Raw genomic sequence first — 56668 nt, 5'->3', positions numbered from 1 at the left:
CAATGCCACGTCGCCCAACTGGATGCTGGAACTGTAGCCACCCGCCGGCGCGTGCAGCACGAAGCCGCGGTCGGTCTGCACCGGACCGCCGAAAAACACCGGGGCGTTCTGCACGGGCCCGATTTCGAGCGACAAGTCCAGATCGATGCGCTTGAGGAGGTCGCCCACGGTGATATCGGTAGGCCTGTTGATGACCAGCCCCAAGGCGCCATGCTCGGTATGTTCACATACGTAAATGACGGTATTGGCCAAGTTGCCGGAGACCTTGCCCGGCATGGCCACCAAAAGCTGCTGGGACAAGTCGGCGCTGGATGCCGCGTCGGTCCGATTGACTGTTGAAACCATGACTCGCCCTCCTGGGTCAAAGTGCAAACACTGCTCAATAGGCTAAACCTCGATCAGTTCGAAATCTTCCTTGCGCGCCCCGCATTCCGGGCAGACCCAGTTAGGAGGGACATCTTCCCATAGCGTGCCCGGCGCAATGCCTTCTTCGGGAAGGCCGGCCTCTTCATCATAGATCCAACCGCAAATCAAACACATCCATGTACGCATATTTTATTACTCACTGAAAATTTCATTCAAAACCCGCGAAGTCCGAATGCTTCTATTAGAATGGGGCTAATGTTACTAAACCCAATAGCGGCACCCCGGATATTAGCCAGAGGCGCTGCGAACCTTATGCGATTATCGACGCTGTGCAAGCATCAATCCCACCACTAGTGCTTATTTTCGGCCCTTTCGACCCTAGCGGATCGAGTAGCCTGCCTGCCGATGCGGTTACCTGTGCGGCGATGGGCTGCCACGCGCTGAGCACATTGACCGCTATTCTGGTGCAAGACACTGCCAGCACGGAAGACGTCCAGCCGATCGCGCCCGAGCTGATCGACGACCAGGCCCGCTGTCTGCTGGAAGACATGACTGTCCAGGCCATCAAGGTCGGCCCACTTTATACAACGGAATCGGTAAGCGTGCTCGCCCAGATCGCGGCCGATTACACTCATGTCCCGCTGGTGCTGCACCTTGGACGCCTGCCCGACGAGTCGCTGATCGCCGACATCGATACCGAAGACGTGCAATTGGCTCTCTTCGAATTACTGTTGCCGCAAACCGACATTGTGGTGGCGGATCACCACCTTCTGGAACAATGGCAGTCGCAGGGTGTGTTCACCGGCGCGGACGCCGGCACGCCGGCCCAGGCGCTGCTGCAGTATGGAGCCAAGTGGGTGCTGACCAGCGGAGCGCCATTGCGCCCCGGCCACGGCAGCTACCTGCTGCAGGGGCAGGACAATCAAACCGCCAACTGGGCGTGGCAAGCGCCGCCCTCACGCCTGAATGACGCGGACGGCCCGCTGGCCTGTGCCATCACGGCGCAATTGGCGCGCGGGCTGGGCGTCCAGCAGGCTGTCGAGACCGCGCTGTCGCTTTTGGCAACACTGGGCTCGCGCTCGTTTCAGCCGGGCATGGGTCATCGCTTGATCAACCGGTCCACACCATGAACACTTCTTTACGATTCCCCAAGGGGCTGTACGGAGTTACGCCCGAATGGGACGACACCGACAGGCTGCTGGAAGCGATCAGCGCCGCGGCTAGCGGCGGCATGGTGGCGCTGCAGTGGCGCCGCAAGACGGCCACGGCGGAAGCGGGCCTGGCGCAGGTGCGCCGGGTGGCTGAACGCTGCCGCAAGCTGGGGCTGCTGTTTATCGTGAACGACGATTGGCGGCTGGCCGCGCTGGTGGATGCCGATGGCGTGCATCTGGGGCGGGAGGACGGCAGCGTGGCGCAGGCGCGCCTGGCGCTGGGCTCGGACAAGATTATCGGCTGCTCCTGCTATAACCAGCCGGGCCTGGCGGCGCAGGCGCTCAAGGCGGACGTGGATTATGTTGCTTTCGGGGCGATGTACCCGTCGAGCGTCAAGCCCGGCGCGGTCCGGGCGACGCTGGAGGATGTCGAGCAGGGCCGGATGCTGGTGGAGAGCAGCCGCACGCGGCCGCGGGCGGCGGTGGTGGCGATAGGCGGGATTACCGCGGACAATGCGGGGCCGGTCGTGCACGCCGGCGCCGACAGCATTGCCGTGATCAGCGGGCTGTTCGAAAGCGACGATATCCAGGATGCGGCGGCAAGGTTCGCGGCGCTGTTCCGCTGATGCGGGATGGGTTTCCCGGCCCCCCTGTTATGCTATCGGCCTGAACCTCCCATTACTCCTGCATTGAGTCTGAACGCCATGTCTCGCAACACAGCACTATTCGACCGCGCCTGCCAAACCATACCCGGCGGCGTCAACTCGCCCGTCAGGGCATTTCGCTCGGTCGGCGGATCGCCGCGATTTATCACGCGTGCCCAAGGGCCTTATATGTGGGACGCCGACGACGTCCGATACATCGACTACGTCGGATCCTGGGGCCCGGCCATACTCGGCCATGCCCATCCCGAGGTCGTGCGCGCCGTCCAGGAAGCCGCTGTCGACGGCCTGTCGTTTGGCGCCCCCACCGAAGCCGAAATCGAAATCGCCGAAGCCATAGCCGCGCGCCTGCCCTCCATCGAAAAAGTCAGGCTGGTCAGTTCAGGCACCGAAGCCACCATGACCGCCATCCGCCTGGCCCGCGGCGTCACCGGCAGGTCGAAGATCATCAAGTTCGAAGGCTGCTATCACGGCCACGCCGACAGCCTGCTCGTCAAGGCCGGCTCGGGCATGCTCACCTTCGGCAACCCCACCTCCGCAGGCGTCCCCCCCGAATTCATCAGGCACACCCTCGTGCTCGACTACAACAGGCTCGACGCCGTCGAAGAGGCCTTCAAGCAGTACGGCCCTGAAATCGCCTGTATCATCGTCGAGCCCATCGCCGGCAACATGAATCTCATCAAGCCCCTGCCTGGCTTTCTCGAGGGCCTGCGCTCCCTGTGCACCCAATATGGCGCCCTGCTCATTTTCGATGAAGTCATGACCGGCTTTCGCGCCGGGCCGCAAGGCGTGCAGGGCCTGACAGGCGTCACGCCGGACATCACCACCTTGGCCAAAGTCATCGGCGGCGGCATGCCGGTCGGCGCCTTCGGCGGCCGCGCCGACATCATGGAGCATATCGCCCCCATAGGCAATGTGTACCAGGCGGGTACGCTTTCGGGCAACCCGGTGGCCGTGGCCGCCGGACTGGCCACGCTCAAATTGCTGGCCGAGCCCGGCTTCTACGAGCGCCTGTCCGCGCAATCCAAAAAACTCGCCGACGGCCTGGCCGAACGCGCCAAAGCGGCCGGCGTCGCCATGTGCGCCGATCACGTGGGCGGCATGTTCGGCCTCTATTTCCGGGAAACCGTGCCGACCACTTTCAGCGAAGTGTCGGACTGCGACACCGAAATGTTCAAGAGATTCTTCCACGGCATGCTGATCAAAGGCGTGTATTTCGCGCCCTCGGCCTTCGAAGCCGGCTTCATTTCGTCGGCCCACGACGACGGCGTGGTCCAGACCACCCTGGACATCGCCGAGGAAGTGTTCGCCAAGCTGTAGCGCCGGCGCCGGATTACGCCCGCCGCGCGGGCTGATCCGGGCCGGGAAGTATGCCCCCGCTCCCCGGCGCCGCCGCGGGCACCACGGCCGTGACCTCGATCTCCACGCGCGCGCGGTCCTCGACCAGGTCGGCCACTTCCACGGCCGTCATCGCCGGGAAATGGCGCCCCATGATTTCCCGGTAATGCTGCCCCACATCGCGCAAGGCCGCGACATACTCCTTCTTGTCGCATACATACCAGGTCATCCGCGTGATGTGTTCGGGGCCGGCGCCGCCTTCCTTGAGTATCGCCACGATATTGCGCAGCGCCTGTCCCACCTGCTCGGCGAAGTCGTCGGTCTCGAACTGCTGCTGCCCGTTCCAGCCCACCTGCCCGCCCACGAACACCAGCCGGCTGCCCACGGCCATTTCCGTCATGATGCCGTTCGCATAACCGCGCGGCTCCAACCATGTCGGCGGCTGCAATGTAATCATTCCCATTTCCCCTGTTCACTTGCTTTTTCGCGCAATACGAAGCGCTGTAGTTTTCCGGTTTCGGTGCGCGGCAGGTCGTCGGTGAATTCGACGGCGCGCGGATATTTATAGGGCGCGATGGCCGCCTTGACGTGTTCCTGCAAGGTCCTGGCCATGGCGGCATCGGCGGCGTATCCCGGCTTGAGCACGACAAACGCCTTGACGATGCAGCCGCGCTCGGCGTCGGGCTGCCCGACCACGCCGCATTCGGCCACGGCTTCGTGCAACAGCAAAGCGCCCTCCACTTCGGGGCCCGCGATGTTGTAGCCGGCCGAAACTATCATGTCGTCATTGCGCGCCTGATAATACAAATACCCGTCCTCGTCCATGACGAAGGTATCGCCGGGAAGATTCCAGCCCTGCTGCACGAACATCAGCTGGCGCTCGTCGTCGAGATAGCGGCATCCCGTCGGGCCCTTGACCGCCAGGCGGCCCGCCACGCCCGCGGCGACCGGCTGGAAATTCTCATCCACCACCCGCGCCACATATCCCGGAACGGCCTTGCCGATGGCGCCGCGGCGCACCTGGTCGCCGGAGCTGGATACATATACATGTATCATTTCCGTGCCGCCTATGCCGTCCGTCATTTCGATGGCGGTGGACTTTTTCCACAATTGCCGCGTGGCATCGGGCAAGGCTTCGCCGGCCGACACCGAACTCCTGAGCGAGGAAAGATCGTACTTGCCGGCCAGGCCCGCCATCTGGCGATAGAAAGTCGGCGCGGTGAAGCTCATGGTCGCGCCGAAATCCTGTATGGTCGCCAGCAGTTCGTCGGGCGTCAGCTTTTCGGCGAGCACCGCGGCGGCCCCCACCCGCAAGGGAAAGCACAGCAAGCCGCCCAGGCCGAAGGTGAACGCCAGGGGCGGGGTGCCGCAGACGATGTCGCCGGCTGTCATCTTCAGGGTGTGGCGCGAAAACGTGTCGCACATGGCCAGCACATCGCGGTGGAAATGCATGCAGCCCTTGGGCTTGCCGGTGGTGCCGCTGGTAAAGGCGATGAGGCACACGTCGTCGATCGCCGTGTCGCAGGCCGGGAAATCGTCGGGCTTGGCGGCCGCCAGGGTATCGACGCTTGCGGGGCCATCGTCATGGAAATAGCGCACTTTCGCGAGGTCCGGACAAAAGCTGGCATGCCCGGCATCCAGGCAATGCTCGATCTCCAGGGCAAGCCGCCGGTCGCACAGGACGGCCTGTATCCTGGCCTTGTCGATAATCTGCTTGAGCTCGAAGGCGCGCAGCAAGGGCATGGTGGGCACGGTCACCAGGCCGGCCTTGACGGCGGCCAGCCACGAGGCCGCCATCATGACATTATTGGGCCCGCGCAGCAGCACCCTGTTGCCGGGCAGCAGGCCCATGTCCTGCACCAGCACATGGGCTATCCGGTTGACCAGCCCCAGCAGCTCGCGATAGCTCATGCTGCGCTTGCCCGAGGCGTCGCGCCAGTGCAGGGCGATCCGCTCGCCCAGGCCCTGGCTGACGCGGTCGTCCACCAGGGCGGCCGCGCAATTCAGGCGCGCGGGATAGGCGACATCGGGATTGCCCTGCAGCAGCAGCTCCGGCCACTGTTCCAGCGGCGGAAGATGATCGCGCGCGAATGTATCGATATGGGCGGATTTTTCCATTGTCGTTTCCTGTCTCGTTGCGGCGCTTGGCGGCTGACATCGCTGCATGCTTGCAGGGGCCATTCAATCCCCTTCGAAAACGGGGTTCTGCTTGGCCACGAAGGCATCGTAGGCGCGGCGGAAGTCGCGGGTCTGCATGCAGACCGCTTGCGCCTGGGCTTCGGCTTCGATCGCCTCGTCGACACCCATATTCCATTCCTGGTGCAGCAATTTCTTGGTGACCCCATGCGCGAAAGTGGGGCCGTCGGCCAGTTGCCGGGCCAGTCTTTGCGCGGCTTGCAGCACCGCATCCGAAGGCTGCAGGCTATTGAAGAAGCCCCAGCCCAGCCCTTCGTCCGCCGTCATGGCGCGGCCCGTATACAGCAACTCCGAGGCCCGCCCCTGGCCTATCATGCGCGGCAGCAAGGTGCAGGCGCCCATATCGGCGCCGGCCAGGCCGACCCGCGTGAACAGAAAAGCCGTGCGGGCCTGCGGCGTGCCTATGCGCATATCGGAGGCCAGGGCGATCATGGCGCCGGCGCCCGCGCAAATGCCGTCGACCGCCGCCACGACAGGCTGGGGGCAGGCGCGCATGGCCTTGACCAGATCGCCGGTCATGCGGGTGAAATCCAATAGCTCGGGCATCGTCATGCGGGTCAGCGGCCCGATGATTTCATGCACGTCGCCGCCCGAGCAGAAGTTCCCGCCCGCGCCAGCCACGACCACCGCCTTGACGTCCGTGGCGTACACCAGGCCGCGGAACAGGTCGCGCAGCTCGGCATAAGAATCGAAAGTCAGCGGATTCTTGCGCTGCGGCCGGTTCAGGACAAGGGTTGCCACCTTGCCATCGCCCGGCGCCTCCCACAGGAAATTGCTGGCCTGGTAGTCCGCATAGGGGCGCTTGTGGCGCGCCATGGTATGTAGCACTTCTTCCATTGGTGTTCTCCTTGTGGCGGCCTAGCCCGCCATGACTTCGCCGCCGTCGACCGGAATCGCCTGGCCGCTGATGGCCGCGGCGCCCGGCAGGCACAGCCATGCCACCGCGTCGGCGACTTCGCCGGGCTGGATCAGGCGGCCCTGGGGATTGCGCTCGGCCAGCTTGGCCTCGGCCTGCGCGGCGGACATGCCGGTTTTTTGTGTGATATTGGCGACGGCTTCCCGCGCGATGCCGGTTTCCGTATAGCCCGGGCACACGGCATTCACTGTGATCCCCTTCCTGGCGGTTTCCAGCGCCAGCGCCCGGGTCAGGCCTATCACCCCGTGCTTGGCCGCGCAATAGGCGCTGACATAGGCATAGCCGACCAGGCCCGCCGTGCTCGCCACGTTGACGATGCGGCCCCAGCGGCGTTCAAGCATATCGGGCAGGGCGGCCTGCATGCAATGAAACGTGCCGGTCAGGTTGACCGCGATCATCTGCTGCCAGGCGGCTTCCTCCAGCCGGTCGAAGCGCTCGCTCGCCGCCTGCCCGGCATTGTTCACCAGGATGTCGACCGGGCCGAAACACGCCCTGGCTTGCGCGAAGGCGCCGCGGACATCGTCCTGCCTGGAGATATCGCCGCTCGCGAAAGCGGCCTCGCCGCCGCCGGCAAGCTGGTCCACCGCCTGTTCCAGGGCATCGGCGCCGCGGCCCAGCAGCGTCACGCGCGCGCCCATGCCAAGCAGGCGCTGGGCGACCGCAAAGCCTATTCCGCGCGAGCCCCCGGTCACCAGCGCATGCCGGCCGGACAGAATCTGACTGGTATTCATTTGCCTATCGGCCGCGCATAGGCGGCCGCTCGTTCAAAATTGGTTTCCAGCTGGCGCTTGGCCGGGAAATATTGCCTGGGCCAGCAGACATCGGTCGCGCCTATGCGCGCCGACTCGCGCAGCGTCCAGGCGGCATCCGCAAGATGCGGGCGCGCCAGGGCGCACAAATCGGCCCGGCCCGACGCGATAATGCTGTTGACGTGGTCGGCCTCGAAAATCGCGCCCACCGCTATGGTGGCGATCTGCGCTTCATTGCGCACCCGGTCGGAGAATGGCGTTTGATACATGCGGCCATAAACCGGCTGCTCCGCCTTGCTGACCTGGCCCGACGAGCAGTCCATCATATCGGCGCCGGCGGCCTTGAAACAACGGGCGATGGCAACGGCGTCGTCGGCGCTTATCCCGCCTTCCACCCAGTCATGCGCCGAGATGCGCACCGACATGGGCAGGCCGCCCGGCCACGCGGCCCGCACCGCGGCAAAGACCTCCAGCGGATAGCGCAGCCGATTCTCCAGCGAACCGCCGTACTCGTCGCCGCGCTGGTTGGTCAGCGGCGAGATAAAGCTGGACAGCAGATAGCCATGGGCGCAATGCAGCTCCAGCCAATCAAAGCCGGCCTGCGCGGCGCGCGCCGCGGCGGCCGCGAATTCGTCGCGCACGCATTGCATTTGCGCCGGCGTCATGGCCCGCGGCACTTGGGACACGCCCTCGATATACGGCAGCGCCGACGCCGACAACAGCGGCCAATTGCCTTCCGGGAGGGGAAGATCGCTGCCCTCCCAGCTGACGCGGGTCGACCCCTTGCGCCCCGCGTGCCCCAGCTGGATACCTATCCTGGCATCGCTGTTGCCATGGACGAAATCGACAATACGCTTGAAGGCCAGCATCTGCCGCTCGTTCCACAGCCCCGGGCAGCCCGGCGTGATGCGCGCTTCGGGCGAAACACAGGTCATCTCGACCATGACCAGGCCCGCGCCGCCCATGGCCCGCCCGCCCAGGTGCACCAGATGGAAATCGCCGGGCACGCCGTCGACGCTGGAATACATGGCCATGGGCGAAACCACGATGCGATTCTTCAGGGTTATGCCGCGCGCCTGGTAGGGCGTGAGCATGGGCGGCGGCGGGTGCGCCGCCGTGGCCGGCGCCCCGGCCCTGCCGGCCATCCAGCGCTCATAGCCTTCCAGCCACGCCGGATCGCGCAGCCGCAGGTTTTCATGGGAAATGCGCTGCGAACGCGTCAGCAATGAATAGGCGAATTGCTCGGGCTCGAAATTGGCGTAGCGCGCCACGTTTTCGAACCACTCGGTGGAGTTGCGCGCCGCATTCTGGATTTTCAGCACCTCGACGCTGCGCACCTGCTGGTAATGGCGCAAGGCGCCAGGCAAATCGTCGCCGTGAGCGAGGATGGAGCGGTTCAGCTCGATGGCGTCTTCCAGCGCCAGCTTGGTGCCCGAGCCTACGGAAAAGTGCGCCGTGTGGGCGGCGTCGCCCATCAGGACGACAGGCACCTGGCGCCCATCGGGCAGCGTTTGCCCGTGCACCCAGGTGTCGCAGATAACCCGCGGGAAGCGGATCCAGATGGCCGAGCCGCGCAAATGGCCGGCATTGGAAATCAAGGCATTGCCATCCAGCCAGGGAGCGAACAATTGCTCGCAATAGGCGATGCCGTCTTCCTGGCTCATCGCGTCCAGGCCGGCCGCCTTCCAGGTTTCGTCCAGCGTTTCGACGATGAAGGTCGACATGCCGGGCTCGTACTGGTAGGCATGCGCCTGGAACCAGCCATGGGCGGTTTGCACAAAGGCAAAGGTGAAGGCATCGAAAGTCTGGCGCGTGCCCAGCCATACGAAGCGGCACTGGCGGGTGTCGATATCGGGGCGGTAGGTGGCGGCATAGCGCGCGCGGACCCGGCTGTTCAGGCCGTCGGCGGCGACCACCAGATCGGCGCCGTACTTTTGCGCCACGGCCTGGTCGTCCCCGACGTCTGTCTCGAACACCAGGTTCACGCCCAGTTCCTCGCAGCGCGCCTGCAGGATATTGAGCAGCTTCTTGCGCCCGATGCCGATGAAGCCATGGCCGCCGCTGCGTATGCTGCGGCCCTTGTAGTGGATCTCGACGTCATCCCAATGATTGAAGGCCGCGCCTATCTGGCGCGCGGAAACCGGGTCGGCCGCTTTCAGATTTTCCAGGGTCGCATCGGAAAACACCACGCCCCAGCCGAAGGTGTCATAAGGGCGGTTGCGCTCTATGACCGTGACCTCGTGCCCGGCGTCGGCCAGCTTCATGAGCAAGCCAAAATACAGGCCCGCCGGTCCTCCCCCTATGCACGCGATTTTCATGGTCTGGCTCCGGATACTGGTTGGCGACGGGATGCGCGGGCATCCGCCATTTACTTTAAGCTTAAACTATATAGTCAAAGAAAACCGCAAGCAAGGATCTTTTGCCGGCCTTGCCCAGGCATCCTAGCGCGGCGCCGACAATCCGTAAACGGCCTGCAGCAGGGTGGCGCGCGACTGGCCCACCACCGCGCCGCGCCAGTCGTCGTGGTCGGGATAGAACGCCGCCTTGTGGGCCGCCTTCAGCGCGGCCCGCTGCGCGGGGTCGGCGTCCGCATGGCCAGCCAGCCAGCGGTCGCCGCGCAGGGCCAGAAAGATGTCATCCATGGGCAGCGTGCCATACTCCAGCGCCAGGAAGGTCAGCTCCGGAACCTGGCCGCACTCTTCCAGCAGGGCCCGCAGGCCGGTCCCCCTGACATCCACCGTGCTGGTATTCGGGTCCACCACTGAAACCACATCGGCGCCCCACCACGCCCGCGCGCGGCGATACTCCGGGTCGCCCTTCTGCACGAAGATCTTTTCGGCGTGCCCGTAGGGCCCGAGCCCGGTGTGGTAATCGATCCAGGCGATGCGGTCGCGGTTTTTCCCGTAGCGCCCGAGAATATCGCGCAGGGCGAGATTGCTCCAGCAAGGCTGGCGTCCGCCGTAGAACAGCCCCGCCGGGTGGCTGTACTGGCCCAGCATCATGCCTTCGCGATAGGCCTGCTCGCCTTCGGCGTCGATGAACGCCCGGATGGCGGCGGCGTTTTCAGGCAGCGGCGGCCAGGCGTCGGGAATCAGCAAGGGGTGCAGGCTGCGGTAGTGCCCATTGTCCGGCAGAGGCTGGCTGAAATCGCAGAAATTCCGGTTCAGGTCTATATTGTCTTCATTGGTACGATGCCCCCACGAGAACCCATAGGGATTCAGCGCGTGTATCAGCAAAATGCCGATTCCATTGCCATGCGCCCTGTCGAGCAAGGCTTGGTCGTTGAGCAAGGCAACCTGGCATCCCGAGCCGCAATATCCTTCCTCGCCATGCATGGCCGAGGTCAGGACCAGCAGAGAGCGGGCCTCGCCGGGCCCGCAATAGGCCACGTCCATGGACAGGACCTCGCCGTCCACTCCCGGGCCGGCCGGATTCACGCGCGACAGCAGCTCGCAATGCCGCCGGCTTGCCGCCGCCACGAAATGGGCCCTGGCATCCGCATAGCTGCGGCCGAAAAATGTTTCAAACATGAAGCCTCCATTTGCTTTTATTTGCGCTATCCCTGCATAACATCAAAGACGCCAGCGGGCCGGGTCATTACACTACAGCAGATCGCGATCGCATGGCGAACTCAACACCGCCATGTAATTGAAGATTAAAATATCTCCATCGTTACTTTGGGCCTTTAAAACGTCATGAGCGATATCTCCGCCGTAAGCAAAATACCAAGCATCCCCGACCTGGAAAGCCGCACCGTGCCCGCCGACCACCAGGACCTGCGGCTCTGGCTGCGCCTGCTCAGCTGCTGCAACCTGGTGGAGGGCGAAATCCGCGGCCGGCTGCGCGCCGAATTCGAAACCACCCTGCCGCGCTTCGACCTGATGGCGCAGCTCCTGCGGGTTCCCGGCGGCATGAAAATGAGCGAACTCTCGCGCCACATGATGGTCACCAACGGCAATATTACGGGAATTACCGACCAGCTCGAGAAAGAGGGCATGGTGGAACGCATCAAGGTCGCCACGGATCGGCGCAGTTCGCTGATACGGCTTACCGCCAAGGGCAAGCGCACATTCAAGAAAATGGCCAAATCGCACGAGCAATGGATACGCGCGCTGTTTGGCGGCCTCTCCGAAAATAGCCGCGGCGCGCTTTTCGAAGCGCTGGGCGAACTCAAGCAACTGGCCCAGCCCAAGCTGTCGGGCCGCCCCTGATAAAATTGACGGCTGGCAGGCCCGCCATATGCCGCGGGCCTTTCGTCCACCTCCTTTAGCTGAGACCCCGTCATGGCCGTCAATTTGTACATCCCGCCGGAATCCAACATCTTTGCCGTGGCAGGCGTCGAAATCGGCACGGCCGAAGCCGGCATACGCAAGGCCAAGCGCCGCGACCTGACGGTATTCCGCCTCGCCCAGGGCAGCAGCGTGGCGGGCGTCTTCACCTTGAACCGGTTCCGCGCCGCTCCCGTGCAAGTCTGCGAGGCGCATCTCGCCGAAGGCCGGGGCATACGCGCGCTGGTGGTCAATACGGGCAATGCCAACGCGGGCACCGGCGAAACCGGCCTGCAGGCCGCCAGAGACACTTGCGCCGCCCTGGCCGGGCTTCTCGGTATCGAACCGTCCCAGGTCCTGCCGTTTTCGACCGGCGTCATCCTGGAACCCCTGCCGCTGGACCGCCTGGTGGCTGGACTGCCCCAGGCCGTCGACGGCCTCGGGGACAACAACTGGTTCGCGGCCGCCCACAGCATCATGACCACCGATACCCAGCCGAAAATCGTATCGCAACGGCTGGCGCTGGGCGATAAAACCATCACCATCACCGGCATCAGCAAGGGCGCCGGCATGATACGCCCGAATATGGCCACGATGCTGGGCTACTTGGCAACCGACGCGGGCGTCGCCCCCGCTTTGCTCGAGGAAATGGCGCGCAGCATCGCCGACCGTTCCTTCAACCGCATTACCGTGGACGGCGATACCTCCACCAATGATTCCTTCATCATCATCGCCACCGGCAAAAGCGGAGTGCGCGTCGATTCGGCGTCCGATCCGCTGTACGCGCCGCTATATGCGGCGCTGGCCGGCGCCGCCACCGATCTGGCGCAAAAAATCGTGCGCGACGCGGAAGGCGCGACAAAATTCATGACCATACAGGTGGAGGAAGCCGGAAGCAGCGAAGAAGCGCTCAAAGTGGCCTATGCCGTGGCGCAGTCGCCCCTGGTCAAGACCGCCTTTTTCGCGTCGGACCCCAATCTGGGCCGCATTTTATGCGCCATTGGCTATGCCGGGATAGCCGACCTGGACGTGGGCGGCATCAAGCTCTGGCTGGGCGATGTGCTGGTGGCCAGCGAGGGGCAGCGCCATCCCGGCTACCAGGAGGCCGACGGCCAGCGCGTCATGAAGGAGCCCGAGATCACGGTGCGCATTGCGCTGGGGCGCGGCGATGTGTCGGATACGGTGTATACCTGCGACTTTTCGCACGAATACGTCAGCATCAATGCCGATTACCGGTCCTGAACGCACTTGGCGCCGTATGCGACGTGGTTCACGTCGAAAGTTGATGTAAGCCGGTGTCGAATTGCTTGCTGGTTCTTAATACGCGGCTTTGTTGATGGTTGCGGATACCTTTAACATGCCGCTGTCGTGCATCGATGGTTGTCTTTAACACGCCGCCGTTGTGCATCGATGGTTGTCTTTAACACGTCGCCGTTGTGCATCGATGGTTGTCTTAACACGTCGCCGCCGCGGTGGTGGAAGGTAGCGGTCCGCGTTGCCTGGTCCGCCGCCCTGCGCGGCGGACCCCGCCTCGCCTCGCTCGTTCGCCCCGTTCGGGGCTGCCTTCGCGGCCGGCTTGCTCGGCCCCGGACGGACCGCTACCTTCCACCACCGCGCCAACGACTGCATCCCAGGTTTTGTGTCTCTGCTGGGACGGGCTGGGTGCTTGGCATTCTTGCTAAGGTTTTGGCTGTCAAGAAAGACCTTGCGCGCTCGCCCGGCGCGGGCCGCCAGCCGGCCCGCTTGGGCATAGGGGCTGATACGGCCTACGGAGTTGGCTAGGCTACGGTGTCGCATTTCGTATTGCGCCAAGCTTATGCGTTCGCGGTTCGTATATTGATGGCTCGTACAAGATGATTCTATGCCTATCGAATTCATCAATCAGAGCTCGTTGACAGATCGCGATTCGTAGGGCGCGCTAGCTAATTCTCGTAGGTCGCGTTAGCGATAAAGCGCCTTGCCTTTCCCCACATCCAGGCAGTAATCAAACTAACGACCCAACGATCAAATAAATATAAGCGAGCCTCAAACCCAGTATAAGCAAGCCTCAAATCCAGTATAGGCAAGTCTCAAATCCAGCAGCCTCTCAACCCACCAGCCCGTATGCCAAAAAGGCGATCCGGCGGGGATCGACTTTTTGGCGGCACTGCAAGATCTTTGGCCAGTAGCAACTTCAACAAAAAAATGCCAAGCACCCCGCCCGCCCTAGCAGCGAAACAATTAATGATATGCAGTGGGTCGGGTCCTGGGGACCTTGTGGCGCGACGTCCGGGGCCGAGCTAGCCGATCGCGAAGGGAGCCCCGAACGGGGCGGACGAGCTAGGCGTGGCGGTGTCCAGCGCGCAGGCGCTGGACCGGCAACGCGGCGCAGAACAAGGTCACCAGGAACCGGCACACGTCTTAAGAAGGGAGTGCCAGAAGAATAACGACCAAAACGCCAAGATCAAGCACACGTCTTAAGAACAAATCACGTACCAGAAGAACAACGACGAAACACCAAGACCAGGCACACGCCTTGAGAGAAAACAAGAACTCTCCCACCGGTAACTGCTTGACTTAACATGCTATTTCATCCGCCCGCGGTTGACTTCGCCTGCCACATCGCGCTAGAATCATGAGCTTGGCATTTTGGCCAAGGCTTTTACTTAGGAATTCCCACATGTACGCGGTCATAAAAACCGGCGGCAAACAGTATCGTGTTGCTGCAGGTCAAAAACTAAAGATAGAACAGATACCGGCAGACATTGGGCAAGAAATCACGCTAGACCAGGTTTTATCGGTTGGCGAAGGCGAACAATTAAGAATTGGCACGCCTTTGGTCGCCGGCGCCGTGGTCACAGCAACCGTTCTTGCGCAAGGCCGCCACGACAAGGTCAAGATTTTCAAGATGCGCCGTCGCAAGCACTACCAGAAGCGTCAAGGCCATCGTCAAAATTACACCGAATTGCGCATCGTAGCCATTGCGGCCTAACGATAGCCTTAACGGATTTGCATAGCAGGAGCTAAACATGGCACAGAAAAAAGGCGGCGGCTCAACGCGTAACGGCCGCGACTCAGAATCGAAACGACTGGGCGTAAAAACCTATGGCGGCCAGGTCATCTCGGCCGGTTCGATCATCATCCGCCAGCGCGGCACACAATTCCACCCCGGCACCAACGTTGGCATGGGCAAAGACCATACCTTGTTTTCGCTGATCGATGGCACCGTCAAGTTCGCCATCAAAGGCGCGCTCAACAAGCGCACCGTCTCGGTGATTGCGGCCGAATAAATTCGGCGCGCAGACCCGCAAAAGCCCTGCCATTTAGGTGGGGCTTTTTGTTTTAGAATAGGCAGGCAGGCTCCGCCTGCCAGCGCCATCCGCGGCGCGCCTCTTTCCCGCTATTTTTAAAGTACCTGAAATGAAATTCGTAGACGAAGCAACCATCGAAGTCATCGCCGGCAAAGGCGGCAATGGCGCCGCGAGCTTTCGCCGCGAAAAATTCATTCCCAAGGGCGGCCCGGATGGCGGCGACGGCGGCCGCGGCGGCAGCGTCTATGCCATCGCCGACCGCAATATCAACACCCTGATCGACTATCGCTACGCGCGCCTGCACCGCGGCAAGAACGGCGAAAACGGCCGCGGCTCCGATCAGTACGGCGCCGCCGCGCCCGATATCACCCTGCGCGTGCCGGTGGGCACCACCATACTGGACGCGGAAACCGGCGAACTGCTTTTCGACCTGGACCGCCACAATGAAAAAGTCACGCTCGCGGCCGGCGGCGCCGGCGGCCTGGGCAATCTGCACTTCAAGTCCAGCACCAACCGAGCCCCCAAGCAATTCACGCCCGGGCAGGACGGCGAACAGCGCAAGCTGCGCCTCGAACTCAAAGTCCTGGCCGATGTCGGCCTGCTGGGCCTGCCCAACGCCGGCAAGTCGACCCTGATCAGCAAGGTGTCCAATGCGCGCCCCAAGATTGCCGACTATCCTTTTACCACCCTGCATCCCAATCTTGGCGTAGTGCGCACCTCGCCGTCGCGCAGCTTCGTCATCGCCGACATTCCCGGCCTCATCGAAGGCGCGTCCGAAGGCGCCGGCCTGGGCCATCTGTTCCTGCGCCACCTGACGCGCACCCGTGTGCTCCTGCATCTGGTCGACGTGTCCTCGCCCGACCCGGACACCGACGCGATCGAGCAGGCCGCCAAGGACGCCCGCGCCATCGTCGAGGAACTGCGCCTCTATGACAATGACCTCTACGAAAAGCCGCGCTGGCTGGTGCTCAACAAGCTGGACATGGTCGACGACCCCGAAGCCGCCCAGGAACGCCTGTGCCGGGCGCTGGATTGGACCGGTCCCGTTTTCAGCGTTTCCGCCCTGACGGGCGACGGCACCCAGCAATTGATCTGGCGCCTGCAGGACTGGCTGGACGCCGAAAGCCGCAAGGCCCATGTCGAGCAGGACAAGGCCGACGGCAGCTATGTCGCCGAAGATCCCCGTTTCGATGAAACGCGCTCCGACACGACCGGCCCCGACAATACCTGACGAAACGCGCTCCGACACGACCGCCCCCCGACAATACCTAACCTTCGCCGTTCCTCCTTCCATGGCCGCCTCTCCCATCCCGCAGTCCGCCGTCGCGCAGGCCAAGCGCCTGGTCGTCAAAGTAGGTTCCTCCCTCGTGACCAACGAGGGCAAAGGCATAGACGTCGCCGCCGTCGCCCAGTGGGCCGAACAGATCGCCAGCCTGCACGCCCAGGGCAAGCAAATGGTGCTGGTTTCCAGCGGCGCCATCGCCGAAGGCATGGCGCGCCTGGGCTGGCCGCGGCGCCCGAATGCCATGCATGAACTGCAGGCGGCCGCCGCGGTCGGCCAGATGGGGCTGATCCAGGCTTATGAAGTGGCTTTCGCCAAGCACGGCGTACGCACGGCGCAAATCCTCCTTACGCACGAAGACCTGGCCGACCGGCGCCGCTACCTCAACGCCCGCAGCACGCTCTACACCCTGCTCGGCCTGGGCGTCGTGCCCATCGTCAATGAAAACGACACGGTGGTCACCGACGAAATACGCCTGGGCGACAACGACACGCTGGGCGCCCTGGTCACCAATCTGATCGAAGCCGAAGCGCTGGTCATACTGACCGACCAGTCCGGGCTGTACAGCGCCGACCCGCGCAAGGACCCGGACGCCAGGTTCATTGCCGTCGGCCAGGCGGGCGACCCCGCCCTCGAGGCCATGGCCGGCGGTTCCGGCAGCAATATCGGCACGGGCGGCATGCTTACCAAAGTGCTTGCCGCCAAGCGCGCCGCCAATAGCGGCGGCCATACGGTCATCGCTTCGGGGCGCGAAGCCAATGTCCTGCTGCGATTGGCTCAAGGCGAACAGATCGGCACGGAGCTGCGCGCCATACTGCCTGTGCGTTCGGCGCGCCAGCGCTGGCTGGCCAATCACCTGCGCCTGCGCGGCCGCATCACTCTGGACGATGGCGCGGTGCGAGCCCTGACGCGGGACCACAAAAGCCTGCTCGCCATCGGCGTGAGCGCGGTCGAGGGCGAATTCGAGCGCGGAGACGTCGTGGCCTGCGTGGATCAGCACGGCGTGGAATGCGGCCGCGGGCTGATCAATTATTCGTCGGCGGACACCCGCCGCATCATGCGCCAGCCCAGCAGCCGCATCGCCGGTATTCTGGGCAGCATGTCCGACCCCGAACTGATGCATCGCGACAACATGGTCTTCGTCCGCCGCGCCGCCGACAAGGCCTGACATCCCGCAGGCCTGTCATTTCTGCGCGGCGATGAACAGGGTTTCCTTGATCTCTTCCATGACCACGCAGCTCTTGGTCTGGGTCACCCCGGGCAAACGCAGAAGAATGTCGCCCAGCAGGCTGCGGTACTGGCTGATTTCCTTGATGCGCGCCTTGACCAGGTAATCGAAGTCGCCTGACACGAGGTGGCATTCCTGCACTTGGGGTATGCAAAGTATCTCGCGCCGGAAATCCTCGAAAGTGCGGTCCGATTTGCTGGACATGGAAATTTCCACGAAAACCAGCAGGCCGGCGTCCAGCGCCTGGGGCGCGACCCTGGCGTAATAGCCGGTAATCACGCCGTCGCGCTCCAGGCGCTTGACGCGCTCTATGCAGGGCGTAACGGTAAGCCCCACGCTCTCGGCCAGGTCCGTCATGGACATCCGCCCATCGCGCTGCAACAAATCGAGGATATTTCTGTCAAGTTTATCTAATGTATAAACAGGATTCCGCTGTATGCGCACGCCGTGTCCTCCAGGATTTCATGGCCGCCGGCCGCCTCGATGGCGCCGGCGCCGCCGCAATAGCAATTATTGCTGAAATGCCGCCCGAAAGATCGGAAAACAGGATAAACCCCTGGAAAACGCAATTCTTCAGGAAAAAGTCCTGGGCATAGTGACTTAACATCATCGAAACCGAACATAAATGGCGTTTTAGAATGAAAATTGTTGTGTTGGGCGCGGGTGTCATAGGCGTCTGCAGCGCCTATTATCTGGCCAGGCAGGGGCACGAAGTGAGCGTGTTCGAGCGGCAGCCCGCCAGCGCCCTTGAAACCAGTTTCGCCAATGCGGGCCAGATATCCTATGGCTATTCCTCGCCCTGGGCGGCGCCCGGCGTGCCGCTGAAGGCCCTGAAATGGATCTTCGCCGAACATCCTCCCCTATCGTGGCGGCCCGACGGCAGCCTGTTCCAGCTGTGGTGGATGTACCAGATGTGGCGCAACTGCACGGCCGGCCGCTATGCCGTCAACAAAGAGCGCCTGGTCAGGCTGTCCGGCTACAGCGGCGCATGCCTGGATGAACTGCGCCGGGCCATAGGCATCCAGTACGAAGGCCGCCGGCAAGGCACTCTGCAGGTATTCCGCAGCCAGCGGCAGCTCGACGCTGTCGGCCAGGACATCGCCGTGCTGAAAGAGGCGGGGATGAACTACGAACTGCTGGGGCGCAAGGACTTGCACAAGGCCGAGCCGGCGCTGGCATACAGCGAGGACAAGCTGGTGGGCGGCCTGCGCTTGCCGGACGACGAGACCGGCGACTGCCACCTCTTTACCACGCGGCTCGCGGAGGAAGCCCGCAAGCTCGGCGTGACGTTCCACTACGGCGTGAATGTCCAGCAGTTGCACGTCGGCGGCGGGCGGATCTCGGGTGTGCAGTGCGGCGACAGCCTGGCGCAGGCCGATGCCTATGTGATGGCGCTGGGCTCGTATTCGACCCTGCTGCTAAAGCATGTGCAGCCCTTGCCGGTCTACCCCATGAAGGGCTATTCGATCACCGTTCCCATCGCCGACGAAAGCCGCGCGCCGGTTTCGACCTTGCTGGACGAGACCTACAAGATCGCCATTACGCGATTCGAGCGGCGCATACGCGTGGGCGGCATGGCCGAGATCGCCGGTTTCGACCTGAGCCTGGACCCCAGGCGCCAAAGAACGCTGGAGATGGTCGTGGATGATTTGTTTCCGGGCGGCCGCGCCGGCGGCGATGTGTCGTTCTGGACCGGCCTGCGGCCCAAGACCCCGGACAGCACGCCCATCGTCGGCGCCACGCGCTACGGCAACCTGTTCCTGAACACCGGGCATGGCACCCTGGGCTGGACCATGGCCTGCGGCAGCGGGCAGTTGCTGGCCGACATCGTATCGGGACGCCCTACGGCCATACGCAGCGACGACCTGTCGATACAGCGCTACGAGGGCTAGAGCGCCCGGCGCGGCCTGCATGGCTAGGCCACCGTACCGGTGAACATATAGCCCCAGCTGTGCACTGACTTCAAGGGGACTTCCGCGCCATGCGCGCGGAACTTGCGCCGCAGGCGGCTGACCAGCAGGCCCAGGCGGGCCTGATGGGTGGGCGGCGAAATAAGCGAGTAGCTGGAATTGACCGCGTCGATAAGCTGCCGGTGGTCGGCGCGCAGGTCGGGCGCGGCAAAAAGCGTGGTCAGGAAGGCGCGCTCGCCGGTGGTGAGCGGAATGCGCTGGCCCCGCGGGCCGCCCAGCACCCAGCCCCGTTCGAGCAGCGACCAGCAGCCTGTCTCCGGCGATGGCGGCTGCAGACCCTCGGCGATGGCGCCGGGATGGCCGGCGCGCCACAGCAGGCGCAACAGCGAGGCAAGCACCAGCGCGGTGGATGCATTGCGCCGGCAGTAGTTGTCTGCCCCGCTTTGCAGGGTTTGGGCCAGCCTGGCGTCGCTGCCGGAGGCGACCAGCGCCAGGATGCCGGCGGCCGGATACAGCGTGCGCAGATAGCTTGCCGCGGCGCAATTGTCGGCCTGCGTGCCGGCCAGCACGAACAGCGGCGGCGCGCCGGCTTGCGCGGCATTTTCCTGCGCCCTGCCATACAGTTCCGGCAGGCAGGCGCAAGGCAGCACGTCGAAGCCTTGCGCCTGCAGCGGCGCGATGGGGTAGCCGGATTCGCCCTGGGCGGGCGGCGGGTCGAACAGCAGTACGACGGGGTGGAGGTTCATGGCGGACCGGCAGGCAAAATGAGTCGAAAACACATTTGTTTACCCTAATTTACAATATATTATCACAATTGAAATTAGCACTATTACCAACGTGATTGGATTAAATCGTTCAATCACAAACGTGAACCTCTTTGCAGAACGCCTCCGTCGTACCCGAACCGCGCGCGGCCTGAGCCAGACAGCCCTGGCCGGCGCCTGTGGGCTATCGCAAAGCGCCATCGCCAACTACGAAAGCGGCAGCCGCAGAATGGCAAAAGACATTTTCACCCTGGCCGAGGCGCTCGACGTAAACCCCATATGGCTGGCGCTGGGCACAGGCCCCCAGGAGCCTTTGCCGCCGCCCGCGGAAACACGAACGTCATACCAGCTCGCCGAATCGGGCCCCATACACAAGCTTGCGCCCTGGCCCTTCGCCGGCATCTCGCCCGACGAATACTGGTCTCTTCCCGCCGACGCGCGCGCCATCGTGGAAAACACGCTGGCCAGCCTGATCAAATCGCTGCAGAAAACCGGCTAGTGTCCTGTTCGGTTAGTTCGTGCACTCAAATTCGGATGCATGGGCGGGTCAGACAAGGCGCAAACCGCAGCGATAGCAGTGGCTATCGCGAGGATTTGCAACGCAGCATGGCGGGCCCAGGCGCCGAATGCGAGTGTTTGAATTAGCCAAACAGGACGCCAGCCGTGAAAGTTCGGCGATAAGCCTCTATACTTGCTCCCACGCAGGGGTACTCGTTGATGCCAACGGGTTGAGAAAAACCCTTCGTACCAGTACGGATAATGCCGATGCTGGAAGCGTACTCGTTGATATCTATCAATATCGGCGGGACTATTCCCTGTCGGCTCCACTATTTATACTTTTGGAGCGAGCCTTGAAGACCAATCCCCTGTTTTCCGCCACCACCGCGCAAGTCGACGCGGCTGCCGTCGCGCCTCTTCCGCAATCGCGCAAGATATACCAGGCCGGCTCCCGGCCCGATATCCGCGTGCCGTTCCGCGAAGTCGCGCAAAGCGATACGCCCACCATGTTCGGCGGTGAAAGCAACCCGCCCCTGGTCGTTTACGATACCAGCGGGCCATATACCGACCCCGCCGTCCAGATCGACATACGCAAGGGGCTCGCCCCCCTGCGCAGCGGTTGGATAGGCGAACGCAATGATACCGAGCAACTTGCCGGCCCCAGCAGCGAATATGGCCGCGACCGCCTGCGGGACGCCAGGCTGGCGGCCATGCGCTTCGAATTGCACCGGCCGCCGCGCCGCGCCAGGCCGGGCGCCAATGTCTCGCAAATGCATTACGCGCGGCAAGGCATAATCACCCCCGAAATGGAATTCGTGGCCATACGCGAGAACCTGCGGCGCGAACACTATGTGGAAATGCTGCGCGCCAGCGGTCCCGACGGCGCAAGGCTGGCGCAGCGCCTGCTGCGCCAGCACCCCGGCCAGCCCTTCGGCGCATCGATTCCCGCCTCCATTACCCCTGAATTCGTGCGCGATGAAATCGCCCGGGGCCGGGCGATTCTTCCGGCGAACATCAACCACCCTGAAAGCGAGCCCATGGCCATAGGCCGCAACTTCCTGGTGAAGATCAACGCCAATATCGGCAATTCGGCCCTGAATTCCAGCATCAGCGAAGAAGTCGAGAAAATGACCTGGGCCATACGCTGGGGCGGCGATACCGTCATGGACCTGTCCACCGGCAAGAACATACACGAGACCCGCGAGTGGATCATACGCAACTCGCCCGTGCCCATAGGCACGGTGCCCATCTATCAAGCGCTGGAAAAAGTCGACGGCAAGGCCGAGGACCTGACCTGGGAGATCTTCCGCGACACCCTGATCGAGCAGGCCGAACAGGGAGTCGACTACTTCACCATCCACGCCGGGGTGCGGCTGCCCTTCATCCCCATGACGGCGGACCGCATGACGGGCATTGTGTCGCGCGGCGGCTCCATCATCGCCAAGTGGTGCCTGGCGCATCACAAGGAAAGCTTTGTGTATGAGCGCTTCGAGGATATCTGCGAAATCATGAAGGCCTACGACGTCAGCTTTTCGCTGGGCGACGGCTTGCGCCCGGGGTCGGGCTACGACGCCAACGACGAGGCCCAGTTCGCCGAGCTGAAAACGCTGGGGGAACTGACCCAGGTGGCGTGGCGGCACGACGTGCAGGTCATGGTGGAGGGGCCGGGCCATGTGCCCATGCAGCTCATCAAGGAAAACATGGATATGCAGCTGGAGCACTGCCACGAAGCGCCCTTCTACACCCTTGGGCCGCTGACCACCGACATCGCTCCCGGCTACGATCACATCACCTCCGGCATAGGCGCCGCGCTGATAGGCTGGTACGGCACGGCCATGCTGTGCTATGTGACGCCCAAGGAACACCTGGGCCTGCCCAACAAGAAAGACGTGAAAGACGGCATCATCACCTACAAGATCGCCGCGCATGCCGCCGACCTGGCCAAAGGCCACCCGGGCGCGGCCATACGGGACAATGCCTTGTCCAAGGCCAGGTTCGAATTCCGCTGGGAAGATCAATTCAACCTGGGCCTGGACCCCGATACCGCCAAGGATTTCCATGACGAGACCCTGCCCAAGGATTCCATGAAGGTCGCGCACTTCTGTTCAATGTGCGGCCCTCACTTCTGCAGCATGAAGATCACCCAGGACGTGCGGGAATACGCGCGCAACAAGGGCCTGGACGACCAGGCGGCCCTGCGCACCGGCATGCAGGAAAAAGCCGTGGAGTTCAGGGAAAAGGGGGCGAATATTTACCAGAAGCTCTGAACCGCCGCGCGGGCCGGATAGAAAAGGCGCCCCGAAAGGGGCGCCTTTTCATGACGATAACGGCGGGAACCGGGCGCTACTTCTGGATCGCGTACAGGTACAGTTCGACGCGGCGGTTCATGGCGCGGCCTTCGGCGGTGGCGTTGTCGGCCAGCGGGTTGCTGGGGCCGCGCCCTTCGGCGGTCAGATTGCCGGTGGGAACGCCCTGCTGGGTGAGGTAATTGGCGACAGCGCGCGCCCGGTTGACCGACAGGGTCTGGTTGGTGGCGTCCGAACCGGTGCTGTCGGTATAGCCGATAGACTTGGCGCGCAATTCAGGATGCTGCACCAGGGCCCGCGCGACACTGTCGAGCACCGGCAGCAAGGCCGGCTTCAATGCATACTTGTTGGTGTCGAAGGAGACATTGCTGGGGATATTCACCCGCAAAGTGCCGTCGGGCATTTCGGTCACATCCACGCCCAGGCTGCTGGCGCCGGATTTTTCCACGTCGTTCTTGACGCCCTTCCAGTTATAGCCGGCGATGCCGCCCGCAACGGCGCCGATGCCGGCGCCTATGGCGGCGGCCTTGCTGCTGTCCCCGATCAGCGCCCCCAGCCCCGCGCCGACGGCGGCGCCGGCCCCGGCGCCCACGGCGGTCTTGCCGCCGGTGCCCATGTCGTTCAAATTGGCGCAGCCGGCCATCAAGGCCGCAATGCTGATGCAGGTAGCGATCCGGCTCGCACGCATAGATACTTTCATGTAATTCTCCTTTCCCATGGGTAAGCAGGGGTAGTCTCTGCTGGCCACTATGCTAGCAAGGCAACCCGCGGGCAAGTGTTACATTTTGGTTCTGTAAGCGAGCGATTTACTTTTGTTGACTATCTGCCGGAGCCCTTCACATTATGGAGCGCTTGCGCGCCCCATCCCTATCGTCAGAACAGCTTGGCGCCCGATACCTGGACGATCTCCTTGTACTTGGCCAGGTCGTGCTTGACCAGTTCGGCGAATTCCTCGGGAGTCGTGGGCTTGGCGTCCGAACCCATGGTCAGCAGGCTCTTGCGCACGGCCGGGTCTTGCAGCGCCTTTACATACGCCGCATTGAGCTTGTCGACCACCGCCTTGGGCGTGCCGCCCGTGGTGAATACGCCGAACCAGGTGCCCAGGTCGAAATTGGCGATGCCTTCCTGCTGCATGGTCGGAAGGTCCGGCAAGGAGGAAGCGCGCTCCACCGTGGTGACGGCCAGGGCCTTGACCTTGCCTTCGCTTATCAGGGGGGTGGCGGACGCCAGGTTGTCGAACATGAAGTTGACCTGGCCGCCAAGCAGGGCCAGCTTGGCCGGGGACGCGCCGGCATAGGGCACGTGCACCGTCTTGATGCCCGAGCGGACATTCAGCAGCTCTCCGGCCAGATGGCCCGCGCTGCCGTTGCCGCCCGAAGCGAAGTTCAACTGGTCGGGGTTTTTCTTGGCATACGCCACCAGGCCGGCGACCGAATCGATGCCATTGGCCTTGGCGAATTCATTGTTCAGGATCAGCACATTGGGCACCGACGCGACCAGGGTCACCGGCTCGAAGCTCTTGACCGGGTCGAAGGGCAGCTTCTCGTACAGCCAGGGGTTGATCGCATTCGTGGCGACCGCGCCCATGACCAGCGTGTAGCCGTCGGGCTTGGCCTTGGCCGCAATGCTGGCGCCTATGTTGCCGCCCGCGCCGGGGCGGTTTTCCACGATGACGCTGCCCAGGTCCGGCTGCACCCTTTCTGCCAGCAGGCGCGCCATGCTGTCCAGGGGGCCGCCCGGCGCATAAGGCACGATGAAGGTAATGGGCCGCGAGGGGAATTCTTGCGCGGCGGCCGGGGCGGCCGCGGAAAAGGCCAGGCAGGCCGCCAGGGCCGCGGCGGGCCAGGATTTCAAAGCGGACAACATAGGATGTAATGCCTTGTCATGAAAAATAATAAAGAGGCATAACCGTACACCATTTGAGCCGCGCGCGCGAGCGCGCCTGTACGGTATGCGCAACACTCGATCGGCTTAATGCAGAATCTGGCTCAGGAACAGCTTGGTGCGCTCGTTCTGGGGGTTGTCAAAGAAGGCGTCCGGCGTGTTTTCTTCGATGATTTCGCCCTGGTCCATGAAAATGACCCGGTCGGCGACCTTGCGCGCGAAGCCCATTTCATGCGTCACGCACAGCATGGTCATCCCGCTCTCTTCGGCCAGGCCCACCATCACGTCCAGCACTTCCTTGACCATCTCGGGGTCCAGCGCCGAAGTGGGTTCGTCGAACAGCATGATCTTGGGGCTCATGCACAGGGAACGCGCAATCGCCACGCGCTGTTGCTGGCCGCCGGAAAGCTGGCCCGGATACTTGGCGGCCTGGTCCGGAATGCGCACCCGTTCCAGGTACTTCATGGCCGCCGCTTCGGCTTCGGCGCGTGATTTCTTGAGCACCCATACCGGACCCAGCGTCAGGTTCTCCAGGACCGTCAGGTGCGGAAAAAGATTGAAATGCTGGAACACCATGCCGACGTCGCGGCGTATGGCCTCGATCTGCTTGAGGTCGTTGGTGAGCTCGACGCCGTCGACGATGATGGTGCCCTGCTGGTGTTCTTCCAGGCGATTGATGCAACGTATCATGGTGGACTTGCCGGAGCCCGAGGGCCCGCAGATGACTATCCTTTCGCCCCGCCCCACATCGAGATTGATGTTGCGCAGGACATGAAACTGCCCGAACCACTTGTTGACATCCTCCAGGCGGATAATGGCCTCAGACATGTCTGTACTCCCTTGTTTGAATCTGCGCCCGCACGGTTGCACATGTGATGTTGGTCACCGCTGATATCCCGTGCGCAAGTGCTTTTCCAGCGACTGGCTGTAGCGGGAAATCGAAAAGCAGAAAATGAAATAAATGAATGCGATGAACAGGTAGGCCTCGGCGCTGAAGCCGCGCCAGGCCGCGTCGGCGACGGCGGTCTTGGCGGCCTGCGTGAGGTCGAAGATGCCGATGATGACGACCAGGGAGGTATCCTTGAACAGCGAGATGAAAATCCCCACCAGCGGCGGTATCACTACCTTGAGGGCCTGCGGCAGGATGATCTTGCGCATCTGCTGCCAGTAGCTCAGGCCCAGCGAATCGGCGCCCTCGTACTGGCCTTTGGGTATGGCCTGCAGGCCGCCGCGCACGGTTTCCGCCACGTAGGCCGCGGCAAAGAGGATGATGGCGATCTGGGCGCGCAGCAGCTTGTCTATGCTGAAGCCTTCCGGCAGGAACAGAGGCAGCATGACCGAGGACATGAACAGCAGGCTGATCAGCGGCACGCCGCGTATGAGCTCGATGTAGATCACGCACAATGCCTTGACCGCGGGCATGTGCGAACGCCGGCCCAGAGCGAGCAGCAGGCCCAGCGGAAAGGCGAAGGCGATGCCGAAGGTGGCGAGTATCAAGGTCAGCGGCAGGCCGCCCCACCTGTCGTTTTCCACGTAGGTCAGGCCGAAGACGCCGCCCCACATCAAGAGCGCCACGGCGCTCAGGGCGACGACCCAGATCAGGAGCAGCGATGGCTTCCAGAACCAGCGCACGCAGCTGCAGGCGATCACGGCGACCAGAACGATGCTGGCCAGCAGTGGCCGCCACTGCTCATCGTAGGGATAAATGCCGAAGAGGATCAGGCGGTGCTTTTCGGCGATGAAGGCCCAGCAGGCGCCGCCGGAAGCGCGGCATTCCTGGGCGTTGGCGGCGTCGAAATTGGCGCGGATGAACAGCCATTCGACCATGGCGGGCACTATCATCAGCAGCAGCCACGCCACCAGGACGGTGAGCAGTGTGTTCAGGGGCGATGAAAACAGGCTGGCCCGCATCCACGCCATGACGCCTTGATGGGCGGCAGGCGGCGGAAGGCCGGGCGCTGTCGAGGTATTCAGGCTCATTTAGCGCTCCACCAGCGCAATGCGCTTGTTATACCAGTTCATGAAGATCGAGATCGACAGGCTCACGGTCAGGTAGGCCGCCATGATGATCAGGATGCCCTCGATCGCCTGGCCCGTCTGGTTCAGGGTGGTATTGACCACCGAGACGATGTCGGGGTAGCCGATAGCCACGGCCAGCGAACTGTTCTTGGTGAGATTCAGGTACTGGCTGGTCATGGGCGGCACGATGACGCGCAGGGCCTGCGGCAGGATGACCAGGCGCAGCATGCGGGCGCGGGACAAGCCTATGGCGCCCGCCGCTTCCCATTGCCCCTGGTTGACCGACTGTATCCCGGAGCGCACGACTTCGGCCACGAAGGCGGAGGTGTACATCACCAGCCCGGCCAGCAGCGCGGTGAATTCGGGCGACATCGACAAGCCGCCGATGAAATTGAAGCCCTTGAGCTCCGGCAGCTCGACCGTGAGCGACGCGCCGCTGAGCAGCCAGCCCGCGACGGGCAGGGCGATGAGCAGGGCCAGCCCCACGCGCACCAGCGGAAAGATTTTGCCGGTCGCGTCCTGGCGCTTCCTGGCCCAATGCGCGATGACCACGATGCCGACGATGGCCAGGGCCAGCCCCGCCACCATCCAGTCCAGCGCATCGCCCTGCAAGGACGGCAGTTTCAGGCCCCGGTTGGAAATGAATACCCCGGGCAAAGGATGCAGGGCCTGGCGCGGCCCGGGCATGCTTTCGGTGATGATGGCGTACCAGAAAAACAGCTGCAGCAACAAGGGGATGTTGCGCATGACTTCGATATAGGCGCTGGCGACGCGCGACAGCAGCCAGTTTTTGGAAAGGCGCGCGATGCCCAGCAATGTGCCGAACAAGGTGGCGGCGATGATGCCCACCACGGAGACGCGCAGGGTATTGATCAGGCCCACCCAGATGGCGCGGCCGTAGGTATCGGCCGGGGTATACGGAATGATGGATTCGCCGATGGCGAAGCCGGCCTCGCGATTCACGAAGCCGAAACCGGTCGATATATTGCGCGCGGCCAGATTGTAAAGCGTATTGGAAACCAGATACCAGACCGCGAGGCCCACGATCCCCAGTATCAGCCCCTGATAAATGATGGCCCTGACGCCAGGGTCATTCCATGATAAACGCCGTTTGGGCGCCTGAGGCAAAGGTGTTTTTTTCGTCGTCATAAACATTGAATCGTTTGGGGACCCTGACGCAGCACTCCCCTTTTTCAAAAGCCGGGCCGTCGCGGCCCGGCCTTCTTGCAGAGGCTACCCGCCTAGCGTACCGGCCAGCCGTACATCAAACCGCCGTCGCGCCATTGCGCATTCAGGCCGCGCTCCAGCTTCATGGGCGAATCCGTGCCGATATTGCGCGCGAAAGATTCGCCGTAATTACCGACTTGCTTGATGATGTTATACGCCCATTTATTGTCCAGCCCAAGGCCCTTGCCCATTTCGCCGGTCACACCCAGAATGCGCTGGATGTTGGGATTGGGGCTTTTGACCATTTCATCGACGTTCTTGGAGGTAATGCCGTACTCTTCGGCTTCGAGCATGGTGTTGAGGGCCCAGCGCACCACCATGAACCAGGGGTCGTCGCCCTGGCGCACCATGGGGCCCAGGGGCTCTTTGGAGAAGTCCTCGGGCAGGATGACATGGTCGTCAGGCTTGGACAGGGTGGAACGCGTCGTGGCCAGGCCGGATTTGTCCGTGGTGTAGGCATCGCAGCGGCCCGCCTCGTACGAACGCATGGCTTCGTCGGGGTTGTTGATGACCACGGGCTTGAATTCCAGCTTGTTGGAACGGAACCAGTCGGCCAGGTTCAGTTCCGTCGTGGTGCCAGGCTGCACGCAGATCGCGGCGCCGCCCAGTTCCTTGGCGCTTTTCACACCCAGGCTGGTCTTGACCATGATGCCCTGGCTGTCGTAATAGTTGATGCCCGGCGTCATCAGGCCCAGTGTGGTGTCGCGCGTCATGGTTGCCGTCGTGTTGCGCGTCAGCACATCGATTTCGCCCGACTGCAGCGCCGTGAAGCGTTGCTGGGTAGTCTGCGCCACCGCCTTGTATTTCTTGGCGTCGCCGAACATCATGGCAGCTACGGCCCTGCAAAGATCGACGTCGATGCCGGTCCATTCGCCTTTGCTGTTGGCCAGGGAAAAACCGGGCAGCCCGGTGTGTACGCCGCACTGGACAAAGCCCTTTTTCTTGACGGCGTCCAGGGTTTCGCCGGCATTGGACGCAGCGGCAAAGAAAAACAGCGATGCGCCCAGCGCGGCCGCTTTAATTAGTTTCATGGATCATTCCTTGCGTTGGTTCGAATTGATTAACACGGCATACAATTACGCTTGTGCCGCTAGCGTTCGAATCGTAGCCGTTGGTATCCATTAAAAACATGGGGGATATCCCTTGCGACGCCTGGGGCCGACCCCCCTGACACTCGCTATACTCTGCATCTATGCGCTCGCCCGGCAGCCGGTAAGCCTTTACTATAAGGCAGGCCTTAACACTTATGTCACTATGATCGAATTTCAGCACGTTTTTAAATCGTACGGGCGTGGGCGGAATATCCTGGCGGATATCAATTTCCGGGTCGAGCCCGGCGAATTCGTCTTCGTCTCCGGCCCTTCGGGCGCCGGCAAGTCCACCCTGCTGAAACTGATAGGCGGCCTGGAGCCGCCCAGCCGGGGCACGGTGCATGTCAATGGCCACCGCATCGACAAGATGCCGTCGCGCGCGCGCCCCTACCTGCGGCGCGCCGTGGGCGTCATCCTGCAGGACACCCATCTTCTGTACGACCGCAACGCCATCAACAATGTGCTGCTGCCCCTGGCCGTAGCCGGGCTGGAAACCCGGCTGGCCGGCACGCGGGCGCGCGCCGCCATGGAAAAAGTGGGGCTGTCCGGCAAGGAAGACCTCAATCCCATCGAAATGTCGGGCGGCGAACAGCAGCGCCTGGCGATCGCGCGCGCCATCGTCAACCGTCCCGCGATCCTGATCGCCGACGAACCCACCGCCAACCTGGACCAGGAAAGCGCCCGGCGCATCATGGAGGTGTTCCGCGACTTCAACCGCGTGGGCGTGACTACCTTGATCGCCTCGCACGACCAGGCGCTCATGGCCGCCTACACATCGCGCACCTTGCGCATCGATGCGGGCCGGTTCACCGACACGCCGGGGGTGAAGCAATGAGCCGCTGGCTGCGCCAACATCGCTATGCCTGCCTGGTGGCCTTGCGCCGCCTCTGGTCCCAGCCTTTTTCATCACTCTCCAATATCCTGGTCATCAGCCTGACCCTGGCGATTCCGATTATCGCCGCCTCGGTGCTGGTATCGGCGCAGCCCGTAGTCAGGCAGATTCCGGTGTCGCCCGAAGTGACGCTGTTCCTGCAGCCGGGAGCGGCGGCCGGCAGCGCCGCCCAGCTGGCCCGGCGGCTGCAGGACGAGCACCCCCAGGAGATCCAGGCCGTGCGGGTCGTGGCGCGCGAAGACGCCCTCAAGACGCTCAAGGCCAATCCCTCCTGGGCCGACGCCCTTTCGGTGCTGCCCAGCAATCCCCTGCCCGACGCGGTCGTGGTCACCCTGCACGAAAGCGCCGGCCTGGCCAAACAGGCCAGCGCGCTGGCGCAGGAATGGCGCCAGCTCGATCACGTCGATTCGGTGCAGCTGGACAGCGAGTGGGTCCGGCGGCTGGAGGCCATACTCGGCTTCGTGCGCATCGGCCTGGGGCTGCTGGCCATCGGGGTGGCGCTGGTGGTGCTGGCCACGGTGTTCAACACGGTGCGCATGCAGGCTCTTACCCAGCGCGAAGAAATCGGCGTGGCGCGGCTGGTGGGCGCGACGGAATCCTTCGTGCGCCGCCCTTTCCTGTACCTTGGCGCCCTGACCGGCGTGATTTCCTGCCTGGTCGCCATCGCCCTTTCCGCGCTGGCGCTCAACCCGCTGAACGCGGCGCTGGCGCGCCTGGCCAATAGCTATGGCACGCAGGTGGTCTTGCGCCTGCCCGAAAGCCTCAACCTGCTATTGGCGGTCGTGATCGTGGCCATCCTGGCCGCCTTGTCGGCGCGCTGGTCCGTGACGCGCAATACCCGCTTCTGATGTTCTTGAACCAGGAACCGCGGCTGGCCGAGTTCGCCGGCGCCGTCGTCGAGTGGCAAAAGCGGCACGGCCGCCACCACCTGCCATGGCAGGGCACGCGCGACGCCTACCGGATATGGCTGTCGGAAATCATGCTGCAGCAGACGCAGGTGGCCACGGTCGTGGGCTATTACGAGCGCTTCCTGTCCCGCTTCCCCGACATTCCCGCCCTGGCGCGGGCCAGCCAGGACGAGGTCATGCCTTACTGGGCGGGGCTGGGCTACTATGCCCGCGCGCGCAATCTGCATCGCTGCGCCCAGGAGCTCGCCGCCCATTGGGACGGACGGTTTCCGGACACTCCCGAGCAGATCGCCACCTTGCCGGGCATAGGCCGGTCGACCGCGGCGGCCATCGCGGCCTTCGCCTATGGCACGCGCAGCCCCATCATGGACGGCAACGTCAAACGTGTATTCACGCGCTATTTCGGCATTTATGGCGTAAGCAGCCAGCGCGCCACGGAGCAGCTGCTGTGGAAGACGGCCGAGGAGGCCGTGCAAGCCGCCCCCGCCGCTCTGGACATGGCCGCCTATACGCAGGGGCTGATGGACCTGGGCTCGGACTGCTGTACGCGCGGGCGCCCGGACTGCGCCCGCTGCCCTTTGCAGGCGGGGTGCTATGCCTATGCCCATGGCGTGCAGCACGAGCTTCCCACGCCGAAGCAGAAGAAGGCCAGCCCGGAGCGCGAGTGCAAGATGCTGATTTTGCACCAAGAGGGGAGCGTCCTGCACCAGGCGGGAAGCATTCTGCTGGAACAGCAGTTGTCGCCGGGCATATGGGGCGGCTTGTGGAGCTTGCCGCAATATGGCGACGCTTCGGCATTGGAAGTCGCCTGTAGCAATTGGGGCCAGCCCAGCAATCAGGCGCAGAAGATGGCGGGCCTTTTGCATACCTTCACCCATTTCAAGCTGCACATAGAGCCCTGGTATGTGCAATGCGCCGCAACCGTGGTTGCCGAGCCAGGGCCGCGCCAGGCGTGGGTGCCGGTGGAAAAGCTGGCCTCCACCGCCCTGCCCGCCCCAGTCAGGAAGATCCTGGGCGGCCTGTTCGATCTATAGAGCGGCAGTGGCGCTTGCCGCCTTGCTGATGCCGGCGCAGCAAGTGTTTTACATGCCGCTGTCGTGCATTGGCGAGTGTTTTTGTGTTTAACACGCCGCTGGCTTTATGCTTAACACGCTGTGCTGGCTTATGCTTAACACGCCGCTTGGCTGTTGGGGGTGTCCTTAACACGCCGCTGGCTTTATGCTTTATACGCTGCGCCGGCTTATGCTTAACACGCTGCTTGGCTGTTGGGGGTGTCCTTAACACGCCGCTGGCGCGGTGGTGGAAGGTAGCGGTCCGCGTTGCCTGGTCCGCCGCCCTGCGCGGCGGACCCCGCCTCGCCTCGCTCGTCCGCGCCTTCGCGCTTCCTTCGCGGCCGGCTCGCTCGGCCCCGGACGGACCGCTACCTTCCACCACCGCGCCAACGACTGCATCGCGAGTTTTGGATCTCTGCTGGGACGGGCTGGGTGCTTGGCATTCTTGCGTAATGGTTGCGGCTGGCAGAAGAGCTTGCGCGCTCGCCCTGCGCGGGCCGCCAGCCGGCCCGCTTGGGCATTGGGGCGGGTATGACCCGATACCAGCAGCCGTCCCATCAACCCGATGTCCAGGCGCCGTGGGCGGGTGTGGGTTGGGCGAAATGTTGAGCAAGCCGCGCAGGCGGCCTGTTTCCGGGAGGCAAGCCCGCGCTTGTCTGAGCGAGACGCTTACGGACAGCCGGGGGCTGTCCGTTCCGCGAGTTCGCGGGCGCCCGGAAACAGGTTGACTGCGCGGGCAGTCACGGGCGAAGCCCGGGACCGCAGCGATATTGAGCCCAGCCCACACCCGCCCACGGCGACGGGTTTAGAACTAGACCTCCGATACAACCCCACAGCGTCAGGTCAAGAACACCATGATCCACACCAACCCACAGCGCCAGATCTAGAACGCTGTAACGGTTTGCATACGCGGCATTTCTTCATTCCGGTAGCTGCTGACCAAAGAATTGAAGAAGCCGCCAAATGAAACGCGGAGCCCGTCACTGCCGCACGGGACGATAACGGCTGATGCTCATCAATATCCCGCAAGCTATCCCCAGCGTCAGCAAAGCCGTTCCGCCGTAGCTCATGAAAGGCAGCGGCACCCCCACCACAGGGAGTATCCCCGTCACCATCCCCACATTCACGAAAACATACACAAAAAACATCATGGACATCGACCCCGCCAGCAGCCGCCCGAACTGCGTATGGGCGCGCGCCGCGATCGCCAGCCCGCGCAGGATCAGCAAGGCATACAGCACCAGAAGCATGATTCCGCCATACAGCCCGAATTCCTCGGCGTAAACCGCGAAAATGAAGTCCGTCGTGCGCTCCGGAATGAAATCCAGGTGGGATTGGGTGCCCAGCATATAGCCCTTGCCGTAAACCCCGCCAGAACCCACCGCGATCATAGACTGTATCGTATGAAAACCCTTGCCCAGGGGATCGGAACTGGGGTCCAGAAGCGTGCACACCCGGTACTTCTGGTAATCGTGCAGAATCACCCAATCCACACCGGGCTGGCATATCTGGCCCTCGTAATAGACCAGCGTGCCCACCCCCACCACCATCAGAAACGCAATCGGCATCAGCAACTTGAAAGACAGGCCGCCGAAATAAATGACGCAGAACCCCGAGGCGAACACCAGCAGGGCCGTGCCCAGGTCGGGCTGCAGCACGATCAAGGAAAAGGGGATCACCAGCAGCACGCCCGCCACGAAAAAATCGAGCACCCGCAGGCGGCCCTGGTTGCGATGGAAATACCAGGCCAGCATCAAGGGCACCGAAATCTTCAGCATTTCGGACGGCTGTATGCGCACCACCCCCAGGTTCAGCCAGCGCGTCGCGCCCTTGCTCGTTTCGCCAAAGAATTCCACGCCCAGCAGCAGCACGACGCCGATGACATAAAAATAAGGCGCCAGGCGCATGAGCACGGGAGGCGGCGTCATCGCCGCCAGCCACAGGCAGGCGAAGGCGATCAGGAAATTGCGCAACTGGTCGGCAAAGCGCCAGTCGGTTCCGCCCACCGCCGAATGCATGACGGTCATGCCCAGCACCGCCATCAGGATCAAAAGCGCCAGCAAGGGCCAGTCGAAGGCCGTGAGGGCCTTGATGGCCCACTGCACAATACGCTTCATGGAGTACCCCGCGATTGAGTCCGCATAGCGGAGGATTTGGGCGCGGGCTCGTCATCCGGCTCGGCCGCGTCGTTGTCCTCCGCCGTCTCGGGCAGGTCCTCGGGGCGCGCCACGGCATCCAGCGATTCGCCGCTGGCCCCTTCCTCTTCGCCGGCGGCCGCTTCTTCCGGCGCCGCCGCCGGAAGGCCGGGATAGCGGTCGCTGGCCAGGCGTTCCGCCGAAAGCCAATAATCGAATACCGTGCGCGCCACCGGGGCGGCGACCGTCGCCCCCCAGCCGCCGTTCTCTATGATCAGCGCCACGGCGATCTGCGGATCTTCCACGGGGGCGTAAGCCATGAACAAGGCGTGGTCGCGCAAACGCTCGCTGACCGCGGCGCTGTATTTCGCCCCTTTCAGGCTGTACACCTGGGCCGTGCCGGTCTTGCCGGCGGCCTGATAGGACGCTCCGGCAAAAGCCCTGCGCGCCGTGCCCTTGCGCATCACATCCGCCATGGCGTTGCGTATGACATTCAGGTTCTCCGGCTTCAACGCTATCGTGTAGGACGGCTTGGTCACCGTGCGGGTCGTCTTGCCGCTCTGGGGGTTTTCAACCAGGCTTACCAAGTGCGGCTTCATATATGTCCCGTCGTTCGCCAGCACGGCCGTCGCCTGGGCCAGCTGCAACAGGGTAAAGGCGTTGTAGCCCTGTCCCACCGCCACCGACACCGTTTCACCCGCGTACCAGCGCTGCTGCGCCGGTTTTTTGTATGCCTGGCGCTTCCATTCGGTGGAGGGCAATACGCCGCGGCGCTCGCCTTCCAGGTCGATGCCCGTGATCTGCCCGAAGCCGAATTGCTTGCTGAAGTCGTGCAAGGCGTTCACGCCGATCTCCGGCCCGAGGGAGAAAAAATACGTATCCGAAGACACGACGATGGCGCGGTGCAGGTCGGTAGGCCCGTACGCGGCGCCGCCCGCGTTGCGAAAGCGCTGCCCGCCGAATTCGAAATAGCCGGGATCCGAAACGCGCTGGGTCGCCGTGCGCTTGCCCAGTTCGAGCGCCGCCAGGCCGACAAACGGCTTGTAGGTCGAACCTATCGGATAGGTGCCATACAGCGGCCGGTTGATCAGCGGATGGTCGGGCGATTCATTCAGCTTGCGCCAGCTTTCGACATCGATGCCGTCTATGAAAAGATTGGGGTCGAAGGAAGGCGCCGACACAAATGCCAGCACATCGCCGGTCTTGGGCTCTATGGCCACCAGCGCGCCGCGCTTGCCCGCGAATTGCCTTTCCGCCTCTTTCTGCAGGCCGATATCGATGGACAGCACCAGGTCGGACCCCGGCACCGGATCTATGCGGCTCAGGGTGCGCACCGGGCGCCCCGACGCCGTCACCTCGACCTCTTCCACGCCCGTGCGTCCATGCAAGGCCTCTTCCCAGGTCTTTTCTATGCCCTTCTTGCCTATGGTGTTGCTGCCGCGGTAATTGCCCAGCTTGCCTTCCTCTTCGAGCTTGGCGAGATCGCCCTCGGAAATCCTGCCCACATAGCCCAGCACATGGGCCGCCGATTCTCCCTGCGGATATTCCCGGACCCAGCGCGCGCTCAGTTCGACGCCGGGGAACTTGTAGGAATGCGCCGCAAACCAGGACGCTTCCGTATCGTTCAGATTATTGCGCAGCAGCACCGGCGTATAGCGGCCATTCTGGCTGATGTGCTGGAAGAACCGGCGGCGATCGCTGTGGCTCAGATAGACCAGTTGCCCCAGCGAGTCCAGCATCTCGTTCATGTCGGTCTCGACATTGGCCGGTATGACCGAAAGCGTGTAGTCGCGGTAGTTCCGGGCAAGCACCACGCCATTGCGATCGACGATTTCCCCGCGCCGCGGCGGAATGGGAACGACCGCTATCCGATTCTGGTCTGCGCGCGCGGCCAGGCCCTCGTAGCGCACCACCTGCAGGAACCAGAGGCGGCCGACCAGCGCGCCAAAGCACAGCAAGGCAAAGATGCCCGCCACCCAGACGCGGATGAAAATCCGCCGTTTCTGGTTATGTGTGGTTTTCTTGAACTCGAACATAAGTGATGAGCGCCGGCGCCGCGCGGGCTAGGCCGAGCCCGACTCGGTTTCGTCCAGGCGCCGCTGCGGCATGTGCAGCAGCACATCGGCGAGAGGCCACAGCGCCGCGGTGAACAACGCCGACCACAGCCACTGCCATCCCGTCCACTCGCCGGCCAGCCAGGCGTGGGCCAGGCGCGCCACCGCCTCGGCCAGCACGAAGACCGGGACCATGTGTATCGCCTGGATGATGGAGTTGAAGCGCTGCAGCCTGCGGCTGAGCAGCAGCGCGCCGTATGCGACCAGGGTGTAGGTGAGCGCCTGCTCGCCCATCAGGGCGCCATCGTGCACGTCCATGAAAAGGCCGAAGCAGAATGCCGCCAGCATATTGACGCGTTGCGGCTCGTGCAGGCACCAGAAGGCGATCACCAGCAGCAGCAAATCGGGCGCGGGCTGCCACAAGCGCCACGGCAGAAGAGAGATGAGCCAGACGAGCAGCAGCGTGATCCAGATGAAGACTGGACCGGACGGGCGCTTGAAAGGCGAACTGTCGATGGGCTGCAGCGAACTCAGCGATGAACGCCTGTGCCCCGCCATCGGGGCTCTATTGTCCGGCTTGCGAACCATTCGGGGAACTCTCTTGAGTGGGCTCCGGCGTCGACACATCGACGCGCAGGACCAGGAAATGACGGTGCCTTTCAGGATGAGACAAGGGCGTGGCGACGGCCAGGGCAAAGCCCGAGGCCGCATCGCGGTCGACCCGGTCGACCTTGGCAACGGACAGCCCGGCCGGAAACAGGCCGCCGATGCCGCTGGTAACCAGCGTATCGCCGGGTTCGAGGTCGACATTGGCGGTCAGATAGCGCACCTCGACCTTGCCCGAGACATTACCACCAAAAGCAATCAGGCGCAGCCCATTGCGCAGCACCTGGACCGGAATGGACACTTTGTCGTCCGTAAGCAAAGCGGCTTCGGAGGTGAAGGGCGTGACCCGCACCACCTGCCCCACGATGCCGCCCTCATCGATCACCGGCATGCCGGGACGAATGCCGCTGGATGAACCCTTGTTGAAAACCAGATGATGCGAAAAGGCATTGGGGGGCTCGTAGAACACCTCGACCGCCACCGACGGCTGGGTCACCGCGTCGGCGACTTTGAGCAGGCGCCGCAATTGCTCGTTTTCAGCCGCCAGCTGGGCCGCGTGGGTGGATATCTGGGCCAGTTCGATGCGCTGGCGCTGCAGGGCTTCCTTCTCGGTGCGCGCCAGCGCCGCCGCATCGGTCCAGTTGTTGATGTGTTCGATGGCGTCGCGCGGCGCGAGCATCAGGCGCTGGAAGGGATACAGCACGACCGAGATGGCCTGCCTGGCGGGGTCCAGGACGCGCCAGCGGGAATCGACGAGCAGCAGGCTGAGGGCCAGGACGACGAACACGAACAGGCGGAATTCAACGGTGGGACCGCGCTTGAATAGCCTTATCGTGCCATTTTCTTGCATGGGATAGTCGCAAAGCGCCTTGATCTTCCCGGCGCCCATGAATGGACGCCCGGCTTTCTTGCCGAACCGGATTTAATCGTAAATGAATACCGTGCCAAGGCGCTCCAGGTGTTCGAGCGCCTCGCCGCAGCCGCGCACCACGCAGGTGAGGGGATCGTCTGCAACCACCACGGGCAAGCCGGTTTCTTCCTGCAGCAGGCGGTCCAGGTCGTGCAGCAGCGCGCCCCCGCCGGTCAGCGCAATGCCCTTGTCGGTGATGTCGGCGCCGAGTTCGGGGGGAGTCTGCTCCAGGGCGGTCTTGACCGCCGATACGATCTGGTTGAGCGGGTCGGTGAGGGATTCCAGGATTTCGTTGGAAGAAACCGTGAAGCTGCGCGGCACCCCTTCAGACAGGTTGCGGCCCTTGACTTCGATCTCGCGGATTTCGGAACCCGGGAAGGCGGAGCCGATTTGCTTCTTGATGAGTTCGGCCGTGGGCTCGCCTATCAGCATGCCGTAGTTGCGGCGTATGTAATTGATGATGGATTCGTCGAATTTATCGCCGCCCACCCGCACCGAGCCCTTATAGACCATGCCGCCCAGGGAGATGATCGCCACTTCGGTGGTGCCGCCGCCGATATCCACCACCATGGAGCCGCTGGCGTCCGAGACGGCCAGCCCGGCCCCTATGGCCGCAGCCATGGGCTCTTCGATGAGATATACCTGGCTGGCCCCCGCGCCCAGCGCCGATTCGCGGATGGCGCGGCGCTCGACCTGGGTGGAGCCGCAGGGGACGCAGACGATGATGCGCGGGCTGGGGGCGAACATGCTGCGCGGATGCACCATGCGTATGAATTGCTTGAGCATCTGCTCGGTGACCGTGAAGTCGGCGATCACGCCGTCTTTCATGGGGCGGATGGCCTCGATGTTGCCCGGCACCCGGCCCAGCATCTGCTTGGCCTCGCGGCCGACCGCCTGGATTATCTTTTTGCCATTGGGGCCGCCTTCATGGCGGATGGCGACGACCGAAGGTTCGTCCAGCACAATGCCCTTGCCGCGAACATAAATCAGGGTATTGGCGGTACCGAGATCGATCGCCATATCGGTGGAGAAATAACTACGCAGGAATCCGAACATGGGCGCTCAGTGAAATCAGGATTGAAAAAAATAGTTAATTCGGAAATGTTTCCACCGCCTAAGCGGGAGCCAAAATTTGGCTAGCGAATTAAACCAACAATGATAACTTATAATTCCCATTTGATAAGGTCGAATAACAGCATATTATGTTCTGTAACCAACGAGTTCCCTGGACGTTGCAAGTTACTACATTCGATCTGGATTCCCTTCTATTTAAGACACCAATGGCAATTACCCAGCAAGATGTGGCCCGGATCGCCCGGCTCGCACGCATAGAACTTTCGCCCGGCGAAACCGCCCGCGCCCAGCACGACCTGGACGGCATGCTAGGCCTGATCGAGAAATTGCAGGCCGTTGACACCGCGGGCGTCGAACCCATGGCCCATCCCCTGTCGGCGCACCAGGAAATCCGCCTGCGCCTGCGGCCGGACGCCGCCGCCCCCACCAGCACGCTCGCCCAGCGCCAGGCCCTGATGGCAAACTCCCCCGCCGAGGACGATGGCCTGTTCCTGGTCCCCACGGTTATCGAGTAATCCATGTCAAGCACACCTCTGCACACCGAATTCGGCAGCATCGCATCCCTGCGCGGCGCCTTGCGGGAACGCAAGCTCAGCGCCCGCGAACTGGCGGCCAGCGCGCTCGACGCCGCCCAGGCCGACACCAGCCTGAATGCCTTCCTGCATATCGACCCCGAACTGACGCTGGCCCAGGCCGATGCGGCCGACAAGCTGCTCGCCGGCGGGCTGGCCGCGCCCCTGGCCGGCATACCCATCGCCCACAAGGATGTGTTCGTTACACAGGGCTGGCGCACCACCGCCGCCAGTAAAATCCTGGCCGGCTATGTCAGCCCCTTCGATGCCACCGTGGTGAGCCGCCTGCAACAGGCCGGCGCGGTGTCGATAGGCAAGCTCAACTGCGACGAATTCGCCATGGGTTCGGGCAATGAAAACTCGGCTTTCGGGCCGGTCAGGAACCCCTGGGACCACAGCGCCGTGCCGGGCGGCTCCTCGGGCGGCTCGGCGGCGGCGGTGGCCGCCGGCCTGGTCATGGCCGCCACGGGCACCGACACCGGCGGCTCCGTGCGCCAGCCCGCCGCCCTGTGCGGCGTCAGCGGCATCAAGCCCACCTACGGCACGGTTTCGCGTTTCGGCATGATCGCCTACGGTTCCAGCCTGGACCAGGCCGGCCCCATAGCCCGCCACGCCCGGGACCTGCTCGAACTGCTGGACCCCATGAGCGGCTTCGACGCGCGCGACTCGACCAGCCTCGAGACCTGCGACGGGGTGGACAACGCCCCGGGACGCATACGCGCCGACTTCGACGCCGCCGTCCAGGCGCAGGACGCCGCCGGCGCGCAAGCCCTGAAGGGCCTGCGCATAGGGGTGCCCGCGGAATTCTTCAATGGGGGGCTGGCCGCCGATGTGGCCGCGGCCGTCGAAGCCGCCTTGCTGACGTTCGAATCCCTGGGCGCGGTGCGCGTCGGCATTTCGCTGCCTCTCACCGAACTGTCGATTCCCACTTACTACGTCATCGCGCCGGCCGAAGCATCGAGCAACCTGTCGCGCTACGATGGCGTGCGCTACGGCCACCGCGCCGCCCAATACCGCGACCTGGCCGAGATGACCAGCCGCTCGCGCACCGAAGGCTTCGGCGCCGAGGTCATGCGGCGCATCATGGTGGGCACCTACGTGCTCTCACACGGCTACTACGACGCCTATTACCTGCAGGCGCAACGCGTGCGCCGCATGATCGCCAATGATTTCCGGCAGGCGTTCAGCCAGCATTGCGACGTCATCATGGGGCCGGTGACTCCCGGCGTGGCCAAGCATATCGGCGACAACCGCGAAGACCCCACCGCCGACTGGCTGGCCGATGTCTACACGCTGGGCGTCAGCCTGGCCGGCCTTCCCGCCATGTCCATACCTTGCGGCTTTGGCGGCCCCGCGCGCCCCCTGCCCGTCGGTCTGCAGATCATCGGCAATTATTTCAACGAGGGCCGCCTCCTGGCCATAGCGGACCGCTTTCAGCAGGTCACCGACTGGCACCAACGCAAACCGGGACAGCAATAATGGAATGGGAAATCGTCATCGGGCTGGAAACGCACACGCAGCTTTCCACCGAATCCAAGATTTTTTCTGACAGCAGCACCCGCTACGGCGCGGCCCCCAATACGCAGGCCAATGAAGTCGACATGGCGCTGCCGGGCAGCCTGCCGGTCCTGAACCAGGGCGCCGTCGAGCGCGCCATCCAGTTCGGGCTGGCGGTCGGCGCGCACATTGCGCCGCGCTCGATCTTTGCCCGCAAGAACTATTTTTATCCGGACTTGCCCAAAAACTACCAGATCAGCCAGTTCGAGATTCCGGTCGTGCAGGGCGGCACCATCAGCTTCTTCGTGGGCGACGAGGAAAAGACCGTCAACCTGACGCGCGCCCACCTCGAGGAAGATGCGGGCAAATCCCTGCACGAGAACTTCACCGGGCCGCATGGCGAATCGTCCACGGGCATAGACCTGAACCGCGCCGGCACGCCTTTGCTGGAAATCGTCTCCGAGCCCGAAATGCGCTCGGCCGCCGAAGCGGTGGCCTATGCGCGCGCCCTGCACGGGCTGGTCGTCTGGCTCGGCATCTGCGACGGCAATATGCAGGAAGGCTCGTTCCGCATCGATGCCAATGTCTCCGTGCGGCCCAAGGGCCAGCAGGAGCTGGGCACGCGCAGCGAGGTCAAGAACGTGAATTCCTTCCGCTTCCTGGAACGCGCGATTCTTTACGAGGTCCGCCGCCAGATCGAGCTTATCGAGGACGGCGGCAAGGTCGTGCAGGAAACCCGCCTGTATGATTCGGAGCGCGACGAAACACGCAGCATGCGCAGCAAGGAAGACTCGCACGATTACCGCTATTTCCCCGACCCCGACCTGCCGGCGCTGGTGATCGAGCCTGAATGGATAGCGCGGGTCATAGACGCGATGCCGGAGCTGCCCGCCCAAAAGCGCCTGCGCTTCGAGCGCGAGCTGGGTCTGAGCAGCTACGATGCCGCCCAGTTGACCATGGGCCGCGCCAGTTCGGACTATTTCGAGGAGGCCGCGGGCCGGTTGCCCCAGGGCCAGGCCAAGCTGGCCGCCAACTGGGTACTGGGGGAGCTGTCGGCGGCGCTGAACCGCGACGAGATCGACATCGGGCAAAGCCCGATCAAGCCCGCCGCCCTGGCTGCGCTGCTGGCGCGCATCATCGATGGCACGATTTCAAACAAAATGGCGCGCGATGTGTTCGCCGCCATGTGGACGGGCGAGAATGGCGGCGACGCCGACGCCATCATCGCGGCCCGCGGCCTGAAGCAGATCAGCGACAGCGGCGCGATCGGCGCGATGATAGACGAGGTGCTGGCGGCCAATCCCGCCATTGTCGAGGAGTTCCGGGCGGGCAAGCAGAAGGCCTTCAATTCGCTGGTCGGCCAGGTGATGAAGGCGGCCAAGGGCAAGGCCAATCCGCAGCAGGTCAATGATCTGCTCAAGGAGAAGCTGGGCTGAGGGTTTTGGGGTACGGGGATTCTTGGTTGGTGGTTCTTGCGGGAAGTCCATCGTTCTGAATACGCTCCTTTTCAGATGCGGGCTTGTCTTGGCGTGGCTGCGGGTTCTGCGGGTTCTTGGCACGGCTGCGGGTTCTTGACACGCCGCTGTCGCGGTGGTGGAAGGTAGCGGTCCGCGTTGCCTGGTCCGGCGCCCAGCGCGCCGGACCCCGCCTCGCCTAGTTCGTCCGCGCCTTCGCGCTCCCTTCACGATCGGCTCGCTCGGCCCCGGACGGACCGCTACCTTCCACCACCGCGCCAACGACTGCATCGCGGGTTTTGTACCTCTGCCGGGACGGACTGGATGCTTGGCATTCTTGCGCGATGGTTGCGAGTGGCGGAAGAGCTTGCACGCTCGCCTGGCGCGGGCCGCCAGCCGGCCCGCGCCAGGCATTGGGGCTGGTATGTCCTACGATGTTGTATTGCGCTTGAGATCAAAAACACCATGAACGGCATCTGGCGATTAATAACAACAGCCTGCCAACCGATCAACCCGAATGCCAAAAGGCGATCCGGCGGGGATCGACTTTTTGGCGGCCCCGCAAGATCTTCGGCCAGCCGCCGACACCACAGAAAAATGCCAAGCACCCTACCCGTCCCAGCGGCCTGGCAAGCGGATGATGCGCAGTGGGTCGGGTCCTGGGGACCTGGTGGCGCGACGGCACGCCAAAAGAAGCGCTACGAAGATACCCCGTACCTCGCCCGATACTCCGCGACCGCCGCCCGGTGCTCGGCCAGGCCGGCATCGTCCTCCAGCAGCGCCATGATATCCGCCAGCGATGCGATGCTGACCACGGGAATGCCGTAGGTATTGGCCACATCCTGCACCGCCGAATGCGCCGACAAAGCGTCATCCGGGCCCGCGCGCTCCATGCGGTCCAGCGCTATCAACACCGCCGCGGGCTCGGCGCCCGCCTGGCGGATGATCTCGACCGACTCGCGCACCGAAGTGCCGGCCGTGATCACATCGTCGATGATCACCACTTTGCCCCGCAAAGGCGCGCCGACCAGTATGCCGCCCTCGCCGTGGTCCTTGGCTTCCTTGCGGTTGAAAGCGAAGGGCACATCGCGCCCGCCCCGGCCTGGATGATTCGCCAGCGCCACCGCCGTCGCCGTCGACAGGGGAATGCCCTTGTAGGCCGGCCCGAACAACATGTCGAAGGCGATGCCCGAATCCACCAGGGCCTGGGCATAGAACTGGGCCAGGCGCCCCACTGAAAAACCCGAATTGAACAAGCCCGCATTGAAGAAATATGGGCTCATGCGTCCCGATTTGACCTTGAATTGGCCGAACTTCAAGACACCCTGGTCCAGGGAAAAGCGAACGAAATCGGTACGGTGCGAGGAGTCGGCCATGATCAGTCAAGGAAAGGAAAAGCGACATTATCGATCATAATCGGGGGCCGCCCAGCGATTGCGTCACAAAATCGATGAAAGTGCGTACTTTGGGCGTCAGATATTTGCGGCTGATATAAGTGGCATACAGTTCCTGCGGCGCCTGACGGTATTGCGGCAGCACCTGGACCAGGCTGCCCGAGGCCAGATCCTCGTCGACCAGCCAGCCGGGCAAAAAACCTATGCCTACGCCGGCCCGGACCGCATGGTAAGAATACGTGGAATCATCGGACTTCATCAACGGCGCCAGGCGTATCAGCACCTTGCCCTTCGGTCCCTCGAATTCGAAACCCTCGGTCTCCAGATAGCTGGGCAGAATGGCGCCATAGCCGGCCAGGTCCGCCAGGCTTTCCGGCGTGCCGGCGCTTTTGAAATAAGCCGGCGCCGCCACGAGATGGAACTGGATGGCGCAGATCCGGCGCACGATCAAATGGGGCGAGGGATCGCGCGTCACGCGCAAGGCCAGGTCGTAGCCCTCGGCCGCCAGGTCCACCTTGCGATTGGAAAACCGCAGGTCCAGCATGACGTCGGGATACTGCTTCTGATAGGCGGCCATGGTCTGGACGACGCGCGGATTGGCGAACCAGACGGGGGCCGTGACCTTCAACGCGCCGCGCGGGGCTTCGACGCTGCGGCCAATCGCGGCGGCCGCGAGCTCCAGGGTTTCGAGCGCGGCGCGGCACTGTTCGTGATACAGGTTCCCGGCTTCGGTCAGGCTGACGCGCCGGCTGGTGCGGTTTAGCAGCCGCACGCCGAGCTCGCGTTCCAGATGCGCCATGTGCTTGCTGACCATGGGCGCGGACAGCGACAGCCTATGGGCCGCGGCGACAAAACTGCCGGCGGCGGCGATTTCACAGAATACGCGCAAGCTGAGCAAGGTATCCATCGTTTCCTCTTTGGAAATGAATTAATAATAATACTGGCGTATATTTCTTATGGATTATTCATTAAACTTTCTTGCTACGGATCATTGACTTTTTCAACTCCATAATCTTCGGGATATCATCATGACGAACTACTGCACCATCTGGACTCCCCGCGTGCTCAGCATCCTGCGCATTGTCAGCGGCTATCTGCTTTTGGCGCACGGCACCACCAAGATATTGAGCATTCCCGCCACACAAATGTCCGGCGTGCCCATCGCGTCCTTGTCCGGTGTCGCGGGGCTCATCGAGCTGGTTTTCGGCGCCCTGCTGGTCATCGGCCTGTTCTCGCGGATTGCCGCATTCATCGCGTCCGGCTTTACCGCCGCGGCCTATTTCATCGGGCACGTCGCCGCCAAGGGCAGCCTCCTGCTGCCCCTGCTGAACGGCGGCGAGACCGCCGTGCTGTTCTGCTTCATTTTCCTGTACATAGTCTTCGCCGGCCCCGGCCCATGGAGCGTGGACGCCTTGCGCCGCAAGGCTTGAGGCTCGCCCTGCAATCCTGACCCCAGCCCCGGCCGGCCAGGCCGGGGCTACCCGGAACACATCATGAAGCTCCCCGTTTATTTTGTTTCGCACGGCGGCGGCCCGTGGCCCTATATTCCTGAGATGCAGGCCAGCAACGCCAGGCTGGCCGCATCCCTGGCCGACATCCCCAGGCAAATCGGCAGCAAGCCGAATGCCATCCTGATGGTCTCCGCCCATTGGGAAACCCGGGGGGCCTTCGCCGTCATGGGCAGCCCCAGCCCATCCATGCTCTATGACTATTACGGCTTTCCGGCGCATACCTACGAAATACAGTACCCCGCGCCGGGCTCGCCCGAACTGGCCGGCCGCGTGGCGCAGCTGCTGTCGGATGCCGGGCTGGCGGCCGACACCGATACAACCCGCGGGTTCGATCACGGGGCTTTCGTCCCGGCATTCGTCATGTACCCCGAGGCCGACGTTCCCATGGTCCAGCTGTCCATCGACGCCGGCTACGACCCGGCGCTGCACCTGTCCGCGGGCCGGGCGCTCGCGCCGCTGCGCAAGGAAGGCGTGCTCATCGTCGGCAGCGGCCTCAGCTACCATAATCTGCGCCAGATCTATGGCGGCGGCTCCGCGGCATCCGCGCAGTTCGACGCCTGGCTGCAGCAGGTATTGCTGGATGCGCCGCCGGAACAGCGCGCCGGGCTTCTCGAGCGCTGGACGAGCGCCCCCGCCGCCCGCCTGGCGCACCCCCGCGAAGACCACCTGATTCCCCTCATGGTGGCCGCCGGGGCCGCTGAAAGCGACGCGGCAGCCTGTGTATATCATGAAAGCCAGGCATTTGCGGGCATCACGGCATCGAGCTTCCGCTTCGGTTAAAGTCTACGCTTCATTCGATTCGAGAGTAAAACGATGCTACGCGTGATATCAGCCAACCTGAACGGCATACGTTCGGCCGTCAGCAAAGGTTTCCTGGACTGGATCGCATCGCAGGATGCCGACTTCATCTGCATGCAGGAACTCAAGGCCCAGGTCGACAACATGACGACCGACATGCTCAATCCTCCGGGCTATTACGGCTATTTCCACTATGCCGAAAAGAAAGGCTATAGCGGCGTCGGCATGTATGCCCGCCGCCAGCCGCTGCAGGTCATAGAAGGCCTGGGCGTGCCGGAAATCGACGCGGAGGGCCGCTACCTGGAGCTGGTGTACGAGAACCTGTCGATAATCTCGCTATACCTGCCGTCGGGCTCCAGCGGCGACCACCGCCAGGCCGCCAAGTATGTCTTCATGGAGCATTTCTTCGGCCACCTGGCCGAGCTTGCCAAATGCGGGCGCCAGGTCATCCTGTGCGGCGACTGGAACATCGCCCACAAGGAAATCGACCTGAAGAACTGGAAAGGCAATCTGAAGAACAGCGGCTTCCTGCCGGAAGAAAGGGCCTGGCTGACCAAGGTGTTCGACGAGCTGGGCTGGATGGACGTCTACCGCCAGCTGTTTCCCGAGGCGACCGGCGACGCCTACACATGGTGGAGCAACCGCGGGCAGGCCTGGGCCAAGAATGTGGGCTGGCGCATCGATTATCAAATCGCCACGAAGGACATAGCCGCCACGGCGAAAGCCGCGTCGATCTACAAAGAACAGCGCTTCAGCGACCATGCGCCGCTGACGATAGATTACGGCATCTCGCTATAAAAGCTGTTGCGGGCGGGCGGTCTTATCGCCTTGCCCGCCAGCTTGCCATAGCTGCTATTATCGTTCGCACGCGGCGCCTTCGGCCATTGTCGACTTAATCGGACATGCAGACTTCCCTGAAGGCTGACGATGACATCCAACCAGATCCATACCTTGCGACCGATCGATATTCCGGCCGGCGCGCCGGACGAACGGTTCGACGGCCTGACCCGTCTCGCCCGGCGCCACCTGGGCGTCGCCATCGCGCTCATCTTTTCGGCCGAAACGGACCGGCGGCGGCTCCGCTCATGCGACGGATGGGATTTCGGCGCAACCCCGCCCGATCTATCGGCTTTCGCCCAGGCGGCCCAGGGCGCAACGGCGCTGGCGGTTCCCGATACCCTGGCCGACCAGCGCTTGCGCGGCCATCCGCTGGTGCTCGGGCGGCCATTCATTCGCTTCAGCGCCGCATGCCCCTTGCTTGCTTCCAGCGGCGGCAGCCTCGGCGACTTCTTCCTGTTCGATAAGCAGCCCCGGCAACTCGATGACGAACAGCTCGAATTCCTGCGCGACCTTGCCCGGCTGGCAAGCGCGGCCATCGAACACGAGCTGGGCGCAGCCAGGCTGGAAAACGAAGAACACATTCTGCGTGAAAGTGAAAGAAGAATGGCGCTGGCCATTGCGCAGAGCGGCACCGGGATTTGGGACCGCAATGTTCAGACGAATGAAATTTATTATTCGGCGGGCTGGAAAGCGATACTCGGCTACGAGGATTCGGAACTCAGCAACCTGGTCGCCGACAGCTACACGCGCGTCCATCCCGACGACCTTGCTTATGTCCAGGCAACGATACAGGACCACTTCGAGCGCAAGACGGCGAGCTATGAAGTGGAGCACAGGCTGCGCTGCAAGGACGGCGGCTACAAGTGGGTGTCTAGCCGCGGCAAGGTGACCAGCCGCGACAGCGACGGAAAGCCCCTGCGCATGATAGGCACGACGACCGATATCACGGCCATGCGCGCGATGTCCGACAGGCTGCGCCAGACGGCCGACCTGATCACCAGCCTGACCAATGAAGTTCCCGGCCTGGTCTTTCAGTATCGGCGGCTGGCCGGCGGCGAATCCTTCTTCTCCTACGCCAGCGCGGGCATCCGGGACATGTACGAGCTCGAACCGGACCAGCTCGCGGCCAGCGCGGCGGCGCTGGAGCGGATCATTCACCCGGACGATCTTCCCGCCTATCACGCCTCGCTCGACACATCCGCCGCCTGCCTGGCGCCATGGCATCTCGAATACCGCGTCCAGCTGCCGCGGCAGGGCTTGCGCTGGCGCCAGGCGCACGCCCGGCCCCGCCGGCTGGAGGACGGCGGCACGCTGTGGCATGGCTTCATCACCGACGTGACAGAGCGCAAGCGCATAGAGGCCGAGCTGCAGGAGTTCGCGACCACCGATTTCCTGACGCAGTTGCCGAACCGCCGCTATTTCATGGCGCAGGCCGAAGCGGAGCTGGCGCGGATCCGCCGCGACAATGGCAAATCCGCGGCGGTGCTGATGTGCGACCTGGACCATTTCAAGTCGATCAACGATAAATGGGGGCATACGATAGGCGACCTGGCCCTCAGGCAATTCGCGGCCATTCTGGGCGGCCAATTGCGCAAGACCGACGTGGCGGGCCGCGTCGGCGGCGAAGAATTCGCCGTCATGCTGCGCGGCGCCGACTACGCCGAGGCGGCCGCCTTCGCCCGGCGCCTGCAGCAGCGGATTGCGGCAGCGCCGCTGCTCATGTCCGAGCAGCCTATCGTGATGACCGTGAGCGTCGGCATCGCCGCCATGAACGCCAGCGATGCGGACGCCGACCTGTCGCTTGCCCGCAGCGACATGGCGCTCTACCGCGCGAAAGAAGGCGGCCGCAACCGGATAGAATGCCATTGACGGAGCGCGCTCATTCGGCCGCCACGGCGGCGGGGTCGGGCGCCTCGCCATCGGGAGCCTTTTTTTTGCGCATCAGCCACAAAAAGGGAAGGGCCAGCACGGTGAGCCAGAACATGAGCCGGAAGTCGTCCAGGTACGCGATGAACGATGCCTGGTTGTACAGCATGGCATCCAGCCCGGCCAGGCCGGCCGTGGTGCTCAAGTCGAAGGCCCGCGACAGCGCGTCGGGGCGGGACACCAGCGTATCGGCGGTGACATACGCGGCCAGGGAGCTGTGCATGATCGCGGTATTGCGCGCCAGCAAGGTCTGCATGGCCGAAATCCCTATGCTGCTGCCTATATTGCGCGACAGGCTGTAGATGGCCGTGCCTTCGGGGCGCAAGTGCTTTTCCAGCGTGGAGAAAGTCATCGTGGTCAGCGGCACGGAAGTGAACCCCAGCCCCAGGCCCTGCACGAATCCCGGCCATGCGACATCCCATTCGGTGATCTGCGGCGTGTAGGCCGCCATTTGCCATAAAGACGCCGCGGTCAGGCCGAAACCCAGCGCGACGATCAGCCGGCTGTCGACGCGGCCCACCATGCGCCCCGCGAAAAGCATCGAAACCATGGTGCCCACGCCTGTGGGCGCGGTGACCAGCCCGGTCGTCATGACCGGATAGCCCAGCAGTGTCTGAAGCAAGGGCGGCAGCAGCGCGCGCGTGGCGTACAGCAGCAGGCCGAGCAGGAAATAGAAAGCCAGCCCCGTCACGAAATTGCGGTCCCGCAGCAGCTTCAGATTGAAAAAGGAATCGCTGCCGCTGGTGGCCGTATGCACGATGAAGAAGGTGAGCGCAATGACGCAGCACGCGGCTTCTACGCGTATTTCTATCGAGCCGAACCAATCGGCCTGCTCGCCGCGGTCCAGGAACAGCTGCAGCATGCCGATGGCAATGGCCAGCATCGAAAAGCCGAACCAGTCGAAGCGCGAGAGCAATTTCGACTTGGCTTCATGAACATAGTAATAGACGCCAAGAAAAGACAGAATCCCGACCGGAAGATTGATCAGGAAAACCCAGCGCCAGGTGAAATTGTCAGTCAGCCAGCCGCCCAGGGTCGGCCCCAGCACGGGCCCCAGCATCACCCCCATGCCCCAGACCGCCATCGCCCTGGCATGTCGTTCGGGCGGGTTGATGTCCAGCATCACGGCCTGCGACAGCGGCACCAGCGCCGCGCCGAACAGGCCCTGCAGCAGCCTCGCGGCGACGATTTCCAGCAAGTTCCCGGCGATGCCGCACAATAGCGAGCTCGCCGTGAAGCCGGCGATGGAAATCAGGAAAATGGTCTTGCGGCCATAGCGGCCGGACAGCCAGCCGGTGACAGGCGTGGCGATCGCCGCGGCGACGATATACGAAGTCAACACCCAGGTGATCTGGTCCTGCGACGCCGACAGGCCGCCCGCCATATGCGGCAGCGCGACGTTGGCTATCGTGCTGTCCAGCGTCTGCATGATGGTGGCCAGCATGATGGCCAACGTGATCATGAAACGTTTCGGTTCCGGAGAAAACGCGCGGGAGTCGGTCACTATAGCGCCTGAAGGTTGAACTAATAACGTCCGTTACTACATAAGTAAAAAAAATCCGGCCGATGGATCATTACCCAAGCTTGCGCAGGAGTTTGCGCAGCAGGCGCTCGAATTCGTCTATCTCGGCCGCATCGAATTCTTCCAGCGCCCGCCTGACGTAGGCGCGGCGCGAGGGCAGGACAGCCTCCACGAACGCCCTGCCGTGTTCCGTCAACTGCAGGAATAGCTGGCGCCGGTCGCTCGGATCGACCACCCGCTGCACGAAACCGTGGCGTTCCAGGTCCCTGGCCACCCGGGTGCTGTTGGTGCGCGATGAGTTCATGAATACACTCAGCTCCGAGGGCCTGAGCCGATGATCCCTGCTGGCATAGATCACCACCAGCGACGTCCACAAAGTGGTGTTCAGGCCGTGTTCCTTGAACGGCTCGTCCATGTAGTCATTGAGCCGCAGCGCCACATGCTGGAACAGGCGCGCAATGACAGATTCGCGCATGGCGGTGCGCGAAGACAGACGCAGGGAAAGATCCTGCATGGCCTGCTCGAATGCCTGGAAGGATGAAGTCTTGTCCATATAGTAACGTATGTTATTACATTTCCATGATTCCGTGGAATCCGATTGTTTATTCCAAAAACATCAATAGACTACGGCTATCATCCTATGAAATCCATATGATTATTCATAAAAATGGAAATATGTATCCACGGTACTAGGGTTTATCCTGACATGAATCGGTCACATACTGGCTCCATCGAAACACGGTTTGCATGGCACGCATTTCGCAACCAGCGCCGCGCCCTTTCGGTCCTTTTTAATTGATATTGGAGTCAGTATGAAAACCCTCGTCAGCGCCCTTATGATATCCGCTACTGTATTCGCCGCCGCAGCCCAGGCGGCCGACGAACCCGTCAAGACGCGCGCCCAGGTGGCCGCCGAACTGCAACAGGCCCAATCGGCCGGCCTGCTCAGCCATGGCGAACTGGATTATCCGCCCGCCCTCCCCGCCGCCAGCGGCGAAAGCCGCTCGCGGGTGCAGGCCGAACTGGCCGCCGCCATCAAGGCCGGACAGATCAGCACCGGCGAACTGGACTACCCGCCCGCGGCCACTGATGACCACAGCTCCAAGACGCGCGCCCAGGTCAAGGCCGAACTCTTCGATTATGCGTCTACCCACGCCGAGCCCCGGATCGAGGCCTAGCCATCGCAGCAATGCGGCGCCTTCATCGGCCGGCACGGCTCATGGAACCGCGAGCCCCGTGGCGTGCTACTCCGCCGTCGCTCCCGATGCCTCGACGGCGCCGCGCCAGGTGGCGATCTGCTCCTTGATGAAGGCGCCGAATTCGGCCGGCGCGTCGCCCTGGGCGCGTGCGCCTTCCTGATCCAGGCGCTTGCGGACTTCCTCGCTTTTGAGCGCGCTGGAAGACGCCTTGTACAGGGCGTCCACGATTTCAGGCGGCGTGCCTTGGGGCGCAACCAGGCCGTGCCATGACACCGCATTGAAACCCGGCACGGCCGTTTCGGCCACCGTGGGCACATCGGGCAAAGCGCTGGACCGGTCTATCGAGCTGACCGCCAGCGCGCGCAAGGTGCCGGCCCTCAGGTGGGCCATGGCGCCCGGTATGGTGGTGAACAGGAAATCGACCTGGCCCGCGATCAGGTCGGTGATGGCCGGCGCGCCGCCCTTGTAGGGAATATGTTCGAAGCTCAGCTTCTTGGCGGACTTGAGCATTTCGCCGGCCAGGTGGCCGGGGGTTCCCGCGCCTGCCGATGCCATGTTGGCCACGCCGGGATGCTCGGCCACATAAGCCACCAGCTCGTTGATCGTCTTGGCGGGATTCTTTTCGCTGACCACCAGCACATTGGGCACCGTGGCAAACAGGGTGACGGGCGTGAAGTCCTTGACCGCATCGTAGCTCAGCTTGCGGTACAAAGATGGATTGATGCCGTGCGTACTTGCGGTGGCCAGCAGCAGCGTATACCCGTCAGGCGCGGCGCCGGCGACGCTCTGGGCCGCGATGCTGCCGTTGGCGCCGCCCTTGTTTTCAACCACGATCTGCTGGCCGAGCTCCTTGGACATCTCCGCCGCCATGGTGCGGGCCAGGATGTCCGAGGTGCCGCCCGCCGGATGCGGCACGATCAGGCGAATGGCGTGTTGCGGATACGCGGATTGCGCCGGCGCCAGCGGCGGAGCAAGCGCGGCACAGGCAGCCAGGGCGAGAAAAGCTTTTTTGCTCATGATGCATATCTCCAGACTTTGAATTTACGGGTTTCCAGCGGGTAATGACTATGTGTGAAGAACTCCGGCCTGAAGGGCGAGGCTTGCGCTCAGGCTCGTGGTCAATCCGATCCCAGTTTAAGCTTGAGCGGCTGGCGCTTTTCAATTGCCCATTTCAGCAAGGCCGCCGTACGGTATATGCCATGGGCGAACTTGCCGTAAGGCATGGTCAGGAACAAGGCCATCACCACGCCCAGATGCAGCGCCAGCAACAGCCCCATATAGCGGGTATCGCGCAAAACCAGCAGAGCCAGCCCGCTGAGGCTGATCAAGAATAGCAGGGCGATGAAGCCGCGGTCCATAGGCTTTTGCGCCGCGTCGCCATGCTCGGGGTGGCGCACAAGATTCATCCACAGCAAGCCGGCGGGCCCGATCAACAGGCCGATTCCGCCCAGCGTCCCCAGCACCACCGGCAAACTGGACAGGGAATAAGGCGCATGCAGGTCCAGCAGGTAGTGGTAGAGCGTTGCCACGCTGGTTGCCGCAAAGCACAGCATGAAACCGTAGAAAGTGAAGTGATGGAAGCGCCTGCGCCACAGGGTGAAGGCATCGTCCTGGTTGTTGCAGCCCTTGCCATGGCCGCCATCCAGATAGCGCAAGCTGAGCACGTCCTGGGTCGTCTCCGCCAGGGCCGCGCCCGACGCTTTGCCGGGCGACACCTGCCGCCAGAAGCTGGCCACGCCCAGCCCGAGCGCCAATATGGCGAAGCCGAATACCGCGCCGAACATCAGCACCAGCATATTATGCGGAAAGATCGCATAGAAATCGCCGGCCAGCGGTTCGTGCAGCAGCGTGCCGGTCATGGCCACGGTCAGCGCCAGGAACAGCGCCAGCGCAGCCGCAATGGCCAGCGACAGGGCCAGGCCGTTGCGCTTGTACAAAGCGCCCAGGAATGGCGGCCAGGCATAGTCCGTATAGGTTTGCAGCCGCACTTTGGCCATGACTTTCGGCACGTTCACGTCGAATTCGTGCGGCGCGGCGTACTGACAGGCGTGCAGGCAGTCCCCGCAGTTATGGCATAAATTGGCCAGGTAATTGATATCGGCTTTGCCGAATTCCAGGCGGCGGGTCATGGCCGGAAATACGGCGCAGAACCCCTCGCAATAGCGGCAGGCATTGCATATCTGCAAAATGCGCGCCGCCTCGGCTTCATCGGCCGTCAGCAATGCCAGCGCGGGCGACGCCCCGCCACAGGCCGCGCCCGCGCCTGGCGAGAATTCCGCGGCGGCCTGCATTTCCCCCGAGGCCAGAGATTTGGCCTCGCTCATCAACTTGTCAAGCGGCATTGCGCTCGCCTCCTGTAAGCGTTGCTTGTTGTTTCGCGGCGGCCGCCGCGCGGTCGCCTGCGATACGGCCAAATGCGGTGCCTATCGACATGCCGACTCCCGCCGTATAGCCTTTGCCCAGCACGTTGCCGGCCATCATCTCGCCCGCCACGAACAGGTTGTCGCTGGGCATGCCATTGAAGTGGACGGCCGCGTGTTCGTCGACCTTGAGGCCCAGATATGTGAACGTGATGCCCGGGCGCAAGGCATAGCCGAAAAACGGCCCCGTATCGATAGGCCTGGCCCAATGGGTTTTACTCACCGCCAGGCCTTCGGTATGGCAGTCGTCGAGCACCGTATGGTCGAACGTGCCGATACGGCAAGCCGCGTTGTAGTCCTCCACCGTGCGGGTGAAGGCGGCGGGATCCAGCCCCAGCTTGCCGGCGAGCTCGGGCAGCGTATCGGCTTGCGTGCCCGGGAAGACGGGCGGCATGAAACGGCCGACCGACTTGGCATCGATGATGGAATAAGCGATCTGGCCCGGCTGCTGCGCCACCAGGCGCCCCCAGATGGCGTAGCGCTTGGGCCAGAAATCCTCGCCCTCGTCGTAGAACCGCTGCGCATCGCGGTTGACCACGACCCCCAGCGACACGCAGTCGATGCGCGTACAGATGCCGCCATCGTACAAGGGCGCGCGGGCGTCGATGGCCACGCAATGGGATTGGGACGGGTCGCCGATGGCATCGGCGCCCGCGTCCAGCATATAGCGCAACAGCACGCCCTGGTTGAAGCGCGTGCCGCGAATCAGGAAATTGTCGGCCGGCCATTCGCCGCGCTCGTTCTGGCCCCATGCCTCGCGCAGCCATTCGCGATTGGACTCGAAGCCGCCCGCCGCCAGGACACAGCTGCGGGCCTCGATGCGTTCTTTGCCGCTGCGCGCCGCAATGAAACGCCCGCCGTCCAGCTCGATGGCATCCACGGGCGAGTCATAGCGGATATGCACGCCCAGCCGCTCGGCGCTGCGGTAATACGCATTGACCAGGGCCTTGCCGCCGCCCATGAAAAATGCGTTGGTGCGCGCCACATGCAGTGTGCCCGACAGCGGATTCTGGAAATTGACGCCGTGCTTGCGCATCCAGTCCCGGCACGTCGCCGTGGAGCGTATCACCATGCGCGCCAGCTTTTCATTGGTGATGCCGCCGGTGACTTTCAGCAAATCCTGCCAGTATTCCTCTTCGGGATAGGCGTCCACCAGCACGTCCTGCGGCGCGTCGTGCATGCAGCGCAGGTTGCGCGTGTGCTGCGAGTTGCCGCCGCGCCATTCGCGCGGCGCCGATTCCAGCAACAAGACGCTCGCGCCCGCCTCGCGGGCCATCAGGGCGGCGCACAGCGCCGCATTCCCGCCGCCGATGACCAGCACGTCATATAGCGATGATCCACTCACCAGACTCTCTCCCTGGCCAGAAACCGACTGGCTCATTGATTGGATTTAATTGTATACATAAGTATACCGCTATTTTTTATCCTGAGCCGGCGGGCGGGCATACAACTGCGTGACATACGATTTGTTATGCGGCCCGCCATCCACGGTCAGCGCCACGCCATTCACGTAGGATGATCGTGAAGACGCCAGGAAGACAATCACGTCAGCCACCTCTTCCGGCCTGCCCCAGCCTTGTCCGGCGGGAACCGAAACCGCTTCCATTTCCTGGCGCACGGCGTCGGTCGCCTGCTTGTCCAAGTCGCCGCCTATGGCCTGCCGCTCCCACAGCTGGAACCGGTCGTCGGACTTGACCACGCCAGGCACCACGCAATTGACCCGTATCCCGTATCCGGCCAGTTCGGTCGCCAGGTCTATGGAAAACCGCAGCTCGGCCGCTTTGGCGGGCCCGGTGCAGCTGGAGCCCGGCGGGAAATTGCCGCGCAATGCCGTGCGCCCCGACACATTGATCACCACCGCCCGCCCCGCCTTCTGCAGCAAGGCCAGCGCGCGCTGCGTGGTCCTGAACTGCGCGAAGAAATTGATGGACATCCCTTCAAGCAGCTCATCGTCGGTGACTTGGGAAAATGGCTTGTATATCCCGGTGCCCGCGTTATTGACCAGGATATCCAGGCGCCCATATTGCCGCTCGATATGCTGGACGAGCGTGTCGATGTCGGCCGTGCTCGTCACATCGGTCTGGACCGCGTCGACCGTCACGCCGGTGGCCTCGCGTATACGGCCCACCGCCTCGTCGAGCCGGTCCTTGTTGCGCGCGCAGATGATCACGCGCGCGCGCTCGGCGGCAAAGCCGCAGGCCGTGGCCAGGCCGATTCCGCGGCTGCCGCCGGTGATGCATACTATTTTGTCCGTCAATCCCAAATCCATTGTTTTCTCCTAGTCATTAAAAGACATGGCGCTCAATCCGGCGCGAACATGGGAACGACAGCCCCCTCTTCGTCCACCGGCACAAACACCACTGAAACCCTGCCGCCTATGGACAACTTGTCGAAATCGCAATCGACAATATTGGTAAGCAAGGTCGGCCCTTCATCCAGGGTCACATACGCGGCGGCAAAAGGCTGCGCCGCCCGACGCATTACGCTGTATGTATAGATGACGGCTTTGCCGCTGGCTTCCTGCCAGGCGGTTGCGCCGCCGCAGAACGGGCAGATCGCGCGCGGATACCAATGCGCCTGCCGGCACGAGGCGCAGCGGCGTATCAAGAATTTCCCTTGCCTGGCCGCCGCCCAGAATGGCTCGGTTTCGGGGTTGGGCAAAGGCGCCGGAATTTTTCTCGCCGATGCCGTAGCCATTGACATTGCTCAGGCCGCAGGGATATTCCCACTGGAAATCCGGCTGCGCGGGGTTGCGCGGC

The 56668-nt window shown here is 63.2% G+C and carries 53 protein-coding genes (1 of these 53 cut by a window edge); 23 read left to right on the top strand and 30 right to left on the bottom strand.

Annotated elements, in window-relative coordinates:
• Positions 1-345 carry the 5' portion of a YqgE/AlgH family protein gene (locus BUB23_RS08280; RefSeq protein ID WP_073102608.1) on the bottom strand. The gene continues 249 nt to the left of window position 1, outside the view, so 345 of the gene's 594 nt are visible here — the first part of the coding sequence; the start codon lies at positions 343-345; its stop codon lies off the left edge, out of view.
• A 42-nt stretch (positions 346-387) separates the two neighbouring features.
• Entirely contained in the window at positions 388-552 is a 165-nt protein-coding gene (locus tag BUB23_RS08275; protein ID WP_073102607.1) for a rubredoxin, read from the bottom strand.
• A 143-nt stretch (positions 553-695) separates the two neighbouring features.
• On the opposite strand from BUB23_RS08275, the gene thiD reads away from it, so the two are divergent.
• The 3 genes from thiD to hemL all read left to right on the top strand — a co-directional run bounded on the left by thiD (position 696) and on the right by hemL (position 3499).
• Complete coding sequence (thiD, locus tag BUB23_RS08270) at positions 696-1496, top strand: bifunctional hydroxymethylpyrimidine kinase/phosphomethylpyrimidine kinase (RefSeq protein ID WP_073102606.1); 801 nt, start codon at positions 696-698, stop codon at positions 1494-1496.
• The gene (gene thiE / locus BUB23_RS08265) at positions 1493-2143 is read left to right on the top strand and encodes a thiamine phosphate synthase (protein WP_073102605.1); all 651 of its coding nucleotides are present in this window, start codon (positions 1493-1495) and stop codon (positions 2141-2143) included. The genes thiD and thiE overlap by 4 nt, the downstream gene beginning before the upstream one ends.
• A 78-nt stretch (positions 2144-2221) precedes the next feature.
• Positions 2222-3499, top strand: a complete 1278-nt coding sequence (hemL, locus tag BUB23_RS08260) for a glutamate-1-semialdehyde 2,1-aminomutase (protein WP_073102604.1) — start codon at positions 2222-2224, stop codon at positions 3497-3499.
• 13 nt (positions 3500-3512) lie between these two features.
• Here the strand turns inward: hemL and BUB23_RS08255 are convergent, their stop codons facing one another.
• The 6 genes from BUB23_RS08255 to BUB23_RS08230 form a co-directional block, all read right to left on the bottom strand.
• A complete protein-coding gene (locus BUB23_RS08255) occupies positions 3513-3974 on the bottom strand; it encodes a RidA family protein (RefSeq protein WP_073102603.1) in 462 nt (153 codons plus the stop codon).
• On the bottom strand, positions 3971-5635 hold the full coding sequence (locus BUB23_RS08250) for an AMP-binding protein (protein WP_073102602.1): 1665 nt from the start codon (positions 5633-5635) through the stop codon (positions 3971-3973). The genes BUB23_RS08255 and BUB23_RS08250 overlap by 4 nt, the downstream gene beginning before the upstream one ends.
• A 63-nt stretch (positions 5636-5698) precedes the next feature.
• Positions 5699-6550 (bottom strand): enoyl-CoA hydratase family protein, encoded by an 852-nt coding sequence (locus BUB23_RS08245; RefSeq protein ID WP_073102601.1) that lies wholly within the window; start codon positions 6548-6550, stop codon positions 5699-5701.
• Between the two features lie 21 nt (positions 6551-6571).
• Entirely contained in the window at positions 6572-7360 is a 789-nt protein-coding gene (locus BUB23_RS08240) for an SDR family NAD(P)-dependent oxidoreductase (RefSeq protein WP_073102600.1), read from the bottom strand.
• Positions 7357-9696: a bifunctional salicylyl-CoA 5-hydroxylase/oxidoreductase gene (locus BUB23_RS08235; RefSeq protein ID WP_073102599.1), complete on the bottom strand. Its 2340-nt coding sequence runs from the start codon at positions 9694-9696 to the stop codon at positions 7357-7359. The genes BUB23_RS08240 and BUB23_RS08235 overlap by 4 nt, the downstream gene beginning before the upstream one ends.
• A 123-nt stretch (positions 9697-9819) precedes the next feature.
• Positions 9820-10908: a M14 family metallopeptidase gene (locus BUB23_RS08230; protein ID WP_073102598.1), complete on the bottom strand. Its 1089-nt coding sequence runs from the start codon at positions 10906-10908 to the stop codon at positions 9820-9822.
• Positions 10909-11100: 192 nt separating this feature from the next.
• Here BUB23_RS08230 and BUB23_RS08225 point away from each other — a divergent pair, with 192 nt between their 5' ends.
• The 6 genes from BUB23_RS08225 to proB all read left to right on the top strand — a co-directional run bounded on the left by BUB23_RS08225 (position 11101) and on the right by proB (position 17386).
• Complete coding sequence (locus tag BUB23_RS08225) at positions 11101-11589, top strand: MarR family winged helix-turn-helix transcriptional regulator (RefSeq protein WP_143160922.1); 489 nt, start codon at positions 11101-11103, stop codon at positions 11587-11589.
• 72 nt (positions 11590-11661) lie between these two features.
• Entirely contained in the window at positions 11662-12888 is a 1227-nt protein-coding gene (gene argJ, locus BUB23_RS08220; RefSeq protein ID WP_073102596.1) for a bifunctional glutamate N-acetyltransferase/amino-acid acetyltransferase ArgJ, read from the top strand.
• 1417 nt (positions 12889-14305) lie between these two features.
• Positions 14306-14617, top strand: coding sequence for a 50S ribosomal protein L21 (gene rplU, locus BUB23_RS08215; protein ID WP_073102595.1), 312 nt, complete (start codon positions 14306-14308; stop codon positions 14615-14617).
• 37 nt (positions 14618-14654) lie between these two features.
• Entirely contained in the window at positions 14655-14915 is a 261-nt protein-coding gene (rpmA, locus tag BUB23_RS08210) for a 50S ribosomal protein L27 (RefSeq protein WP_073102594.1), read from the top strand.
• A gap of 130 nt (positions 14916-15045) precedes the next feature.
• Positions 15046-16167, top strand: coding sequence for a GTPase ObgE (obgE, locus tag BUB23_RS08205; protein ID WP_073102593.1), 1122 nt, complete (start codon positions 15046-15048; stop codon positions 16165-16167).
• A gap of 61 nt (positions 16168-16228) precedes the next feature.
• A complete protein-coding gene (gene proB, locus BUB23_RS08200) occupies positions 16229-17386 on the top strand; it encodes a glutamate 5-kinase (protein WP_073102592.1) in 1158 nt (385 codons plus the stop codon).
• Between the two features lie 15 nt (positions 17387-17401).
• On the opposite strand, the gene BUB23_RS08195 is transcribed toward proB, so the two are convergent.
• Positions 17402-17890: an Lrp/AsnC ligand binding domain-containing protein gene (locus BUB23_RS08195; RefSeq protein WP_073102591.1), complete on the bottom strand. Its 489-nt coding sequence runs from the start codon at positions 17888-17890 to the stop codon at positions 17402-17404.
• Positions 17891-18084: 194 nt separating this feature from the next.
• Here BUB23_RS08195 and BUB23_RS08190 point away from each other — a divergent pair, with 194 nt between their 5' ends.
• Positions 18085-19338, top strand: coding sequence for a D-amino acid dehydrogenase (locus tag BUB23_RS08190; RefSeq protein WP_073102590.1), 1254 nt, complete (start codon positions 18085-18087; stop codon positions 19336-19338).
• 23 nt (positions 19339-19361) lie between these two features.
• On the opposite strand, the gene BUB23_RS08185 is transcribed toward BUB23_RS08190, so the two are convergent.
• Positions 19362-20102: a helix-turn-helix domain-containing protein gene (locus BUB23_RS08185; protein ID WP_073102589.1), complete on the bottom strand. Its 741-nt coding sequence runs from the start codon at positions 20100-20102 to the stop codon at positions 19362-19364.
• A gap of 91 nt (positions 20103-20193) precedes the next feature.
• Between BUB23_RS08185 and BUB23_RS08180 the strand changes: the two genes are divergently transcribed.
• Together BUB23_RS08180 and thiC are read left to right on the top strand one after the other, a co-directional pair.
• The gene (locus BUB23_RS08180; RefSeq protein WP_342743828.1) at positions 20194-20619 is read left to right on the top strand and encodes a helix-turn-helix domain-containing protein; all 426 of its coding nucleotides are present in this window, start codon (positions 20194-20196) and stop codon (positions 20617-20619) included.
• Between the two features lie 352 nt (positions 20620-20971).
• Entirely contained in the window at positions 20972-22885 is a 1914-nt protein-coding gene (gene thiC, locus BUB23_RS08175; RefSeq protein WP_073102587.1) for a phosphomethylpyrimidine synthase ThiC, read from the top strand.
• Between the two features lie 76 nt (positions 22886-22961).
• Here the strand turns inward: thiC and BUB23_RS08170 are convergent, their stop codons facing one another.
• The 6 genes from BUB23_RS08170 to BUB23_RS08145 all read right to left on the bottom strand — a co-directional run bounded on the left by BUB23_RS08170 (position 22962) and on the right by BUB23_RS08145 (position 29085).
• On the bottom strand, positions 22962-23624 hold the full coding sequence (locus BUB23_RS08170) for a YiaD family glycine zipper/OmpA-like lipoprotein (RefSeq protein ID WP_073102586.1): 663 nt from the start codon (positions 23622-23624) through the stop codon (positions 22962-22964).
• Between the two features lie 173 nt (positions 23625-23797).
• Complete coding sequence (locus BUB23_RS08165) at positions 23798-24790, bottom strand: Bug family tripartite tricarboxylate transporter substrate binding protein (RefSeq protein ID WP_073102585.1); 993 nt, start codon at positions 24788-24790, stop codon at positions 23798-23800.
• Positions 24791-24895: 105 nt separating this feature from the next.
• Positions 24896-25636, bottom strand: coding sequence for an amino acid ABC transporter ATP-binding protein (locus tag BUB23_RS08160; RefSeq protein ID WP_073102584.1), 741 nt, complete (start codon positions 25634-25636; stop codon positions 24896-24898).
• Positions 25637-25690: 54 nt separating this feature from the next.
• Complete coding sequence (locus BUB23_RS08155) at positions 25691-26788, bottom strand: amino acid ABC transporter permease (RefSeq protein ID WP_073102583.1); 1098 nt, start codon at positions 26786-26788, stop codon at positions 25691-25693.
• On the bottom strand, positions 26789-27982 hold the full coding sequence (locus BUB23_RS08150) for an amino acid ABC transporter permease (RefSeq protein ID WP_073102582.1): 1194 nt from the start codon (positions 27980-27982) through the stop codon (positions 26789-26791).
• 86 nt (positions 27983-28068) lie between these two features.
• Positions 28069-29085, bottom strand: a complete 1017-nt coding sequence (locus BUB23_RS08145) for an amino acid ABC transporter substrate-binding protein (protein WP_073102581.1) — start codon at positions 29083-29085, stop codon at positions 28069-28071.
• A gap of 223 nt (positions 29086-29308) precedes the next feature.
• On the opposite strand from BUB23_RS08145, the gene BUB23_RS08140 reads away from it, so the two are divergent.
• Genes BUB23_RS08140 through mutY form a run of 3 tightly spaced genes read left to right on the top strand, consistent with a single transcriptional unit; the run spans position 29309 to position 31979 of the window.
• On the top strand, positions 29309-29980 hold the full coding sequence (locus BUB23_RS08140; protein WP_073102580.1) for a cell division ATP-binding protein FtsE: 672 nt from the start codon (positions 29309-29311) through the stop codon (positions 29978-29980).
• On the top strand, positions 29977-30885 hold the full coding sequence (locus tag BUB23_RS08135) for a cell division protein FtsX (protein WP_073102579.1): 909 nt from the start codon (positions 29977-29979) through the stop codon (positions 30883-30885). Before BUB23_RS08140 ends, BUB23_RS08135 begins: the two co-directional genes overlap by 4 nt.
• The gene (gene mutY / locus BUB23_RS08130) at positions 30885-31979 is read left to right on the top strand and encodes an A/G-specific adenine glycosylase (RefSeq protein WP_073102578.1); all 1095 of its coding nucleotides are present in this window, start codon (positions 30885-30887) and stop codon (positions 31977-31979) included. The genes BUB23_RS08135 and mutY overlap by 1 nt, the downstream gene beginning before the upstream one ends.
• A 998-nt stretch (positions 31980-32977) precedes the next feature.
• Here the strand turns inward: mutY and rodA are convergent.
• The 5 genes from rodA to BUB23_RS08105 form a co-directional block, all read right to left on the bottom strand.
• Positions 32978-34114 (bottom strand): rod shape-determining protein RodA, encoded by a 1137-nt coding sequence (gene rodA / locus BUB23_RS08125; protein ID WP_073102577.1) that lies wholly within the window; start codon positions 34112-34114, stop codon positions 32978-32980.
• Complete coding sequence (mrdA, locus tag BUB23_RS08120) at positions 34111-36168, bottom strand: penicillin-binding protein 2 (RefSeq protein WP_084135883.1); 2058 nt, start codon at positions 36166-36168, stop codon at positions 34111-34113. Before mrdA ends, rodA begins: the two co-directional genes overlap by 4 nt.
• A gap of 27 nt (positions 36169-36195) precedes the next feature.
• On the bottom strand, positions 36196-36744 hold the full coding sequence (mreD, locus tag BUB23_RS08115) for a rod shape-determining protein MreD (RefSeq protein ID WP_245801200.1): 549 nt from the start codon (positions 36742-36744) through the stop codon (positions 36196-36198).
• Between the two features lie 7 nt (positions 36745-36751).
• Positions 36752-37642, bottom strand: a complete 891-nt coding sequence (mreC, locus tag BUB23_RS08110) for a rod shape-determining protein MreC (protein ID WP_073102700.1) — start codon at positions 37640-37642, stop codon at positions 36752-36754.
• 72 nt (positions 37643-37714) lie between these two features.
• Entirely contained in the window at positions 37715-38758 is a 1044-nt protein-coding gene (locus BUB23_RS08105; RefSeq protein WP_073102575.1) for a rod shape-determining protein, read from the bottom strand.
• A 224-nt stretch (positions 38759-38982) separates the two neighbouring features.
• On the opposite strand from BUB23_RS08105, the gene gatC reads away from it, so the two are divergent.
• The 3 genes from gatC to gatB are packed head-to-tail and all read left to right on the top strand — an operon-like array spanning position 38983 to position 42281.
• Positions 38983-39291, top strand: a complete 309-nt coding sequence (gatC, locus tag BUB23_RS08100; protein WP_073102574.1) for an Asp-tRNA(Asn)/Glu-tRNA(Gln) amidotransferase subunit GatC — start codon at positions 38983-38985, stop codon at positions 39289-39291.
• A gap of 3 nt (positions 39292-39294) precedes the next feature.
• Positions 39295-40827, top strand: coding sequence for an Asp-tRNA(Asn)/Glu-tRNA(Gln) amidotransferase subunit GatA (gene gatA, locus BUB23_RS08095; RefSeq protein ID WP_073102573.1), 1533 nt, complete (start codon positions 39295-39297; stop codon positions 40825-40827).
• Entirely contained in the window at positions 40827-42281 is a 1455-nt protein-coding gene (gene gatB, locus BUB23_RS08090; protein WP_073102572.1) for an Asp-tRNA(Asn)/Glu-tRNA(Gln) amidotransferase subunit GatB, read from the top strand. Before gatA ends, gatB begins: the two co-directional genes overlap by 1 nt.
• 716 nt (positions 42282-42997) lie before the next feature.
• Here the strand turns inward: gatB and pyrE are convergent.
• Positions 42998-43675: an orotate phosphoribosyltransferase gene (pyrE, locus tag BUB23_RS08085; protein ID WP_143160912.1), complete on the bottom strand. Its 678-nt coding sequence runs from the start codon at positions 43673-43675 to the stop codon at positions 42998-43000.
• Positions 43676-43709: 34 nt separating this feature from the next.
• Positions 43710-44600 carry a LysR substrate-binding domain-containing protein gene (locus BUB23_RS08080; protein ID WP_073102570.1) on the bottom strand — a complete coding sequence of 297 codons (891 nt, stop codon included), beginning with the start codon at positions 44598-44600 and terminating at the stop codon, positions 43710-43712.
• A 121-nt stretch (positions 44601-44721) separates the two neighbouring features.
• On the opposite strand from BUB23_RS08080, the gene BUB23_RS08075 reads away from it, so the two are divergent.
• The 4 genes from BUB23_RS08075 to BUB23_RS08060 all read left to right on the top strand — a co-directional run bounded on the left by BUB23_RS08075 (position 44722) and on the right by BUB23_RS08060 (position 48711).
• Positions 44722-45123 carry a DoxX family protein gene (locus tag BUB23_RS08075; RefSeq protein WP_073102569.1) on the top strand — a complete coding sequence of 134 codons (402 nt, stop codon included), beginning with the start codon at positions 44722-44724 and terminating at the stop codon, positions 45121-45123.
• Positions 45124-45186: 63 nt separating this feature from the next.
• The gene (locus BUB23_RS08070; RefSeq protein ID WP_073102568.1) at positions 45187-45984 is read left to right on the top strand and encodes a DODA-type extradiol aromatic ring-opening family dioxygenase; all 798 of its coding nucleotides are present in this window, start codon (positions 45187-45189) and stop codon (positions 45982-45984) included.
• A 33-nt stretch (positions 45985-46017) separates the two neighbouring features.
• Positions 46018-46800, top strand: coding sequence for an exodeoxyribonuclease III (locus BUB23_RS08065; RefSeq protein ID WP_073102567.1), 783 nt, complete (start codon positions 46018-46020; stop codon positions 46798-46800).
• A 129-nt stretch (positions 46801-46929) separates the two neighbouring features.
• Positions 46930-48711, top strand: coding sequence for a sensor domain-containing diguanylate cyclase (locus tag BUB23_RS08060; protein ID WP_073102566.1), 1782 nt, complete (start codon positions 46930-46932; stop codon positions 48709-48711).
• A gap of 10 nt (positions 48712-48721) precedes the next feature.
• Here the strand turns inward: BUB23_RS08060 and BUB23_RS08055 are convergent, their stop codons facing one another.
• Both BUB23_RS08055 and BUB23_RS08050 read right to left on the bottom strand, forming a co-directional pair.
• Complete coding sequence (locus BUB23_RS08055) at positions 48722-50230, bottom strand: DHA2 family efflux MFS transporter permease subunit (protein WP_143160911.1); 1509 nt, start codon at positions 50228-50230, stop codon at positions 48722-48724.
• A gap of 112 nt (positions 50231-50342) precedes the next feature.
• Entirely contained in the window at positions 50343-50843 is a 501-nt protein-coding gene (locus BUB23_RS08050) for a MarR family transcriptional regulator (protein WP_073102564.1), read from the bottom strand.
• A gap of 259 nt (positions 50844-51102) precedes the next feature.
• On the opposite strand from BUB23_RS08050, the gene BUB23_RS08045 reads away from it, so the two are divergent.
• Entirely contained in the window at positions 51103-51468 is a 366-nt protein-coding gene (locus BUB23_RS08045; RefSeq protein ID WP_073102563.1) for a DUF4148 domain-containing protein, read from the top strand.
• Positions 51469-51534: 66 nt separating this feature from the next.
• Here the strand turns inward: BUB23_RS08045 and BUB23_RS08040 are convergent, their stop codons facing one another.
• The 5 genes from BUB23_RS08040 to BUB23_RS08020 form a co-directional block, all read right to left on the bottom strand.
• Positions 51535-52506, bottom strand: a complete 972-nt coding sequence (locus tag BUB23_RS08040) for a Bug family tripartite tricarboxylate transporter substrate binding protein (protein ID WP_073102562.1) — start codon at positions 52504-52506, stop codon at positions 51535-51537.
• Between the two features lie 101 nt (positions 52507-52607).
• Positions 52608-53780, bottom strand: coding sequence for a tricarballylate utilization 4Fe-4S protein TcuB (tcuB, locus tag BUB23_RS08035; RefSeq protein ID WP_073102699.1), 1173 nt, complete (start codon positions 53778-53780; stop codon positions 52608-52610).
• A gap of 40 nt (positions 53781-53820) precedes the next feature.
• Positions 53821-55254, bottom strand: a complete 1434-nt coding sequence (gene tcuA / locus BUB23_RS08030; RefSeq protein WP_281255545.1) for an FAD-dependent tricarballylate dehydrogenase TcuA — start codon at positions 55252-55254, stop codon at positions 53821-53823.
• Between the two features lie 69 nt (positions 55255-55323).
• Complete coding sequence (locus BUB23_RS08025) at positions 55324-56166, bottom strand: SDR family NAD(P)-dependent oxidoreductase (protein ID WP_245801199.1); 843 nt, start codon at positions 56164-56166, stop codon at positions 55324-55326.
• 44 nt (positions 56167-56210) lie between these two features.
• Positions 56211-56606 carry a Zn-ribbon domain-containing OB-fold protein gene (locus BUB23_RS08020; protein WP_073102698.1) on the bottom strand — a complete coding sequence of 132 codons (396 nt, stop codon included), beginning with the start codon at positions 56604-56606 and terminating at the stop codon, positions 56211-56213.
• Positions 56607-56668: the final 62 nt, after the last annotated feature.

This window comes from Pollutimonas bauzanensis, assembly GCF_900129885.1.
Lineage (GTDB): Bacteria > Pseudomonadota > Gammaproteobacteria > Burkholderiales > Burkholderiaceae_B > Pollutimonas > Pollutimonas bauzanensis.
Note: the sequence above shows the minus strand (reverse complement) of the source record. Positions and strands in the feature narration are given on the sequence as shown.

Bases quoted from the DNA above. Each gene is read 5' to 3' on its own strand.
- BUB23_RS08185 (WP_073102589.1), bottom strand. From the start codon at position 20,102: ATGAACCTCCACCCCGTCGTACTGCTGTTCGACCCGCCGCCCGCCCAG.
- mreD (WP_245801200.1), bottom strand. From the start codon at position 36,744: ATGGCGGGGCACAGGCGTTCATCGCTGAGTTCGCTGCAGCCCATCGAC.
- argJ (WP_073102596.1), top strand. From the start codon at position 11,662: ATGGCCGTCAATTTGTACATCCCGCCGGAATCCAACATCTTTGCCGTG.
- BUB23_RS08045 (WP_073102563.1), top strand. From the start codon at position 51,103: ATGAAAACCCTCGTCAGCGCCCTTATGATATCCGCTACTGTATTCGCC.
- BUB23_RS08055 (WP_143160911.1), bottom strand. From the start codon at position 50,230: ATGATCACGTTGGCCATCATGCTGGCCACCATCATGCAGACGCTGGAC.
- BUB23_RS08240 (WP_073102600.1), bottom strand. From the start codon at position 7,360: ATGAATACCAGTCAGATTCTGTCCGGCCGGCATGCGCTGGTGACCGGG.
- BUB23_RS08250 (WP_073102602.1), bottom strand. From the start codon at position 5,635: ATGGAAAAATCCGCCCATATCGATACATTCGCGCGCGATCATCTTCCG.
- pyrE (WP_143160912.1), bottom strand. From the start codon at position 43,675: ATGGCCGACTCCTCGCACCGTACCGATTTCGTTCGCTTTTCCCTGGAC.
- proB (WP_073102592.1), top strand. From the start codon at position 16,229: ATGGCCGCCTCTCCCATCCCGCAGTCCGCCGTCGCGCAGGCCAAGCGC.
- BUB23_RS08230 (WP_073102598.1), bottom strand. From the start codon at position 10,908: ATGTTTGAAACATTTTTCGGCCGCAGCTATGCGGATGCCAGGGCCCAT.
- BUB23_RS08255 (WP_073102603.1), bottom strand. From the start codon at position 3,974: ATGATTACATTGCAGCCGCCGACATGGTTGGAGCCGCGCGGTTATGCG.
- rodA (WP_073102577.1), bottom strand. From the start codon at position 34,114: ATGAAGCGTATTGTGCAGTGGGCCATCAAGGCCCTCACGGCCTTCGAC.
- mrdA (WP_084135883.1), bottom strand. From the start codon at position 36,168: ATGTTCGAGTTCAAGAAAACCACACATAACCAGAAACGGCGGATTTTC.
- BUB23_RS08065 (WP_073102567.1), top strand. From the start codon at position 46,018: ATGCTACGCGTGATATCAGCCAACCTGAACGGCATACGTTCGGCCGTC.
- mutY (WP_073102578.1), top strand. From the start codon at position 30,885: ATGTTCTTGAACCAGGAACCGCGGCTGGCCGAGTTCGCCGGCGCCGTC.
- BUB23_RS08070 (WP_073102568.1), top strand. From the start codon at position 45,187: ATGAAGCTCCCCGTTTATTTTGTTTCGCACGGCGGCGGCCCGTGGCCC.
- hemL (WP_073102604.1), top strand. From the start codon at position 2,222: ATGTCTCGCAACACAGCACTATTCGACCGCGCCTGCCAAACCATACCC.
- BUB23_RS08040 (WP_073102562.1), bottom strand. From the start codon at position 52,506: ATGAGCAAAAAAGCTTTTCTCGCCCTGGCTGCCTGTGCCGCGCTTGCT.
- BUB23_RS08145 (WP_073102581.1), bottom strand. From the start codon at position 29,085: ATGAAACTAATTAAAGCGGCCGCGCTGGGCGCATCGCTGTTTTTCTTT.
- BUB23_RS08105 (WP_073102575.1), bottom strand. From the start codon at position 38,758: ATGTTCGGATTCCTGCGTAGTTATTTCTCCACCGATATGGCGATCGAT.
- BUB23_RS08135 (WP_073102579.1), top strand. From the start codon at position 29,977: ATGAGCCGCTGGCTGCGCCAACATCGCTATGCCTGCCTGGTGGCCTTG.
- BUB23_RS08275 (WP_073102607.1), bottom strand. From the start codon at position 552: ATGCGTACATGGATGTGTTTGATTTGCGGTTGGATCTATGATGAAGAG.
- BUB23_RS08080 (WP_073102570.1), bottom strand. From the start codon at position 44,600: ATGGATACCTTGCTCAGCTTGCGCGTATTCTGTGAAATCGCCGCCGCC.
- BUB23_RS08160 (WP_073102584.1), bottom strand. From the start codon at position 25,636: ATGTCTGAGGCCATTATCCGCCTGGAGGATGTCAACAAGTGGTTCGGG.
- obgE (WP_073102593.1), top strand. From the start codon at position 15,046: ATGAAATTCGTAGACGAAGCAACCATCGAAGTCATCGCCGGCAAAGGC.
- tcuB (WP_073102699.1), bottom strand. From the start codon at position 53,780: ATGCAGGCCGCCGCGGAATTCTCGCCAGGCGCGGGCGCGGCCTGTGGC.
- BUB23_RS08165 (WP_073102585.1), bottom strand. From the start codon at position 24,790: ATGTTGTCCGCTTTGAAATCCTGGCCCGCCGCGGCCCTGGCGGCCTGC.
- BUB23_RS08060 (WP_073102566.1), top strand. From the start codon at position 46,930: ATGACATCCAACCAGATCCATACCTTGCGACCGATCGATATTCCGGCC.
- gatA (WP_073102573.1), top strand. From the start codon at position 39,295: ATGTCAAGCACACCTCTGCACACCGAATTCGGCAGCATCGCATCCCTG.
- mreC (WP_073102700.1), bottom strand. From the start codon at position 37,642: ATGCAAGAAAATGGCACGATAAGGCTATTCAAGCGCGGTCCCACCGTT.
- BUB23_RS08050 (WP_073102564.1), bottom strand. From the start codon at position 50,843: ATGGACAAGACTTCATCCTTCCAGGCATTCGAGCAGGCCATGCAGGAT.
- rplU (WP_073102595.1), top strand. From the start codon at position 14,306: ATGTACGCGGTCATAAAAACCGGCGGCAAACAGTATCGTGTTGCTGCA.
- thiE (WP_073102605.1), top strand. From the start codon at position 1,493: ATGAACACTTCTTTACGATTCCCCAAGGGGCTGTACGGAGTTACGCCC.
- rpmA (WP_073102594.1), top strand. From the start codon at position 14,655: ATGGCACAGAAAAAAGGCGGCGGCTCAACGCGTAACGGCCGCGACTCA.
- BUB23_RS08075 (WP_073102569.1), top strand. From the start codon at position 44,722: ATGACGAACTACTGCACCATCTGGACTCCCCGCGTGCTCAGCATCCTG.
- gatC (WP_073102574.1), top strand. From the start codon at position 38,983: ATGGCAATTACCCAGCAAGATGTGGCCCGGATCGCCCGGCTCGCACGC.
- BUB23_RS08150 (WP_073102582.1), bottom strand. From the start codon at position 27,982: ATGTTTATGACGACGAAAAAAACACCTTTGCCTCAGGCGCCCAAACGG.
- BUB23_RS08140 (WP_073102580.1), top strand. From the start codon at position 29,309: ATGATCGAATTTCAGCACGTTTTTAAATCGTACGGGCGTGGGCGGAAT.
- BUB23_RS08155 (WP_073102583.1), bottom strand. From the start codon at position 26,788: ATGAGCCTGAATACCTCGACAGCGCCCGGCCTTCCGCCGCCTGCCGCC.
- BUB23_RS08020 (WP_073102698.1), bottom strand. From the start codon at position 56,606: ATGGCTACGGCATCGGCGAGAAAAATTCCGGCGCCTTTGCCCAACCCC.
- BUB23_RS08235 (WP_073102599.1), bottom strand. From the start codon at position 9,696: ATGAAAATCGCGTGCATAGGGGGAGGACCGGCGGGCCTGTATTTTGGC.
- BUB23_RS08190 (WP_073102590.1), top strand. From the start codon at position 18,085: ATGAAAATTGTTGTGTTGGGCGCGGGTGTCATAGGCGTCTGCAGCGCC.
- BUB23_RS08170 (WP_073102586.1), bottom strand. From the start codon at position 23,624: ATGAAAGTATCTATGCGTGCGAGCCGGATCGCTACCTGCATCAGCATT.
- BUB23_RS08245 (WP_073102601.1), bottom strand. From the start codon at position 6,550: ATGGAAGAAGTGCTACATACCATGGCGCGCCACAAGCGCCCCTATGCG.
- gatB (WP_073102572.1), top strand. From the start codon at position 40,827: ATGGAATGGGAAATCGTCATCGGGCTGGAAACGCACACGCAGCTTTCC.